This window comes from Bradyrhizobium sp. CCBAU 45384 (genome assembly GCF_028128665.1).
Lineage (GTDB): Bacteria > Pseudomonadota > Alphaproteobacteria > Rhizobiales > Xanthobacteraceae > Bradyrhizobium > Bradyrhizobium manausense.
Map to the genome: position 1 here is coordinate 53,265 of NZ_LBIZ01000009.1, position 57,671 is coordinate 110,935.

A 57,671-nucleotide genomic window follows, 5' to 3' on the forward strand; every position below is an offset into this window, starting at 1 on the left:
TCGTCCTCGACCATAAGTATTCGCACCGGTGGCTCCTCAATACTCTTGACGACTGTTGCAAGTCTGGAACGGCCCAGCCTTGAGAGGGTTCCGCGGCGACGCTGCCAACGTCGCAGCATTCTCGGAATCAGAGACTCAGGCCATCCTGTGAAATGCCGGTGGCAACGTCTCTCGAACCAGTTGACTCAGATCCAGCGCCTCCCCGCTGTCCGCAATGTCGGAGAATAGAACCTCGACGAAGGGATGCTGTCGGTTGAATACCGCGCCTCGCTGGTATTTCGCGCTCACGATCCGCTGAAGTGCGGCAAGGTTCAGTCTGCCAAGCGCATTGTATTGATCGCGAAACAGGCTTTGTCGCCCACCACCATGCTCGATGGAGTTCGCCCAGACGTCCATCACCTTCCGCCCAATAAACGCTTCCACGCAATCATTTCCATCCTGAGCGAGAAGCCTTAGTCCATCCATGACGTGTGGTCCGTCATCGACCCGAAACTGTGTAAGCGACATGGGAGTCCTCCTGTTATCGGCGTCCATCTAGATCGGCGGGCAGTCGTGGACTGCTCCTCCCTCGTTGTCCCATCGCGACAGCGCCAGGGCACTTGATCTTGCATCGGCAGGCGAGTCTTCTGTCACCGGTAATTTGCCGCGACCGGCATCATCCTTGTGGTTGTGAAGAAACCGGGCGATTTGGCTGCGGAGCGCCGATGTCGCCAGTAACTTGCCGACCGACCCCGCAGTGTCGAAGATCGGCCGTTGCAGCGTCGTCGGCAGGGCGTTCCATCGTATGATGATGGCCGCGCCCAGACACCGCAAAACACGTTCTTCTTGGGCCGCAAGGGCTGCACCGTACGAGCGGTTCTCATCCGGATCGGGCGGGTGCTCGGCCAGTTCGCCGTGCTTGGCTTCTCTCGCCCGAGATTGCTGAGATCTAGACATGCCGGGCCCCTTTCGTTGAAAGTCGCGGCCCCTTCCGAACAAACCCCGATGGGGTGATCAGACTCAAATAGATATGGGGATCAAAGGTCCGGACAACGAGCCCAAAGTCCAAATAAACTTGCACGATAGTTGGCATCGTTTGGCGTCCAGTTGCGTCGTGCAAAGAGCATTGCCGCGACAGCGGACTGCGGTGATCCCGCCAAACTCCCGGTCGTGAGCAATATTGACCAGCGGGCGGCGCTGCCGGGTCCATACTGCTGCGATCGCCGTGGACACCGATCGGTGAGAGTTCGATAGTGCCGCTGCCCTTATTCCGCAGGGGGCGAGCGTGCTCGGGTCACAAGCCAGGGCCCCTAACGCCTCGCGCGACGTGGCGACCAGTGCTGGCTTTGGAGTGAAAAGTGAGGACGATGAAATGACAACGCTACCGCGGAACGATCTGGATCGTCACGATTGGGCTACCCGGGCATCCGAGGCTCTGGCGCAAGCAAAGCAGTTGCCGGCCGGAGCGATGCGATTCGAAGCCATCAGAAAAGCCGAGCAACTTGGCCTTGCCGCTGAGATGAGGAAATGGCTGATACCGAAGAAGCCCAACGGCGCCCCGAAAGTGACTGGCTGACGGCGATCTCGGTTTCGAAACGGTGAAGTGCTGATTTGGGCGAGAAGCCCAGGCCCAGAGAGCAGACCAGAAGGGCTTTCCTAAAGGAACGGCCCCAGGGCGTGGGGGCGCGCTGGGGCCGTCATTTCATCGGATGCGTGGGGGCACTTGCATCCGGTCGCCCGTTACCAAGCAACGCCGCCGACATTCGTTCCAGGAAAGCCGCAAGTCGCGTTGCTAGGAAGTGATCTCGTCGGTCCACACCTTGAAGCTCACCAGGGTGTTGGGCCCGAACGTCTGCGTAATCGGGACGTCAGCAGCGTCACGTCCCTGGGCAATCAGGATGCGTCCAATCCGTGGCACGTTGTTGCGCGGATCGAACGTGTACCAACGTCCGCCAATGTAGGCCTCGAACCATCCGGCGAAGTCTCCTGGGGCATAGGGGGGCGGCATGCCGATGTCGCCCAAATAGCCGGTGCAGTACCTTGCCGGAATGTTCATGCAGCGGCAGAACGTAATGGCCAGATGCGCAAAGTCGCGACAAACGCCCTTGCCCTCGTGGTACACTTCCCGAGAGGTCTTGGTGGCGCGCGCGTGCTCGTAGCCGAATTGAATGTGATTGTGGACGAAATCGCAGATCGCCTGAACGCGCGCCCATCCGGGCGGCTGCTTCTCGAAGAGCTTCCACGCGGTGTCGGATAGCTGGTCGGTTTCGCAATAGCGACTGCCGAGAAGATACACGATCGTCTCTGCCGGCAAGTCCTCGACCGCGTGTTGGGAAGCCGAGGGCACGGTGGCGTCTGGCAAGCCCGTGTCGCGAATGATGCCATCAGCCGCCAGCCGCAGTCGACCGGCTGGAGCAACGATACGGCTGCACCAGTTACCGAAGCTATCGCGGTATGGGTTGATCGCCACCGGAGGATCAGTGGTCAGATAGTCAGGCACGATAACGTCGGAAGCCCTGGTAAAATGAACGCCCAGGACCATGATCATGGGTGTGGGCTGCGGAAACTCGTAGATCATCTCATAGCCGACCCGGATCTTCACTCGGCGTCCTCCAAGGTCGAGAAGGCTGCTCGACCGCTTCGATCTTGTGTGTGCTCACCCTACACTCGCGACACAGCGCGGCGCGAACCCCAACGCCCTGGTGGTGCTTGTGTTCCAGCCAGTTCATCACGGCAGCTACAATAGAGCCGATGCTGTTTTGACGTTGACCTCCACATTCATTCCAAGCTCGTCCTCCCGACTTCCCCAATAGGTGCCGAACAGGGGAATGGCCTGGCTCGGGATTCTGGCCACCGCGACGCGAATTAAATCCCGGTTTCCGACGATTCCGTTGGTCGGATCGAACTCGACCCAGCCCGAACCGGGGACGTAAATCTGGCACCAGGCATGAGTGGCTCCCCCACCCAGCCAGGTAGGTCCATCGCGATCCGGTACGTAGATGTAGCCCGTGATAAAGCGCGCGGCGAAGCCCAGACTGCGTGCGGCTTCAATCATCAAAACGGCAAAGTCCCTGCAGGTGCCTTTCCTCAGTTCAAGTGTGGTGGAGGGAATTTGAGTTCCTGGCGCCGTGCGGCGGTCATACGCGAAGCCATCCGAGATTGCTTCATTGAGGGTCATCAGGAGCTGGCCCGTCGGATGTTTCGTCCCCCGCGTGAGAAAGGTGTCCAGCCACCGGCCAACATGATCTTCCGGGTCGGAGAACCATCTCTGAACATAAGGTGCCAGGTCAGGCGCCTCTTCGTCATGATACGTGAATGGATGGTCCTTCGCGTAGTCCTCAATCCTGAAGTCCGGGGCGTTCTCCGGAGTGTGGTCAACCTTGATTTCACAGTCGAATCGCAAGTAATCGCTCGCGCGGTCAAAGTCGATGTGCGCGACGCAATTCCCAAAGACATCATGAAGCCATCTCACCTCTGAGGGCTTCGGCGTCACATCGAGCGAGAAGTCAATCAGTCGTTGATCGAAGCTGTCCCGCGGACGCGCCATTAGCTGATGCCGGCCGAGCCTTACCTCGCGCTCGTACCGGTACGTTGTACTATGCCGGACGATGAAGATCGCCATGATGTCGCCGGTCGACGAGGGTTAAGGGCTCACGATTCGCTCGGTTGATGGCGACGATCGCATTCCGACGGGAAATGTATCTGAATTTGCCGACAACTGACGAGATCTTCGGAAGGGCGTGGCGCAAGCGATGCCAGGGCAGGTTCGCATGTCTGGTTGACCCATACAACAAGGGCGGCTCTCGAGCCGCCCTCGTAACTGCCTGTCATACGCCTGGCGTGGTCGCCTAGCCTTCGATGATGTAGACGATCTCGTGGGTGCGCGGGCGAAGAACGATGTACCTTCCGTGCACGAGGATGAAATCGTATCCACGCCATTCCGGATAGATCTCGACGATACGTGCTGGCATCGGGTAATAACGGACGCCCGCCGGCACGGCCGTTCCGACCGAGAGGTTGAAGTTCACGTTTGCAACTTCCTCGACCTTCTCTTGCTTCATCGCCGAACTGATCTGGGTGCGCTTCTCGGCGGGAGGCGTCGCTGCCGCTGCGGTTGCGGCGTTGCCGGTCGTCTTGTTGTCCGAGGTCGAGGGCTTGGTCTCGGCAGTCGGAGTCTTCAAGTCCTTCGAGGTCGCGGCCGAATCAGACGATTTCGTCTTGCTTTCGGCTTTCATCTCGCTCGCCGCCTTGCCGCCCGAAGGCGACGTCGTTTCGGCGGCCGGATTCTTCAGGTCTTTCGTGGTGGCCGGCGTCGTTGACTCCGAGGCCTTCGACTTGCCATCGGCCTTCATGTCACCGGTCGTTTTCGCATCCGGTTTGCCCTGCGCATGTTGGGGCGCCATCTCCTTTGACCCAGCACCTGGGGTAGCCTTCTCGACTCCCTTTGCCGCCGGTGCATTCATCGGCGCCGCAGGATCACCTTTCGGCGAAGCGGCCGTCGGAGAGTCCTTCGCCGCTCCTTGGTTGGCGCCTTGAGCTGTAGCAAACCCGGTCGTGGCCAATAGGGCCGCAACGGCCGCAGAAACCATTAATGACTTTCTCATCTGATTTTCCAATTCAAATTCAATCTATGCCGACGGACGCCGGCCATAGGGTGCAACGGCTCCGACCTCCTAGAGTTCCGCTTTCTCCGATTGAACCATCACTCGAGCTGCGCAAGCCGTCATCGGCGGCGGGCGATGGCAACTCCCAGCAGGAAGGCGACCAGCAGAGAGCCAAGAGGGGCTTCGCGCGCGATATTGCTCAGGATGCTCAGCGGCATTCCTGGCTTTCGTCCCGCTTCTATCGCACCCGCAAGCCGATTGGCCGTTCCCTTCACGGCGTCGGAGACTTCCGCGATAGGAGATTTCGGCTCTGAAGCAGGATCCAGGCTTTCGTGGGGGAGGGGGCGAGCGGGATGTCGTCGCTCATGATTCAATCTCCAATCCAGCAATTGCTCGGCTGCACCCGTCCCAAACGCTATCGTGCGCGCCGCGTCGGGCGCGCCAGCCATTGCGCCAACACAAATCCGATCGCGCCGGCGATCAGCATCGAACCGAGCGGATTATCCTGCACCTTCCTGGCGATCGCTTGTGTGCCGTCGCGGAAGGTCTCGCCGCTGTTCTCATAGGCGTCCTTGGCGTAGTCGGCGGCGGCATCCGTAACGTCGCGCGCTGCGTCCTTGGCTTGGCCGTACAGGTTCTGCGCGGTGCCTTTCGCCTCGCGGAGACGGCCCGCTGCCTGGCTCTTTGCATCTCCGGCGATATCGCCGACGGTGCCCTCGAGTTTACCGGCGAACTCCTTCGCCGAACCGGCAATGCGATCGTTCTCCATAGCAGATACTCCTTGGGGTGAAAGTCTCGGCGAGCTAACTGGCAGGACCCCGCGACGTTCCTGCGCGCAGAGAGCGCGGCCTGCAAATGTGGTTGCGATCTGAGCTCCCAGCAGTCCATGCCTGCCGCTCGACCGCCCCGAAGAGACGGATCAAGATCGCCAGGAAAGCCGCTTTCGCTTCTGCGCAGCCTTGAATTCCAGGACATGTCGTTGAACAGCGTGCTTGGCATTGAAGCTCCAGCCGCGCACGAGTTGCCATGCTGACAGGGACGCGACCCAGTCCTGGCCTTGGCAAAACCTATCGTGGCACCAGGCGAAAGCAGGAATTGACATCAGCTTGTCGCGGTTGACGCAGAAGAGCCGCTCGATGAGCAGGAGTTTGAGAAGCTCGCCGACGATGAGGAGCGCAAACCCGCGACCGATGTGCCCGGTCGCCGTCAGGTAAGCCGCAAGAGGCTTGACAGGTTCAAGCAAGATGACCGGCACGAGGAACAGTGCCAGAGCCGGATACGGGCGAAGCGACTCGATCCACGCTCGCACGCGCTCGAAAACCCAGCAGTTCGCCAACCGGCGAAAGACAGGTTTGAAGAGAGTGAAAAAGACCGCGTCCACCAGGAAGTAGATGGCTGCGATCAGAAACACAAAGGGTTTGAACATGCGGCTCAAGCGGGTTCTCCAATGAACCAAGCGCGAACCCATCGTTAAGTTCACGAATTCAAGCGGCGAATTCCAGGACCCGCAACGGAACCATTGCTCTGCGTCCGCGTATGGCGCGCGACCAGACCTATTTTGGCGTCTCGGAACGAAATGAGCCGTCGCTCCTTCTCGTCCCACAAGGCCTTCGGCACACATCGCAAGCTCTGGACGAGGGTGATTCGGCCCACATTTGCGAGTTCCGGATGATCCCGGAGCACGTCCGGCAGCCGATAGCAGGGAATTCGACTGCATAGATGATGGACGTGGTGGACGCCGATGTTTGCGGTGAACCAGCGCAAGATCCACGGCAAGTGATAGTGCGAACTGCCATAGAGCGCAGCTTCGTGAAAGCTCCAGGCTTCATCGCATGACCATGAGGTGTTCTCGAACTGGTGCTGGACATAGAACAGCCAGACGCCGATCGACGCAGCCAGAACCATGATCGGCAGATGCACCAGCAGGAATGGCCCAGGGCCTGCCAGCCGGATCATGCCTGCGATTAGAACTGCGATGGCGACGTTCGTGCCCATTGTGCTCAGCCAGGGTCGCCAGCCGTTACGCATCATCCCAATCGGCAATCGATGCCGCAAGATGAACAGATATGTCGGGCCCACGCCAAACATGACGATCGGATGCCGGTACAGGCGATACAGAATCTTGCGCCATCGAGACCGTGCGGCAAACTCACTCACGGTCAATGTGTCGATGTCACCCGAGCCTCTATGATCGAGATTGCCCGAACTCGCGTGATGCCGCGCATGGTTGGGCCGCCATTAATCGTAGGGAGTTAAAGTAACAACGCCGATGGCTCGGCCGATCCAATCGTTCGCAAGCCGGCTGCGGAAGAAAGACCCATGGCCGCAGTCATGCTGGATCATGAAGAGACGAACGAGCAGGCCTGCCGCGGGCACGGCCAGCAGCAGGCCAATCCCATGGCCACGGGCAACGCCGACGAGCATCAGAGCCCAGATGACAGAAAAGGGCACTGCCGTGATCACCAGCTCGAAAATGCCGCGCGCGTCATCGGGTTGGCGATACCGGGCGAGCAGCGCTGCGAGCGCGCGGGTTTCCGGTGGATGTTGAACCATGTCTAGCTGCTTTCGGAGTGACCCGCCAAAGCCAAGGCCGCGACATCATCGACGACCGGAATGATCACGACGAGCCCGGGTCCGGCACGAGGTAACCCATGGCACCGAGCACCGCGCCGATAAGCGACGCGGGCTATCCCAGTACATGCGGCGATCAGACCAAATGCTAATCCGCGTCCGTATGTCTTGCTGAGCAATATTGCTCAGTCCAGGAGCCAGCGCTTCAGAAAGGACGCGGGTTGAACGGGGCACAGGTCTACGGATGCCGCGAATGCGGGCCTGACTCCTTGACCGATCTTGCAATCACTTCTCGGAAAATGTGAGCAATATTGATCAGCGGCCGGTCAGGTGGTGCGCGATCTTGGTGCTTTGCCGTCCGATTCGCTTCACGACTACAGGTGACGACCCCGCAAAGGAGCATCACATGCCCGAAATCTTCGCACGACCCGAGCCCTCGCTTATTCCGATCGCAAGACCGCGCTGTCCGAAGTGCCAAGGCCGCATGACGCTGACCCGGATCGAATCGGACCACGGCAATCCTGACCTGCGAACTTTCGAATGCCCCAATTGCGAGCTCGTCTGCCGGCTGACGGCAGATGAACAAGTAATATCGCTCAAGACCTAGGGGCCCGAAGCCCGAAAAGGGAGTCCACTCACGCGATACGTCGCGCACGAGCTATGTGGCCGGGGTGCTCAGTGCGGCTATCGGCGCTTCGAACGTGTACGAAAACCCCGTCGACGCATAGGTTAGTTGCACGTCACCCCGCAACTGCTTGCCCAGGGTTTCGATCAGCCGTGTTCCGAAGCTGCGCTTTGCGGGCGGCTGGACGATCGGGCCATTCTTTTCGGTCCAGGTGAGGTGCAAGCGTTGTGTCGCTTGGTCCACCGTCCAGATGATGTCGACGCGTCCCTCCGGGACCGACAGGGCGCCAAACTTGGTGGTATTCGTGCAAAGCTCGTTGAGCGTCATCGCGACGGCGATGACGGCACCCGACGCCATCCGGATACCGGGTCCCGTGATCGAGAATTTCGATTCGTCGGGATTGTCGAAGGCTTCGATGGCGCTGCGAACGACCGTGCCAAGATCGGCGCTGGACCATTTTGCCTGCAGAAGGAGATCGTGCGCCCGGCCGAGTGCCAAGAGCCGGCCCTCGATGGCGCGCTGCGCGTGCTCAACCCCCTGCAGGTTGCGCAGGCTCTGGGAGACGATTGCGGCGACGGTCGCGAGCGTGTTCTTGATGCGGTGGTGCAGCTCTTCGAGGATCAGCTTCTGCAGCTTGTCGGATCCCTCGCGCTCTTTGGCGTCGATGCCGGCCCTGGCAAGCAGGCTCCTCGTATTGATCTCAGCCTGCGCCAGGAGTAGCCGCAGGCTGACATTCTCAGCCGCCAGGAAGACCGCCACGTCCTTCTCGGCCAATAGGTCCTGGCGCACTACATTCGCATTGCCGCGGTGCCGGATGAGCATCGGCACGATTACGGAGTGCAAGGTAGGATTTATCCAGCGCGCCGACCTGCGCGGTCTATGTGATCGCTATCCTCGCATTGCTGCGGCGCTCTGGCGCGAGACGCTGATCTATGGAGCCATATTCATAGAATGGATCACCAATATCGGCAGACGGCGGCGCTCGGTAGGGCGGCGTACCTGATGTGTGAATATATTGTTCGCGCGCGAGCCATGGGACTTGGAGAGGATTATTCCTGCGACTTGCCTATCACGCAGGAGGAGCTCGCCGACGCGCTGGGGCTATCGGTGGTTCATGTGAACCGCGTGCTTCAAGAGCTACGCAAGTTGAATTTGATCGGCCTCGAAAACCGCCATCTGACGGCGCCCGATTGGAAACGGCTCAAGCAAGTCGGGGATTTTGATGCGCAATACCTCCAGTTAAGAGATACAGCAAACACTTTAGCTTGAACCTTTGTTCACAACACCAGAAAGAACATTTACTTCGCTTCCCATGGATAGCGGCTTTCTTGGCAAGCGCAGTTTCTATCAATTCAGCTATGCCAGCGAGCGCAATTTGGTCATTGATACGGGTTGCAATGACTTTGTAGCGCGCAATGCGCAGATCGATCTCGTCGCACTTCTCGCACATGGCTCGCCGCGTTGCTGAGGGCGGGAGCGTGCAGAACTCTCAGTCGCCGATAAAAGCCACACCAACCGGGCGGCGATCACTGGATATTAAACTAAACAGTCAGTTCCAGATACCGGAACGCAATTAGACCCCCTCTAAATCACCTTCGCGGGACCGAAACGGCCAGCCGACAGTGGCACGGCCGAAAATCGCCAAAAGCTCTCGCCGCCGCATCACTTCCCCCGGCCAATTGCGGCCTAAGCCAATCGTACGTCGAGTCCTTCCTAAGTCTGCTATCTCGTCGGCCGAGCATTCGGCCCATCGCCGCTGGATGTTCCTATTCCGGCGGCTTTAGTTAGGCGAGTTTAGCCGCTCGCTCATGTGCGAGCCGGTCTCGGCTTGACACGCCCCCCGGAGGGCTTCATCGCGTACAGCTCCCATGCGGGGCGAGCTCGGTTTCTTCGCGGAAACCATCGTTCTCTCCCTTCAGCTAGTTCGGCCGCGCTTTGGACTCTTTGTCATCTGGGAACGTACGCGACTGACGCGCTCTTCCCAGTACTTCGCCAGCAGTCGACTTAACCGTCACCTCATATTGGTAGACACCGGGGTTGCAAGGGCCGAACGTGCGAAGAGTGCCAGCCGGAAGGATGCCGTTCTTTGGCAGGGGAACTTCCTGGCCGCCGTATTCGCGATCGGCTTGGGTAAGCTGCACGAGGATTGAAGCCGCTCCTTGCGGAACGTCCTTTAGCCAAATTTCGGGATTATCGAATAGGCTAACACAGGGCTTTGAGCCGAGAAATGAGAAGCTCATTGTCATTCCTGCGATAGCCTGCTGTGTGACCAGCTCGTGCTGGACCTCTTGTCGCGCGGCCGTTTGGGCCGCTGCCGAGGTGGCGCAGATCAGGACAAAACCCGTAACTGGAATTGCTCTCATTGGCTTTGATATCACAGCCCGAGACGCGAGTCTGTTCTATCGATCGGTCGCTCCCTCGGGGGCGCCCCGTCGTCTGATCTCGTCCTCGACTTCTTCAAGAAAATCGAGGATGTCGGGAACGTCCATGTCCTCAAGCGCGTCGCGCTTATAGCGCTCCACGATCGTCAGCTCAGCCTCTCCGGCCCCGTCTTGCATCACCATCTCCCGTTTTATAGGACGAGCAGGCAGGCGAGAGCGACTGATGACGTTCTCATCACCGATAAATGCCTAGGGCCTCGCGGTGACAGGTTTTTGTTAACACCTATGGCGGTACCGAATCTGAGCAAATTTGACCATCTCGCACGAAGCGAATTGGGACAGCCTAGCGCTCGTCCTTGGCGCTGTGATGAAGATTAAAAGCTCTGTCGTACTTGTCGCGGGCTTCGGTACCAACGCTGTATCGGCCAGGCCACCATGAATATGGTGGATTGTAGTTGTCGTTCTCAGCGTCTGCCTTGGCTTTTTCCTCCAGCTTCTCGGGCGTCCAAAGCGACATTGATCTATCTTTACCCCACATCTTGAGCCTCGGGCACCATCGGATGGGCATCCACGGGAAAACGGGAGTGACTGAAACAAGCGATTGATCTGAGACAAGCATCTCGGTGCCCCTACGATCCATGCCAAGGTGCTGTTTTCACTAAATATCCGAGATTGGGCCTGAACGGTGGAGCGCGGGAAGAAGATAGCTCTCAACCGTCATTTTGCTGGCACGCCGACCCTGCCGCTGAAATGCTCGAGCATTTCAGCAGCATTCTCCAGGATCTTAGCCATTTTCATCGCATCCGCGCGCTCGTCTCCCGGCGGCATCTTGCGGGCTCTATAAAGGGCGTCTGCCGCCCGGATGTTCAGCTTGCAAGCTAACGACGAGTGGACTCGCTTGACTGGCCGGAATGAGCGGTTGGCTTGAGCTGACGGCGCAGGCCCACCGAGGGAAACTACCACTGAATAAGCATCGCAGCAGCGATCAGCAGCACAAAAAAGACCGGCAGCAGTACCGGAGGCACCAGCCACTCGCGAACGCTGAATTTGGAGATATCTGACATAGTAACCGCCTCTAGGTCGCGGCGGGAGCACAATGCTCTCAGTCACCGATAACAGCCGAGGGGCGGGCGGTGATGTCCAGGATATAGTGCCGATCCGCAGAATAACGAGGCCAGGCGCAACTATTTGCTGTGACAGGATCGAGCGGGGTTGTAATCCGCTTCCAGCATAGCCATTTGGAGGCTGGCGCAACCGGATCGCTCCAAACTCCCTCCCTTCGCGCCAAGCTTTGGCTACAGCACATCTTGTCAGCGTATCGACCTGTTGCACGCGAGTGCGTCGGAGACAGGATCGGCTATCGCCATCGAATATGCCGCGACGCAAATCGCGTGCAGCCGGCACGGAGGTCTCGTGCTCCGACAACTGATCGGCCCCGACAACATGATCGAGTTTCCGAACCATAGCCGGTCATATGACCGCACGCGGCGTGCCGTACGATTTTGGGGACACGACAGCGCTATTGAGGCATCGTTTTTCATCAACGAAAATGCGCTGAAGCGAATTCAACCGGATATCGGTTGCGATGAGCCGGGCTTCCTCCGCGCATTCGATTCCAACCGCGACTTGATCTGCGCCGCCGCTGCCAAGGTGTACGTCCGCGGCAGCAGAGGCTCTTACGACCTGGTCCCCGCAAATTTTTGAACCGATCGTGCTTCTGGACTTCGCCTGATCGGCGAAACTGCTCGATGTGCTTCGACCTGGCCATCTGAATACTCTCGACTGGCCACGAGGGGTAGCGGCAAAGTTTAACCGAGATTGCGCATCAGACGCCGAGTGAAGCGTTCGATCTATGCCATTTGAAGATGGCCTCAATGAAAATGGCCGCGGAGTACTCCGCGGCCATTCATAGATATCCCGTCGTCTATCAGTAGCGGTCGGTCCCGATTCCGACGCTCACGCCGGGAGTGCGGAAGCCGACGCCGGCACGGTCGTCATAGCCGCGCCGCTCGATGTAACGCTCGCGAGGAGCATATCCGTAAGCATCGCGCCCGTCGCGGATGATAACATGGCGTTCGCCGCGTTCGCGCCAGCAGCGACCATCTTCATTGCAGACCATGCGAACGTTTTGAATGTTGCTCTCCGGTGCAATCGATACACTGGCGGAAAGTGGGGCGGCTGAAGCGGCGGTCACAATAAGCGTACTTGCGGCGGCTGCCAGAGTGATTGCGAAGGTCTTCATAATAGCATTTCTCCAAAGTGATTGTGTCAGTGAGTCAATAGGCTCGCGACAGGATGGTTCCAGAAACTCGACTGTGAATGTTTTCAACGCAGGCGCAGGCGAGGAGCAGGGATTCCAAGTTAATGGCGGCTTGATACCCACACCTGAGAAAACCCGCCTGACGTCGGACGCGAAAGGGGCGCGGGGCCCCTCGGTTAATCGCGACCTAAACTGGATGTCGGTATCGGTGATTACGTCTCTGGGATTTGAGCCTGCTCGCGATCATATAGATGGCAATGGATGTGACCTGCCACTGAATTTTCATCCAGCGGCAGTTAGAGTCTCGGAGTTTTGTACGCCAAGTGGCGCGGGTGGAGCAACGGACGATCGGCGGAGCTGGTCGGGGTTGCGCAGCCGATCGTCCGTTGCGGTGAGGTGGGCGGCGTAGGCCGCGGGGGTCAGGTATTTCAACGACGAGTGTGGACGCTGGTGATTGTAGTCGGCGACCCACTTGGTGATCTTGGTGCGGGCGTCGTCGAGATCGAAGAACAGAGTCTCGTTGAGTAGCTCATCGCGCATCCGGCCGTTGAAACTCTCGACGAAGCCATTCTGCATGGGCTTTCCCGGTGCGATGAAGTGCCAATCGATGGCTGCGTCCTTGCACCAAGCCAGCATGGCGTTGCAGGTGAACTCGGTGCCATGGTCGGACACGATCATTCCTGGCTTGCGGCGTCGCTCGATGATTGCCGTGAGTTCGCGGGCCACGCGCCGCCCCGAGATCGACGTCTCCGGAATGGCGCCCAGGCATTCCTTGGTGACGTCGTCGACGATGTTGAGGATGCGGAAGCGTCGGCCATTGGCGAACTGGTCGTGGACGAAGTCCAGCGACCAGCGGGCATTGGGCCTGGCCTCGACCAGGATCGGGGCCCGGGTCCCGACGGCCTTGCGGCGAGCCCGCCGCTTGCGGACGGTGAGCCCTTCCCTCGCGATAAAGCCGGTAGATCCGGTTGATCCCCGATGGCTCGCCCTCCCGCCGCAGCAGGACGAACAGGCGGCGATATCCGAAACGCCGCCGCTCGTTGGCGAGATCGCGCAATCGGCTACGCAGAACTGCGTCCGGTGGGCGGCTGGAGCGATAGCGGATCATCTTCCGATCCGAACCCACGATCGAGCAGGCCCGCCGTTCCGACAGGCTCATAACGGCCTGCAGATGCGCGACAGCAGCGCGCTTGGCGGCGGGCCCTACCACTTTTTTGAAAGGAGCTCGCGAAGTGCGGCTGCATCGAGCATCTGCTCGGCCAGAAGCTTCTTCAGCTTCCCGTTCTCCTCCTCCAGGGCCCTCAACCGCTTCGCCTCGGAAACGTCCATGCCGCCGAATTTGGCCTTCCAATTGTAGATCGTCGCCTCGGAGATCCCGTGCTTGCGAGCCAGCTCGGCCGTCTTCGCCCCGGCCTCATGCTCCTTCAGCACCGCAATAATCTGCTCTTCCGTGAACCGTGCTCGCTTCATCTGTCCGTCCTTCTTCGGGCCGGACTCTAACTCTTTCTGGAGGAAATGCTCAGTGGCAGGTCAGATGGCGCACGAACCCCCCGACGCTTGGATGCATCGATCTGCCACCAGTAACCCGCTGCCACGCGCGCAACCCCGGTGGCGTTCGGGCCCTATCCTCACTGGAAGAGGAGCTTTATTATCTAGAAATGCTTGCTAAGCAATTGATGTTACTAGCAGCCGAATTCGGCTATTTTTCCAAACGCGCTTTGAAATCCCTGAATAATCAAACTGATTTTGATTCTGCCATTCGGATTCTGATCCGTTGAGTTGGTTACGTACAGAAGGCCGGTAGGCGCGGGTCCTTGGGGCGTTTGGAAACCGCCGCTAACTCTCGGCACACCGTCCAGAACAGTCTCCCGAGTTACACTGCCACACTCCTCAGGCGGCCAGTTCGAAGTCATGCTGCCTGCTGAATTCGTTCTTGCCCCTCGCCCAGAGTGTTTGGCTCCAATCGGACTTGGGTAACGGTTCTTCGGCTAGCCCCGGGACCGAGCCAATTGATCAGAGCTTTATGTTCCTTTAGCGAGTCACGAAGTGCGGAAAACACGACGGTACTGATAGCTTGCTGTTGGCTGCGCAGGTGGTCTTCAACCAGCTTGTGCCGAGTGACATAGCCTGCGTTCACGCCAGGGATAGAATGGTTCATGAGGAGCTTAGCATCGAATTCGGAAACGCCGGCAGCGGTCGCAATCGTCCGAAATGTTTGACGAAGGTCATTGCCCCATTTTGACAAGACCTCTCGATCTTCCTTTGTTTCCGCTAAGTGTCCAGAGGCGCTCTCAGCGGGGAACAACCACTTTTGCGCCTGAGACGGCTGCATTTGCCTGCCGAAACGAAGCACCCGAATGAGACACAGGATCATTTGCCGAGATAGCGGGATGTCGAACGCTCGCTTGCTGCCTCCTTTGGGCTTTGGATGTGGAGCGTACGCCTTCGAAAATTTATGTGTTCGGGTCTGGCCTGCTGCAAGGCGGTGGGTCTAGATCCACACAGCAATGCTAAAAGATGGAATTCGCGCCGGATTGGTTCTCTAGATTGGCCAGTTCGGCAAACCATCCCTTCAAATCGCCGGTGCCCATACCAGTGTTCCTGCGCTCTTCCTGGTTCCAATCGACAGCATCTGCGGGGTTGTCACGCGGCAGCGCTCGATTGGTCTTCCGGGCGTGATTGTAGATAGCCCGCAGCGTCCGCATGCTGCCATTCGCGATGTACGGACCGTTCTCCCTAGTAAGCTGGTCATGCTTTTTGGCGACGCGAGCGGGTTCATTCGCGAGATCCCGCAAAGGGGTATTAAGCCATTCCGAAAAAAGACGTTCAACGTGATCGCGATACCCGCTGATCGTTTTCTCGCTACGGCCTTTTCGGATCAAGTGAGCTTCTAGGTAGCGTTGCCAAGCCTGCTCCAGGGTGGCGCCTCCTTCAGTACCATTCCCATTAGTCGCGGCTTGTTCGGAGTTTCCGTTCTCCCTCGCTTTCGGGTGCTGTCCCTTGCTGATCTGAGCAAGATATTCCTTGGCTGTCGCGCGGGCTGCCCTGGTCGTCAACTCGCTAGTGTCACCAATAGATACTCTGATGGTGGAGGCCCGCTTCCTCGTTGTCTGATATCACCTTGAACAGTGAAGGTTCTTTTTCGCTTCCCGACGACGACGAAGAAGCCTTTCAACTCGGTGTCGCGAGCCAGATACCAGCCATCTTCAGGAGGCGGTAGCTGGGCGATGGCCTTATCGCTGAGAGCGATGCGAATGTCGGTCATGAGGGACGACGTGAATTGCTAAAACGGTTTTCAAACGGTTTTGGCGAACTGAGGTGTTTGAAGGTCAGGGTTCGCTGGGCTGCGAAGCTATGCGACAAGTCTCTATAAATAAAAGACCTTTCTCAACTTCATCGTAGTGTGGCGCAGATTCAGAAATCGCAGAGAGGGGCCGGTTTTGAACTCTTAATCAGCGGGTCCCAGGTTCGAGCCCTGGTGCGCCCACCAAGCAAATTCAAGTGCTTACGGCGACTGAGCACCAGAACGGCACCTTCGGTTGGACGCTTTCGACGTCCAACTAACTACTGTTACCTCCCCAAGTACTCCCGAGAATATCGGGCATGGCGAAAGATCTCGGCGGACGGCTGCAGGACCGCAAGCACTTCGTCAGCGCTCCTTCTGATCGGCAACAACGTGCGCCGCGGCGGCTGCGCAGGCCTCGAACACGTCCAGCGCGTCGATGCCGCGCGCTTCGCCGTCCCTGGGAACAAAAATCGGGCATCCGCCGCTGGAGACGGCGCCGACGATCATCAGATTGTCCGGCAGATGGAAACCTTCGATGCCGAGGTTCGCGCAGCCGTCGCCAAGCTGCCTCCGCATCCGCTGCTCGAAGCTCTCGGACACATTCGAGTAACCAAAGATCGGCTTACCCCTTCCGAGAAACCAGCCGACCTCGATCAGGGTACCCGCATCGGCGGATGCGCCTCCGAATGGCGTGAGGTTGGCGATGATGATGTCGCATCGTTCCATCATCGCAATGTCCTTCTCGTAAATGGATTGCCAGACATCCAGCGCCTTGGCGGCCGTCTCGATATCCTGATTGAGCGGCGGGAGACCCTGCAAGCCGAATCGCCGGCATATCTCCACCTTCCGTGCGGCGTGCTCGACCGCGTTCGGAAGAAACACGTCAGGCCCCGCCAGATAGGCTGTTGCTGTCATGACAAGTCTCCCCAGGTCGGATCAGTTCGAGACGGACGGGAACGATCAGGGCAGACGCGCGAGCCGCTCGGTGAGGAGCTTGTAGAACCCCGCCGCATCGACCTCGCGAAGGAACATGACGTTGGCAGGCTTCTCCGTCACGCGCCACCAGTCGACGATGCACATGCCTGCCGTGGGCCCGTCGCCGGTCTGCACGTCGACGTTCACCTGTTTGCCGCCGAACAATTTTGGCGCCAGCAGATAGGCGATCACGCAGGGATCGTGGAGCGGCGCGCCGTCCCAGCCGTATTTCTTGATGTCGAACCCCTCCGAGAAGGTCAGCATCTCGCGCGTCGCGATGCCGCATGCGTTGCCGATGTCGCGAAAGGCCGTAAGGCGCGGTCTGGTGCTCAGGCACTGATGCGTCACGTCGAGCGGAACCATCGTGATCTTGACGCCGCTGCTCAGGACGACGTCCGCGGCCTCCGGGTCGACGTAGCTGTTGAACTCGGCCACCGGCGTGATGTTGCCACCTTCCGAATACGCGCCGAACATCATCACGATTTCCGCGATGCGCTCGACGATATCGGGCGCGAGGACCATCGCCATGGCGATGTTGGTGAGCGGCCCGAGCGTCGCCAGCGTGATCTCGCCCGGCTTCGCCGCTCGCAGCGCGTCGACGATGAAAAGCACGCCGTGCTGCTCACGGACCTTCATCGTCGGCGCCGGCAGCGACGGGCCGTCGAGCCCGGTTGGACCATGCACATGTTCAGCGGTGACCGGCTTTCGGCGCATGGGACGCGCGCATCCGGCATGAAGCGGCACGTCGGTGCGCTGCGCGAGCTCCAGGATCTTTCGCGCATTGTCGGTCGTGCGCGAGAGCGGCACGTTGCCCGCCACCGTCACTAGTCCCTGCACGTCGAGCTCTTCGGGCGAGCCAAGAGCCATCAGGATCGCCACGGCGTCGTCCTGGCCGGGATCGGTATCGATAATAATCTTGCGCGCCATGGAGCGCCTCCCTCATTGTCGTGGCGCAACGTCGCGCGCGATGTCGCCGAGCGCGCCGCCGGCGAGCCAGGCGTAGAGCTCCCACAGTTCGCCATCCGGACCCGCAAAATACACACATCGCGCGTTCCAGGGATAATTGGCGGGCGGCCGAATGAAGGCGACGTCTTTTGCGCAAAGCTCCGCATATACAGCCTCGAGCGACGCCGCGTCCGGCAGCCTGACGGCAATCAGGACACCGGCTGACGCGTCGAGGTCGACCGGAACGCCGGTATTGGCGGCGATATGTGTGCGTTCCCATAGCGCGAGCGTATGGCCGGCGCCGGTAAAGTCGGCGAAGCCCGGCGCGCGGCGCTGAAGAGCGAAGCCAAGCTTGTCCCGGTAGAACGCGATCGAGGCCTCGAGATCGCGCACCAGAATGCAGGTGTCGGTGATGGCGTGCCGTTGTGCAAATTCCATCCTGTGTCGTCCTCAGTAGTCACGCAGTTCGGCAAAGTCTGCCGCCGCTTTGGCGCCGCCGCGCAGCTGACCGCTGAGCCAGACGCCAAAGACCGTCGCCAAATAGGGAAGCGCCAGCAGCAGGTCGTGCGGCACGGCGTCGCCGAAGACCAGTTGCGCGCGGATGCCGACCGCGCCGACGACGCTGAAGAAGAGCGCGGCGAGGACCGAACCGATGGGGTGCCCGGCCCCGAACACGACCGCTGCGAACGCCATGAAACCGCGACCGGCAGTCATGTTTTGCGCGAAGATCTGCAGGCTTCCCGCCGCAAGCTCCGCCCCGCCGACCGCGCACAGGACGCCGCCGCCGACGAGCGCAATGAGGCGCATCGCCGAAGGGTTCACGCCCACACTGCGCGCTGCGAAAGGATGCTCGCCCGCCGCCGCGAGCTGAAGGCCGAACCGTGTGCGCCGTAGTAGTGCCCAGAGCGCAAAGACGACGAAGGGCATTGCCAGGACGAAGACGGACAGGATGCCGTAAGGGCCGAACGCGGGCCCCAGCCTGGGCACGCCGAACGGGGCGGTGACAGCGGCCTGACTGCCGAAGATCGATTGGATCGCGAGCGCCGTGCCCCCGATGCCGAGCCCCGTCAATCCGAGCCCGGCGATGATCGGGCTGGCCTTCAGCCTCTCGATCACGAACCACAGCAGCGCCGAAGTGATCACGCAGGCGAGGCAAGCGATCAGCATCGCCAGGGCGAACGATCCAGTGGCGACGATGCCGAGAATGGTGGCGCATGCGCCGACGATCATCACGCCTTCAAGGCCCAGGTGCCAGACGCCGGAGCGCTGTGCGAGCACGCCCGCCAGCGTGACGTAGACGAGCGGCGTACCCGAGCGCAGGATGGCGATGATGATATCGTTCATGAGGGCGGGTTCCCCAGCCGAAGCAGGCGGTCGACCCATTCGGACTTGGCGGTGATGAACAGAGCGATCGCTGCGTTGACGATGTCGATCGCCGCCGCCGGCAGGCCCGCCATGATCGGTAAATAAAGCGCGGCGGAGGCGAGACCGCCGAAGAACAGGCTGACGAAGCTGATGCCGACGACGGACAGACTGGCGACGAGGGCGATGAGGATCGCGGTAAAGCCATGCGTGGGCAGGAACCCGCCAACCAGCCGGCCATTGGGACCGAAGACCTCGATGACCCCGGACAGGCCCGCCAGCGCGCCGCTGATGAGGAAGCTGGCAAGTCCGAGGCGCCATACCCGCGCGCCCTGCCATTTCACCATCGTCGGATTGCGGCCGGCGAGGCTCGCGAGCACGCCGAACGCGGTGCGATTGACCAGCAGCCACATGGCGACGCCCACGACCAGCGCGATGACGACGATGACGGGCGAAACACCCAGCGAATCGCTGATCCGATAGGCTGCCTTCAATGGACGGCTCGAGGATTGCTGGCCGCTACCTGACGGGTCCTTCAGCGGTCCGGTCGTCACGTACACGAGAATGAGCCCAGCGATGAAGTTGCCCATCAGCGTCGTGATGACTTCGTCGGTCCCCGATCGCAGGCGCAGCCAGCCCGGCCAGAACGCCCAGAGCGCACCGCCAGCCATGCCCGCGAGGAAGCAGAGCGGCGTCAGAACGAAGGCCGGCGCATCGTTCAGCCAAGTTGCCGTGAACGTGGCACATATCGCTCCGATGTAGAACTGTCCCTGCGCTCCGATGTTGAAATAGCCGCACCGGAACGAGATGGAGACACCGACCGAAGTGATGAACAAGGGTAGCGCCCAGCGCAAGCTCTGCAGGGACGCGCCCGGCCTCAGGAAAGCGCCATCGACGATGTTCTGAAACATCGAGAACGCGGAATATCCGGCAAACTGGAAAATGATGCCGCAGAGGGCGAGCGCAGCGACGATGAAGACCAGCGCTCTGACGAAGGGAATCAATCTCGCCGTCAATCTCCCCGTCATGGGCGCGCCTCTGTCATGGTCGCGCCGACCCGCGCGATGTCGTAGGGGGCTGAGAATTCTCCAGCCACGGCGCCTGACAGCATCACTACGATACGGTCGCTGATGTCGAACAATTCGTCGAGATCCGACGAGACCAACAGGACAGCGCAGCCTCGGTCGCGCGCAGCGCGCAGCGAACGCCAGACGAAGGCGGTCGCACCGATGTCGAGCCCGCGCGTCGGTTGGGCGGCGAGGATCAGCCGCGCCTCGTCGTCGATCTCGCGCGCGAGGATCACCTTCTGGGCGTTGCCGCCGGAGAGCGAACCCGCTCTCTGTCCTGTTGATGCATATCGCACCTCCCACGCCTTGAAGGCGGCCTCGCTGTCGCGCCGGATGCGATGCGGATTGATGAACTGGAACAGAGGCGAGCGCAGAAGCTGGCGCGCCGACCAGTTCTCCCACAGCGCGCTCGAAAGGCTGAGGCCCTCGGTGTTGCGCTCGAATGGGATGATGCGCAGTCCCCGGTTCCTGCGATCGCCAAGTGCCACGCCCGTCACCGCGGCTCCGTCCAGCTTGATTTCACCTTGCGTCACCTCGACCAGCGCCGCGATGGCTCTCACCAGCGTCCGCTGGCCGTTGCCTTCGACGCCTGCGACGCCGACGATCTCGCCGGGGCGAATGACGAGCGAGACGTCGCGCAGCGCCGGTCCTTCATTGTCGCCGCGTGTTGCGACATTTCGCAATTCGAGCATGGGAGCGGCGACGACCGCGGCGTGGCCCGGCTCGCCGCCGCCGCTCTCCGCACCGACGAGCGCCTTGGCGTCGTCAGGCGAAAGCATTTGCGAGCTTGCCGAGCCGATGATCTTTTCCGCGAGCTGAGCGGCGTCCGTCTCGCCGACCGGCATCGTCGCCGCGATCAACTTGCCGCCTCGCAGCACGGTCACGGTGTCGGCGATCGCCAGAACCTCGCGAATCTTGTGCAGGATGAGGATGACGGTCACACCGCGCGCATTGAGCGTGCGAATGCGATCGAACAATTTTTCCGCGCCGGACGGCGACAGAACCGCTGTCGGTTCGTCCAGGATCAGCACGCGCGCGTCGGTCACCAAGGCGCGCGCGATTTCCACGCCCTGCTGCGTTTCCACCGGCAGGTCGCGAATCCGGCGGCGCCTGTCCACGGAAATGTCGAGCGAGGCGAGATGGCCGTTCCATCGTCGTTCGAGCTGGCGACGCGTGAAGGCGGAACGATTCCCCTTTGCGCCGAACTCCATTGCCTCGCAGATCGTGAAACTCGGCGGCAGGGCGAAGCTTTGGTGCACGAGTTCGACGCCCGCCGCACGCGCGCCCTTCACGCTGCCCGCAGCCACCGGCCTGCCTTGGACGAGCACCTCGCCGGATTGCGGCCGGATCAGACCGGCAACGACCCTGGCGAAGGTGGTCTTGCCCGCTCCGTTCTGCCCCACCACGGCGTGAACCCGGCCGGCTTCGAAGCGGAGGCTCACCTGCGACAGCGCAGTGACGGGGCCGAACGTGACGGAAACGCTTCGGCACTCGAGAGCGGGCTCCTGCATGTCCGTCATGGGTCCGCGATCCCTGTCGAGCTCCTTGAGCGTCCTGGATTACAAAGTGGTGTTGAACGGCACTTTCAACGAGCCGGCGAGGATGGCGGATTTGGCCTTCTCGATCTGCGGCCAGGCCGCCTTCGCCTTGGCGACAATGTCGGGCGGGCCTTGCTCTAGAAATACAGGCGACAAAACGAAGTCGATCACTCCCGTGCCGAGCCCCGTGGCGACGTGACCGCCGGTCCACGCCGCGTCGAGGGTGCGCACGACCTCGTTATAGAGCGACTGGCCAAAGTCGAGCTCCACGAGCGTGACGACGGTCTTGGGCCCGAGCTTGTATTGCGCCGGAGAAATTGCACCCACCAGGCGGCCCGCGCCTTCGTTCGCCGCGGCGATGATGCCCGCGTCGGTCGCTGCCGAGTCCGTCTGAATATAGTCGACGCCTCCCTGATACATCTGGGTAGCGATTTCCTGGCCCTTCGCCGGGTCCTGGAAGGAGCCGGCGAAGGCGGCGTTCAGCGTCGCCGCAGCGTTGACGGACGTCGCGCCGGCCTTGATCGCGTTGGCGTCCGCGTTGAGCGGCGGCAGTGAAATGCCGCCGATATAGCCGAGCTTGCCGGTCTTGGAGATCAGCGCGCCAAACAGCCCAGAGAGGTAGCAGCCGAGGTAATAGTCATAGGATATGGTCGCCACATTGGGCAAAGGCGGCGTGATGGGGTCGCCGAACAGCTGAATCCATTTGGTCTTGGGATAGCTCGGCGCGAGCGCCTTGAACGGCTCGCCGACCTCGTTGAAGGTCGAGACGACGACCGAGGCACCGGCGTCGCCGAGCGTGCGGAAGATCGTCTCGTAAGTGGCGGGATCGGAGGCGTAGACGATGCGCGTCGCAAAACCCTTGTCCTTGGCGAGCTGCTGCAGCTTGGCGATCATAGAATCGACCGGGCCGTTGTCGCCGGCCGCTTGCGTGTGGACGAGCGCGACGAGGTCGCCCGCGGCCTGCGCTTCGAACGGCGCGAGCGCCGCCATCAGTCCGAGCACCGCCGCCGCGCCGCCCTTGAGGGCATCGCGGCGCGAAGGGTCGGTCAATGGACTTTTCGACAGATCGAAAGACTGGCTCACCGTACTCTCCCTGCATAATGGCGCGCCCCGGTCGGCGCGCGCCGGAAAACAGCGCGCAACGGCGCGAGGGTCAGGCCCGCGCCATGCCCGTGACCGATGAAAGATGCGCCGGGTTTGTGACTATCGCGTCCCGAGCTCGGATGGTCTCGATCGAACGCCTCTTGCGCGATGAACTTGCGCCCTATGCCGATGCCGTCGATCATCGAACGCCGGTCAAGTTCGGTCTCCATTTGCATTTGCGCGCGCTTGACCGAAATCACCATCCGCCATCCCCGCGCCGTTGCCGTTGCGGCGGATTTACAAAAACCTCACCAGAACGTTGACCTTTGTCAAGTTGGATCCTGACCAAAACGCCCGCTCTGTTCAAGTTGTCAGGATTTCCGGCGGCGCCTAAATTGTGTGCTGTAGGACCTGAAATTCGCTGATTTCATAAGACACGCAACCGGAAGCGAGCAATCGATGAGCGACCCAGAAAGACCTTCCGTTGATCGTATTGTCCCTGTTTCGGCGCTCGAGCCGTCGGACCGGCATCTTTGCCACGAAGCGGCCAAGGTCGCGCGGAACGCATACGCGCCCTATTCGAAATTTTCTGTTGGGGCTGCTGTGCGCACCGAGCGTGGAGTCCACGTTGGTGCGAACCTGGAAAACGCTTCGTACGGCATCGGGATTTGTGCTGAAGTTTCTGCCGTTTCTGCGGCGAATTCAGCCGGCGATTTCAATATCAACGCCATCGCCGTGGTAGGATACCCGTCAGACGATCCGGCTAGGGGCATCGACATCGTCGCTCCGTGCGGTCGCTGTCGCCAGATTATCCTCGAGGCAAGCCAAGCATCTGCCACAGATATTCGGGTCATCAGTTGCAATGGCGATCTCAGCAAATGCAAAGTGTCTTCGGCTTCCGAGTTGCTGCCGGACTCCTTCGGTCCCGCCAATCTGGGCATCGATGTGAGCACTTACGCGAAGAAGTAAGCTCATGTAGGTTAGAAAAGAAAGCGGTGATCTGTCGTCCGCGACCATCCTGAGCGCAGCGCGCGTCTATGGCAGCATGTGCGGCGAGCGGCTCAGGATGAAGCCTCGGAACAGCTAGGATTGCGTATCATTCGTCCGCAGTGACCAGCAGTGTAGCGGTCCAGTGACTCGAATCCCCGATATTTCGAATATGTCGATCTGCCAACCACGATCAACTTTCCAGTTTGATTTTTCATTATAAGCCATTGATCTCTAATGATCGGATTTCCATCTCGCGGGTTGGATGTCTCGATCGTCGGTGGACTCTTGGTGCCGGTCATGGACCTCTCGTAGACATGAGTGTCGAACGGCCACCACGAACTATGGTTCGGTCGCGTTGATCGCAACCGCATGTAAGGCAGTCGTGATCGCGCTGACGGCAGCCTCGCTGGCTCGACGCTAGCCACGCTGAGAGTCGGCCTCACTGACAATCGCAACCAGACGGTCTCGCTCGAACAGATGACCAATGCAAAGAGTGTTCGATCGCATTAGCCGCCCGTTACGGCGAGAACCGCCTCCCTGATTTTGGCCAGCGCAAAGTGCCCGACCTGCTCCAAATCAACATGGGGCACGTTCGGCATCTCGTCAGCGAGCACGACGGCGTCCACGATTGCCGGTCCTTCGGCGGCAAATGCCTCCGGCAGTGCCGACATCAGTTCCGCCGGATTCCTTGCTAGGAAGCCGTGCCCTCCGCAGGCCCGCGCCAGCGCGGCAAAATCCGGATTAGGAAATTCGATCGCCCGGCGGAACGGCACGAGACCGACGCTCTCGGCCTCGAGCTTGATTAGGCCGAGCGATGAATTGTTGTAGATGACGACCTTGACCGCCAGCTTATGTTGGACTGCCGTGAGGAATTCGCCCATCAGCATGTTGAAGCCGCCGTCGCCTATCAGCGCAATCACTTGCCGCGACCGTTCCAGGGCCTGCACGCCGTTGGCGTGCCCAAGGGCCGTCCCGACGGCAGCATTGTTGAAGGAGCCGAGAATCCGCTGCGAGCCGGTCTGACGGATCCAGTTGGCAGACCACAGCGTATTCAGCCCGGTGTCCAAAGCGAAGATCGCATCTGGGTTGGCGAGATCGCTGACTGCGCGCGCCACCACTTGTGGATGAAGGTTGTCCTTGCTGCGGCGCAGGTCAGCCTGCTTGTCGAGCATCTCGTCCCATTTGCGTCGTTCTCGCGTAACCCGGTCCCAGAACCGGCCATCAATTTTGGGGGCGACCTTGCCGAGCAGCAGCGCCAGCGTTGGCCGCGCAGAGCCGGTGACGCCAAGCGTCGTCGGCGCGCGCCTGCCCAGAACTTGCGGTCGCACGTCGACCTGTATCACCTTATCTTTGTCGGGCAGGAAGTTGGAATAAGGATAGTCGGTACCGACCATCAGCAAGAGCTCACAATCCTGGACGGCTTCGTAGACCGGCTTGGTTCCGATGATGCCGAGTCCGCCCATCCAGCGGGGATCGTCATAGGCCATCAACTCTTTGCCGCGCAGCGAATGGACCAACGGCGCCTTGAGACGGTCCGAGAGCTTCCGCAACTCTTCGGTCGCACCGCGACAGCCGGCGCCGCACATGATCACGATGCGGTCGACGGCATCGATTCGGCGCGCCATCTCGGCGACGTCCTGCTCGTTTGCCGCAAATTCCGGCCGCGGCTGGAGGGTGGCGATGCTGGCAACACCACCCTCGGCCGTCGTGGCCAGCACATCCTGCGGGAGCGTCAGATGCGCGACTCCAGGCCCTGCATAGGCTGCAGCGATCGCCTGATGTATCACTGCACCCGCCTGCGCCGGGGTCGCAATCGTTTCTGTGTAAAGCGACACGTCCCGGAACAGGAGATCGGGCTCGGTGGTCTGGATGTAGTCGGTGCCATGGAATTTGCGCGGCATATCGCCCGAGAGCGCCAGCACTGGTGCGTGATCGCGGCAAGCCTCATAGAGGCCGGCGACAAGATGGTTGCTGCCCGGACCCGTCGTGCCCGCGCACACCGCGAGCTGTCCGGTCAACTTTGCTTGTCCCGCAGCCGCCAGCGCCGCGCCTTCCTCGTGCCTGACGCCGATCCATTCGACCTTGCTGCGGCGCACGGCATCAGCAAGCGGATTGAGCGAGTCGCCAATCAAGCCGAAGATGTGTTTCACGCCGATCTGTGCGAGCGCGCCAACCAGGACGTCCGCAACCGTCTTCGACATCTTGCGCTCCCTTCGCCGCGCCTTTGTCCGAGAGGTTTAATGCTGGGACCGATGCTTGCATACCTTGACGGGCGTCAACGTAGCCACTTGGCCTAGCCGACAGGCTAAGTGGATGATCAGGATGCAATGAGAATCTTACTGGAAACCGTCTGACGTCGGCCAGGCACGCCTCGGGAGGAGATCACGTTCCTGCTTGCCGGCTTGGCATGGGGCGATGGAACTCCGGTCTGATCCGGCGATGTGGCAGGACTGGATAGCGCGGCGCACACCGCGAAGGAAGAGACAGTCAAGACACCATAGCAGCTATCCGGCGCGGTTTGCGTCGCGCTTGATCGCAGCTTCGCGCTGGGCCTTGCCAAACTGCAGGCGGATCCGGGTCTCCGTGAGGCCTTCGCTGGTGATTCCGTAGAAGATCGGCAGCGCCAGGAAGATGACCAAAGCGAGCTTCGGCATCGACAGGCCCGCAACGCCCGCCACCGTGTAGCAGACGACGCCAAGGATGGCGCGCAACCGCTCCTTGGGAAAAAAATCAGAGCCGATGTGGTGCTCGACGAGCCATGGATGAATGCTCAAAACGTGAAACAAGATGAGCCACGCCAGGCACATGCTGCCGGCGATGGCGGCATAGAGCACGACGGCAATCCTTGCATCAAAATCATTGCCGGTCTGCATGGAGGACGAAAGGATCGCGGTCGGGAACGGGATAAGCCCGGATGTCAGCAGCAGAAATAGGTTGGCAAGATGCAGGCCGCGGTCGCAGTAGCGCACGCGGGCAAACACCGCGCGATGATTGAGCCAGATGACTCCGGTGTAAAAGAATGACGCGAGGAAAGCGACGTAGCTGGGCCATTGCTCGGCCAGCCTGTTCAGGAGTTGACCGGGTGCATGTTCGGGCCGGACGATTTCGGCGACGAGCAGCGTGATCGTTATTGAGAGTACGCCGTCGCTAAAGGTCTCCAATCGATCGGTACCGGATAGCCGTACCTGCGGCCATTGCGACGTTTCTATCGCTGTCGCCATGCGACGAACATCCTGCCTCGATGTGCCTTCATTTTTCACGAAGAGTACTCGCGCTGTACCGGAGGACTGAACAAGAATGGGGCCTATCCCGGGCGTTTCAATGATAACTGTCAGAGTACGGCCGGCCCGCAGGCATGCGGAGCTAGTGGTATATTTCGCGTCTCGGAGGGAAGTCCATGCGCCTAGCATTTCCATTTCTTGGAACGGGTCTATGCGCATCGTAGGCGGTAAACGTTAACGCTGCTCCTGGACAAGCAACATTCGAACAAGCGCCTCATCTTCTACGAGGAGTAAAGCCCCTTGCGGGCTACTGCCTTTCTTATTCCCGGTTTAGTTGATTGGCCTTTCTTGAATTCTATTGCTTGGCCCTTTTGGAGCACCGCCCAGACCCCATGTTCTGAGCGGGTGCTTTGGAGAGTTCACATGCATACCGAACAACAAACCTTTCGCGGCTACGAAATCCAGGTCACGAACAACCCCGCCCTTTGGTACGCACGCCGCGATCTATCGAACAGACCCGACACTGCCGGAGATTGATTGGGTGGCTTTGAACATTCGAGCCACTAGCGTTTCGCCAGCATTTCAGGAGGCAAAGCAAGTAATCAATGAGGCCTTGGGTAGGTCTGGCTAGGGCAGCCTTAGTTGGCCGCCTCTTTTTTATGAGGGAGACCAAGCCGCTTCTTTTGGCGCTTCACATGGTGGACCCGCGTCAAGGCGGTCCAGCATGGTGAGTCGCTTGCCGGGAAGGTTTCGATCAAGCTTTCCTGCAGTAATTCTTCGCCATTGGCCTTTTCGGCATTACTGACCAGACGGTCCTGTGGCGGACCATCCGGCCGACCTGACCTGCGTGTGGCGGAAGTCATAAAAATGTCACCCATGCTGGAGTTCCCGCTGTATTGGGCGTGACCGCATGCTGATCCCTGTAGCGGAGCTGGAGCAACAGAATGATCAAGGAAATACCGAATACGAGCGCGTAGGCGGCCATCCACCACGTGAGCACGACCGCACCGATCAGTGGCATAGCGATCAGGAGCGCCCCGTAAATCAGCGAACACAATCCGCCGAGCACCAACCACCGCGGTGTCAGGGCCCGCCATAAACCGGCAGCTTTGCAAGCGCAGTGCGGCTTGCGCCCGGCAGAACGGCATCGGGCGAATCGTCGAGCTTGAATTGACGGAGTGGAATGGCCACGAGATGGCCAAACAGGCCTGTCGAATCGTCTACCGCAACGACCACATAAATATTGCCGTCTTTGCCGAAGATGAAGTCACGGATTCTTCCTATCCTGTCGTGCTTGTCGCCGACGACAGACCGCAGTTTGAGTGCCTCGGCATTATAGCCTTTGGCGACCTCCGTCGCCTCCAAAGGCGTCAGCCCGATCTCTTGGGCCGCTGCGTGGTCGATCTGCATCGAAAGCGTGGCGACGGCCAAGGTGGCTGCTAGGAGCAGCGGGAGGTGAGGCATGTTCATCAGAACTCCTTCGCCTTCAAAGTTGGGCCAGGCCGTTGGCCAAGGCACTCGTGGTCCTACCGACCCTGGTTGCCGGCCGTCGACCCTGTGGTGGCCGGCTCGGTGACAATTTCGGATATCAGCTTGGTGTCGGGGTCGATGAGCAGGATACGGTCTGGCAGCTTGACAAAGAGCAGTTCTTTCGCCTCGGGGACTTGGTCTGCAACGTCATGCGGCATGGATTGCGCGGACATCGACTCCGGAACCTTGTCACCGACTTGCGGCTGCGCGCCCGATGGCGCGGATTGCGATGGCGTGCTGGAGAGGCTGTTGCTGACCATCTGCTGCTGCGCCGGGTTCAGGGTCCCGTGAGGGTTGTTGCTTTGAGTGGCGTCGGTTGTGTTCTGAGCAGTGGCGGCGGTAGTGCCGAGAACGGCGAGGAGCAAGGCGCCGGAACAGAGAAGTCGATTCATGGTGGTCTCCTTGATTGTGATGGATCCGAGCCGTTTCTTTCGAGCGCGTCCCAGCGATGGGGATTGAACAAACGACGACACCTTTTCGTCGGTGACGCACATTTGTGTCGGCGACCATTGCAGCCAGCACGCGTGCGCGCGTCAGTTCGGTCGTCACACCAATCTCCGCGCGGCGCGCGGATCGAGCCTTGACCGTTGTCAAGCTGCCGGCAGTAATTTTCCTTGGATCTCGCTTGAGTTCGATTAGCGCCTCACGAGCGCGCCCTCAGAACCCAGAGTGTCGCCGGCTAAGCGGGATGTGGCGGATCGGAGTGCGCTGGCGTCTTCTTTGCACGTTGTCGCGTCATCTTGCCGGGGATGGCTGCCGGAACACCGCGAGCCGCGCTCGGCCTCGACTACGCGGTCCTGAGTTTCGGGGTCTTTCGTTGGCGAGAATGTCGAAGGCGCGAAGCATCCCGTCGGCGGGCAGCAACGCTGAATCTAAATTCCTGGCCGGCATAGTGGTCTCATCTCAAATGGCCAGAGCCAAAAGGCCGCGCGGCTCGTCGGGTTCTCGAAGGATGCGAATTGAGCTTGCGGCATGATTCTTCGAGAAGGTGGCTGCTCAGGATGAGGGAGCGGGCTAAGCAGCGCCCTTCTTGGCGGCGGGAACGTCGGTGAGGACGCCCATGATGTCGCTCTCCTTCATTCGCAATGCGCGCGTTTGGCCGGGATATCGCAGGAAACCTGCAGCCTCTCACCCCAACCCCTCCCCGTGAAGAACGGAGAGAGGGAGAACAGCCAGCTTTAGTCGATCACTTGGACGACCTTCTGCTGCTGCGGGTCAACCAGCACCACTTGGTCGCCGATAGCGAGATAGCGGTAGTTGGCGAGCTCTGGATGGTTGCGCGCCAGCTCTTCCGGCACCGGCTGTAGCGACAGACAGTTTGACGCGGAGGTTCCGCCTCCGCCGGCCGAAGGCGAGGTCGAGCCGACCGTCGTCGAGGAGCTGCGTACCACTTCCCTGAACCGCCTACGCGTGTCATCGTCGATGACAACACGGTCGCGGCTGTAAGCGGCCGCCCTGCTGTAACCCGGTCCGTCGTCCAGAATATCGACGACCTCGCGCCGCCGCGGATCGATAATGGCAACGCGATTATCGATCACCGTGTACTCGTAGTCCCGATATTGCGGCATGATCCGCACGATATCGGGCGGCAATCGACGCGCCTGCACGCCCCGCGGCAACCGCGTGCCCACGTTGACCTGGACATTGAGATTCTGGCTGGTGACAGTCCTGTCGCGCCGCAGCTGATCGACGACTTGCCTGCGCTGATCGTCGTTGACCGCACCCGAGGAAGTCTGGCGGTTCGATTGATCTGGCGCCTCGCCGGTCTTCTGGGTCTGTGTGTTGTCGGCCGGCCGCGAGCTCTGCTGCGGCGAGGACTTGGACGGCTGGACGGCCTGTTCGCGTTGCTCCTTGCGATCGCGATCGATCTGCTGCTGGGTCTGCTGCTGCTTCGTATCGGCCGGCCGGGTGGCGTCCTGCGCGCGGTCCTGCTTGGCTTGACCTTCGCGGCCCCGCAGCTTTTCCTCAGCCTGTTGCTTCTGGTCGGTAGCCGGCTTGGCATCGCGGCCCTGCTGCAGGTCCTTCTGCTGCGCCGTGCTCGAGGGGGCGCGCTCGCCACGGTTGGGCTGATCCTGGCTCTCCCGGGTCGGCTCCTTGGAGTCGCGGTCCTGCGGCTTCTGCGCCTCCTTGCTGCGCTCGGCCGGTGACGGGGCCTCACCGCGCTGCATGTCCTTAGCGCTGCCCTTCGACTCGGACTGCGCGCGCTCTTTGACGCGATCAGCCGCGCTGCCGCGATCCATCTCCTTCGACGGGGCGGCTGGACGCTCCATTTCCCTAGACTGAGATGCTGGTGACTGGGCGCGGGGGCTCTCTTCGCGCTTCTGCGAGCCTTCCGGCGATTGCGCAATGGCGGGACCGGCGCCAATCACCAACGCCATCGCTGTCGTGTAAAGCCAATTAATCCTCATGGGAGAATCTCCTGTTGGTTCCCCCCACGCGTCGGGATTGGGTAATCTAGGTAGCTGCGTTTCGTTCCACCATGACGACGGTCAACCGGTGCCGGGTGATCTGATGCAGCTTGCTCAAAAGTGGGATCAGCGCCTCACACTCCATTGGATCCGCGGCGCAAAAGCCGGGCATGACATTAGGCCCGGGTGCCTGCACGAGGAAGCCAACGATAATGCTCACGGACTATCGGAATCGACAATCCAATAGTACCTGACTTCCCAATAGTCGTAGACGTCCTGATTGCGGGTTCGCGTTGTTTGCTCCCAGTTTTCGCCTGGTTCGATTTTTGGGGCGTTCTTGAGCTCCTCTTCGGTGATCTCGACTTGGAAGCCATCGGGCTTTTCGTTGTAGGTCAGCATCGACCAGGGTATCGGATAATGATCCTCGCCGATGCCGAGGAAGCCGCCGAAACTCAGGATCGCGTAGGCGATCTGGCCGGTGAGCTTGTCGATCATCAGGCGCTCGACTTTGCCGATACGCTTGCCGTGTAGGTCAAAGACCGGCATTCCTTCGACGCGGTCGCTAGATATGAGAGACGAAGTCTGGTCTGGTGTGGGTTGCTCCCAATAGCCATAAACCTCTTCATCGCGGTCACGGTTCGCTTGCTCCCAGCTTTCCCCTTGGCCGGCTTTCGGAGCGTTCTTGAGTTGCTGTTCGGTGATGCCCACGCGGTATCCGCCGAGCTCCTCATCGAAATCCAGCATCTGCCAGGGAATCGGGTAGTGGTTCGCGCCGATACCAAGAAAGCCTCCAAAACTTAGCACGGCGTAGAAGACGCGACCGCCGGATTTGTCGATCACGAGGTGCTCGACCTTTCCGATACGCTTTCCTTGTGCGTCATAGACCGCAGTTCCTTCCACGCGGTCACTTGCGATCAGAGAGGGTGTAGTTCCGGGCTCGGTCGCGGATGCGTGTTGCATTGTGGTCACCATATCGTCTCCTCGATTGCCAACCGGGCTGCCTTTGCGACGCTCAGTTGCTTGGCCCCGGTGCTGATTGTTGCACTCTATTGCAGCACCTACGCTACAATCGCGCTCGTTGCATTGACGCTCGTCATTGCAGATAGGTCGGCGTTGCTCCGGGTTCGGCAAGCATGGCTTCCTCAACCAACTCTTGTGGAACCTAAAGCGAATGGGGGCTGCATTCGCGAGCGCGACGGAACTGCACACGCGCTTGCTAACGGCCAAATCGCTATGGCGTGCGAGCTGCGAGACCAAAGGGAGCAGTGCGTAACCAATACCTACACGAAAGTTCATTTCCACAGCCGCGGAAATGATCTTCCAGGTTGACTGTTATCAAGGCCGGCTCCGGTGGATCATATAACTTCGCTTAAAGCACGAGCCGCTAGGCGCGATCCTCATAGCCTTCACAGCTCGCGGCCTTAACAGCTCTCGGCACGCAATCATGGAAACTTTCTTCCGCCGATTGAGCCTTATCATTCTCGTCGCGCTGCTAATCGGCACCGCTCAAGCCCGTGACGACGGCCGCTATTCGCTATCTCCCCTCAAGCCATGGTTCGATAGTCTCAAGTCCGGCAAAGGTCCATGTTGTTCGGTTACTGACGGTCTTGCGATTGCCGACCCGGATTGGGAATCGAAAGACGGTCATTTTCGTGTCCGCATCGACAACGAATGGATCGTGGTCCCCGATGATGCCGTGCTCACCGAGCCGAACCGGGTCGGCAGGGCGATGGTGTGGCCGATCAAGGGGCTGTCGGGCATCACGATTCGATGCTTCATGCCGGGCAGCATGACGTGATCTGGACTGCGGTCCTTGTAGATTCCGTGACGTGCGCTGAGAGGACGAGAGACAAGGCGGAGCAATTTAGCATGAGACACTCGCGCGAACGCCTGCTGGAGATTGCCGAGGAGTACGATCGGCTTGCCCAGCGGGCGTCCGAACGGCAAGTAGCCGCCACGGAATCGGTTTGATCGCTCAGCGGCCCGACCGTCGTGCAACAGCTTCGCGCCTTTCTCGAGATAGCGCGGACCAGTCGAAGCGGTCAGCCGGTGCACACCGCCGCAGCGGCATGATGTCAAAGAAGCGGAGGCTATTATGCGCGTACCGCACACATTGCACTACTCTGTGCCATCACCGGGAACCACGGAAGCGATCCAGCTTGGTTGCACGTGCCACGTGATCTGCCATGAGACCAAGGCGGAGGAGTTGGAGTCCGCTGGCATGCTTGCGGCTCCCGACGCGAACTGTCCGGTCCATGGCAGCGCCGCTCAACTGGAAGAGCACAACTGAGCCGGATCGTGGGCAAGCCCAAATGGTTGATGTGAGGTCCTCACTCGCGAGAGGCCTCGACTTATCGACGCCTGCCATCAGCATCCGTCAGGTACCAATGGAGCACCGCATGAACAGAGATGTACCCTATGCGATCATCTTCGTGATCGCGATGGCTTGCGTTGGCGCTGTTCTGATGCTTTGGGCGATGGAAGGGACCGGTGGCGGACGACGATGGGAGCGCCAGGCCTCCGACACACCGCGAAGCGCATATGCCCAACCTCACGCGAGCCCCGTTCCTGCGCTGCCTGAGCCCACCAATGACACCCGTGCCTACAGCACCAGGGGAAGCAGCGGTCCCCCCAAATGAGAGCCGTAGTGTGGTTGATCAGACTTCTGGGAAGCTTTCGATCGCTGAGAAGCTTAGACCGCCGATGAGGTTTAGCGCATGGCGCGGGCTGAGCACCGGCGCGTTCAGTGGCGCCGGGTTGAAATTTCATTGGCCACCAAGCGATCGGCGGAGAATGGTTTGTGCCGAACGATGGCTGAATACGAACCTGACCGGAGCGACCGGGCGCCGCGAATAGCTGGAGGCGATTGTGATTCCCTTTTCAGTACTGGACCTTGCGCCGATCAACGAAGGCAGCGACGCCGCCCGGGCCTTCCGCAACTCGCTCGATCTCGCCCAGCATACCGAGCGTTGGAATTACAGGCGCTTCTGGCTGGCCGAGCATCACAACATGCCGGGCATCGCAAGCGCTGCGACCGCGGTGGTGATCGGCTACATTGCCGGGGGCACCAAGACGATCCGGGTGGGGTCGGGCGGCATCATGCTGCCGAACCATGCGCCGCTGATCATTGCCGAGCAGTTCGGGACGCTGGAGTCCCTTTACGAGGGCCGCATCGATCTTGGTCTCGGCCGCGCTCCCGGGACGGACCAGCGAACGGCGGGTGCTTTGCGGCGGAGCCTGGCGGCAGGCGCCGAAAGCTTCCCCCGCGACGTCGTGGAATTGATGGCGCTGCTCGGACCGGTGCAACCTGGTCAGGCCGTGCGGGCCGTTCCCGGCGCCGGGCTCAGGGTGCCGGTCTGGCTCTTGGGTTCCAGCACGTACAGCGCGCAACTCGCCGCAACGCTCGGGCTCCCATTTGCATTTGCGTCCCACTTTGCGCCGGGAGAGCTGTTCAACGCGCTGAGCATATACCGCTCCCGGTTTCAGCCGTCGCAATTTCTGCAAGCGCCGTACGCCATGGTAGGCGTCAATGTCTTTGCCGCCGATTCTGATGCGGAGGCGCAGCGCCTATTCACATCGTTGCAGCAGCAGTTCATCAACTTGAGGCGGGGCTCACCGGGACCGCTGCCGCCGCCGGTCGACGACATGGATCGGCGCTCCTCGCCCACAGAGCGGGCGATGGTTAAGGAGTCGCTGGCTTATTCGACCGTGGGCAGCCCCGCCACTGTGCAAAGCGGGCTGGTCCGGATCATCGCGGAGACCCGGGCGGATGAGCTCATTTTGACGGCCCAGATCTACGACCATACGGCACGACTGCGCTCGTTTGAAATTGCCGCTGAACTTCTTCCGGAGGCCGCTGCGCTGGCCGCCAGCATCAGCTGAAACCCGTGCAACTAGTCTAGTAGATGCAGGATGATGCATATACCTTCATCGTTGACGCCGAAATCCAACCTGGGACCCTGAATCTGCAACGCCCCGTTGTCCCGGCTCGACATTGGCAGCCATGACGGAAATATTCGCAGCTGCGTACGCACTGGGCAACGTCGGCCAATGCGCGCCGTACGGATTTAACCCAAAGCCAGTCGTTGAAATCGCCGACCGCCACTAGGCTGGCGATCGCGCGGGCCTGCGCTTGGCGCTCATGAATCGAGAGAGCGAGGTGGGTAGCGAGGACGGTGACCTCGCGGAGGGTTGTCCGGATGCGGACGTGATTGCGCGGCGCGGTTCCCGTTCCTGATAGGAGACATCTGTAATCACAGGCGGGGCTGCGACCGGAAGTCTGCCAAGCAGGACCTGGCCGTAGTCGCCGTCCGCGGTATCAGGTATTGCCAATATTTGATATATCATGTATCAAATGGCACGAAACGCACGGGATCTGCATGAGGACGCTCATCTTCGGAGTGGTGGCGGACGATCTGACGGGCGGCATGGAAACGGCCGCCATGCTGGTCGCTGCCGGGATTGAATGCGGATTTGTCACCGACCCCGAGGTCGTCGACAGCTGCGGCGACGTGCCGGCTATCGTCATCGCGCAGAAGACACGGGTGATCCCCGCGGGCGAGGCCGTCAGCATGACAGAGAAGGCGGCACGGGCGCTACTTGCGCGGGACGCCAGGCAAATCTTCTTCAAATATTGTGCGACGTTCGATTCCACCGACCAGGGCAATATCGGCCCGGTCGCCGACCTGCTGATGCGGCTGACCGGCGCCGAACACACTGCCTTCTGCCCGGCTTCTCCCGCCCTTCGAAGGACTGTCTATAACGGCCATCTCTTTCTCGGGACCGAGCTGATCTCGGACTCGCCGAAACGCCATGATCCGCTGACGCCGATGACCGATCCCGATCTGGTTCGGGTTCTACAGCGTCAAACGCGGGCCAAGGTTGGCCTTTTGGCGCATGCGCTGGTCAGTGCCGGCGCGGAGGCGGCCGGACGCGCGATCGCGGAAGCGGCGGCTCGCGGTATCCGCTACTTCATAACAGACGCGATCTACGATCGGGATCTCGATACGCTTGCCGCGCTCACCTGCGATTGGAAGCTGATGACGGGCAATGCGACCATCGTGCAGCACTATCCGGACATCTGGAGGGCGCGGGGGCTCATCGGCGCCACCAGGAGACCGCCCTGCCTGCGCGCGGTTGGCGGAGGCGGCGTGGTTCTCGCCGGGAGTTGCGCCGAGCGGACGTTGGAGCAACTCGCCGAATTCGAGAAGAGTCATCCGGTGCTCCGCATCGATCTCCTGAATGCCAGGGATGTGGCGGCGACGGTTGGCGATGCGCTCGACTGGGCACGACCACGGCTGCATCACGGTCCTGTCGGTTTCGCCACTTCGGGCGCGCCCGAGGCCGTCAAGATGGCTCAGGAGCGATACGGCCGTGAAGGCGCGGCGCAACTCGCCGAAGCCATTCTTGGCCGGCTCGCTGTCTCTCTTCGCAGTGTCGGCGTGCGGCGCTTCGTCGTGGCCGGTGGCGAGACGTCTGGTGCAATCGTCGAGCACCTCGGCATCAGACGTTTGCGGGTCGGTCCTTATGGTGGACCCGGCATCGGCACTGCGGTGACCGAAGACGAGGATCCGGTGGCCCTTTGTCTCAAGTCTGGCAAGCTGGGCCCCGTCGATCTGTTCGCGACCACGCTCGAAGTGATGCTGGATCCTGGGAGAGCCAATTGAACGAGCGCGAACTCAGACAATCCGTGCTGGATATTGTGGCGCGCCTGGAGGCCAAGGGATTCAACCACGGCAGCAGCGGAAATGTCAGCTGTCGTATCGGAGACGACGTTCTCATCACGCCGACCGGCGGCAATAGCAGCAACACGACGATTGACGATCTCGTCCATCTGAAGCGCGACGGAACGGTGGTCGGCGGCGGCTTGCCCTCCAGTGAATGGCACATGCATCTGGCGATCATGAACGCCTATCCGCATGTGAACGCGGTGGTTCACACGCATGCCGACTGCTGCGTTGCGTTGTCCTGCCTCGCAAAGCCAATTCCGTCATTCCACTACATGATCGCCAGCTTTGGCGGAAACGACGTGCCTTGTGCGCCCTACGCCACATTCGGCACCAGGGCTCTCGCCGATGGCGCCGTCGCGGCGCTGAAACAGCGCAAGGCCTGCCTGCTCGCGAACCACGGCATGATTGCCGTCGGCAAAGACCTGCAGGCGGCGTTCGACCTCACCGTGAAGCTCGAAACCCTTGCCCGGCAGTATCTGCTCGCCTGTCAGGCCGGCGCGCCCGCAATCCTTGCCGACGACGAGATGGCGAGGGTGGTCGAGCGCTATGGCAGCTACGGCCGCGCTGCTCTTCCGGCCTGAGAAGGAGAGCTCCATGGAGATCACCGGCAAGACCAAGATCATGTTCGTGCTCGCCGACCCGATCGATCATGTGCGGGCGAGTGCGGTCATGAATGCCTATTTCGCATCGATCGGCGACGACCTCGCGGTGTCGCCGATCCATGTCCTCTCAGGCGATCTGGGCCGCGTCGTTGCAACCATCAGGCTCATGCGCAACGTCTACGGCTTCGGCGTCACGATCCCGCACAAGACCTGCGTGATCGAGCATCTGGATGAGATCACGCCGACGGCACGGCTCATCGGCGCGGTCAACTTCGTCAAGCGAACGGCCGAAGGGCGCCTTGTTGGCGACAATCTGGACGCGCGGGGATTCATCGCCAGCCTCGCTCAGCATGACGTTGCGGTTCGCGATCGGAAGGTGCTCCAGGTCGGTGCCGGTGGCGCAGGACGCGCAACCGCATTTGGCCTGGCAGAGGCCGGCGCGCGCGAAATCACGATCATGAACCGGAATGGGGAGAAGGCCCGCGCGCTTGCGGCTGCCGTAGCTGCGCACTATCCGGCAACGAAGGTCAGCGCCGGCCGTGCGGACGCGCGCACCTTCGATCTCATCGTCAATACGACGTCGCTCGGCATGAAACCGGATGATCCGCTCCCACTGGACATCGAAGGCGTGGGTCCGGGCGCCACCGTCAGCGACATCATTGTCAATCCTGCAATCACGCGGCTGCTCGCAAGGGCGGCTGCGCAGGGCGCAAGGGCCATCGGCGGAAAGCCCATGCTCGATGCGCAGATGGCCCTTGTCGCGCGGTTCGTTGCGCGATAGCCTGATATATCAAATATTATATCGAACCGGGGGAGCCCGACTGAGAATTGAAGTGCAAGGGCTGTCGCCCTGCATCGAAGGCAAACGGAAGGGACGTGAGACTCCGTGAATATTGCATCGGCAACACAATCGGCGTCGGGCGCATCGATCCGCATCAGTCGCCTCGAGAAGCGTTTCGGCGCCGTGTCCGCCGTCGATGGCGTCGATATCGATATTGCTGCCGGTGAATTTATCGCCCTGCTCGGACCGAGCGGCTCCGGGAAGACCACGATCCTGATGAGCGTTGCCGGATTCGAATTCCCGACCAGCGGCAGCATTCACGTCGATTCCGAAGACCTGACCTATGTCCCTTCGAACCGGCGCAACCTGGGAATGGTGTTCCAGAACTACACGCTGTTCCCCCACATGTCGATTCTCGATAATGTCGCCTTTCCCTTGAAGATGCGCGGTCTGCGGACGGCTGAACGCCATGCGCGCGCCGAAGCCGCGCTCGCGACCGTGCGTCTGGCGGGCTATGGCCATCGTCGTCCGAATGAGCTGTCCGGCGGCCAACAGCAACGCGTGGCGCTGGCGCGCGCGATCGTCTATCAGCCGCGCGTGCTGTTGATGGATGAGCCGCTCAGTGCGCTCGACAAGAACCTGCGCGAAGACATGCAGCTCGAGATCAAGCGACTGCATGCCGAGCTTGGCATCACCGTCATCTTCGTTACCCACGACCAAAGCGAGGCGCTGACCATGGCCGACCGGATCGCTGTCCTGAAGGATGGCAAGATCCAGCAGATCGGGCCGGCGCGCCAGCTTTATGAAAGGCCGACGAATCTCTTCACCGCCGGCTTCATCGGCGAGATGAATTTCGTCGGCGTCACCGTCGAAAGCGTCGGCGACAACGTCTCGGTGGCACTGCCATGGGGTGAAACATGGCGCCTGCCGGCCACGGCGGCCGTCGAGCCGGTTGCAGCCGGCGAAGCAGCGCTGCTGGCCGTGAGGCCCGAGCGGCTGCAACTTGGCGCCGGTTCGGGCGGGCAAGTCATCACTGTGACGCTGAGCGACATTGTCTATGCAGGGGCGGCGCTGCTTTTGATCGGTCGTCTGCCTGACGGCACCGAGATGCGCGCGCGAATTCCTGGCGCCTCGCAGCTCAGCGCCTTGGCCCCGGGCGACGTCGCGTCCTTTACCGTCCCCGTGGAGGCAATGCTGCTTTACCGAGGGAGCCGGCGATGACGGAGGCGCGGCGATCGCATTTCTGGCATTCCGACGGTCGCCGGCTCAGTGGCCTGTCGACGCTGCTGCTGCTCCTGCCATTCTTCGCCATCATCGCCTTCGTCTTCGTCTATCCGATCCTGCAGCTCCTGGTGATCAGCATCTTCGAGCCGCATCCGACCTTGGAGAACTACGCGCGCGTCGTTGAAAATCCGGTTCACATGCGCGTCCTGATGCGCACGCTCTGGACCGCGACGCTAGTGACGGCTTTGTCGGTGGTTCTCGGCTTCCCGGTGGCCTATTACATGAGTCGGGCGAAGGGGACTGTCGCGGCGCTTGTTGCGATCTGTGTCATCCTGCCGCTCTGGTCGAGCGTCCTCGTGCGCACCGCCGCCTGGTCCTTTCTGTTCCAGCGCAACGGACTGATCAATTCGGCGTTGATGGCTCTCGGTCTGACCTCTCAGCCGTTCAAGCTGCTTTATACCCAGAGCGCGGTGGTCATCGCCATGACCCATGTGCTCTTGCCGTTCATGATCCTGCCGATCTACGGCGCATTGCGCAGCATTCCTGACGACTATGGGCGTGCGGCCGCCGTGCTCGGCGCGACGCGTCTGCGGACCTTTCTGGAAGTCATCCTTCCCTTGAGCCTGCCGGGCGTCGTCTCCGGCTCGCTGCTGGTGTTCCTCACTGCGCTCGGCTTCTTCATTACGCCCGCGCTGCTCGGCTCGCCGCAGGAGATGATGATCTCGACGCTCGTTTCGAAACAGATCCGTGAGGTGCTCGATTGGCCCTTCGCTGCGGCTCTGGTCGGGGTGCTGACCGTATTCGTGACGTTGCTGGCGATCTTCTTCAGCAAGACGCTCCGGTTCGACCGTCTGATGGGGAATGCCTCGTGAAGCCGCCTGCTGACCGCGGATCGCTCGCGCTGGGGGCCTATGTCTATGCCGTGCTGGCCTTCATTATCGTGCCGCTAGTTATCGTCATTCCGATGTCGTTCAGCCAGAACGACTATCTGGCATTTCCGCCGTCCGGCTTCACGCTGAAATGGTACTCGGAATATTTCGACAGCAGGCAATGGCGTGCCGCGACCTGGCTCAGCGTGCAGGTGGCCTTGTTGACTGCCCTTTGCGCGTCGGTCATCGGCACGGCCGCGACCTATGCCATGATCCGCGGCCGTAGCCGGCTGGTCACGGCTTTCCAGATCCTCCTGATCGGGCCGATCATCGTGCCGCATATCGCGCTTGCCGTCGGCCTCTATCTGTTTTTTCAGACGATCGGTCTCTCCGGCACCATTCCCGGCTTCGTGCTGGCGCATACGGTGCTCACCCTGCCGTTCGTCGTGTTCACGATGGCCGCGGCCTTGGCAAAGGTCGATGCCAATCTGGAGGCGGCGGCCATGAGCTGCGGCGCGACACGCTTCCAGGCCTTCCGCCTGGTCACGTTGCCACTCGTCCTGCCGAGCCTTGCCAGCAGCGCGCTGTTTGCCTTCATCATCTCCTTCGACGAACCGGTGGTGTCGTTCTTTTTGTCCGGTGTGCGCCAGAAGACGCTGCCGCGTCGAATGTTCGAAGACATCGAGCAGAACCTGACGCCGGTGATTCCCGCGATCGCGACACTGTTGATCGTCTTGTCCATTTTGATTCTGCTGGGGGCCCATGTCCTCAGATCCCGCAGCGTCACCCGGTAGCGTCAGGTGAGAAGCCAGAGAGGAGACCGTCGATGTTGAGAACAGGTTGGATGTGGAAGTCGGCAGCTTTCGTGGTTGCTTTGGCGCTTTGCGGAGCGTTGCCGGCCGCGGCTGAAAAGCTGGAAGACCAGTTGGTGATTGCCACGACCGGTGGTCTGATGGGCAACACCCTCGCGAAATATTTCTACGATCCCTTCAACAAGGCCAAGAATGTCGAGATCGTCCCGGTCGCAATCGAGGTCCCGGACCAGTGGGCGCGCGCCAAGGCGATGCAGCGAACCGGCAAGGTGGAGTTCGACATCGTCACGGCAACAGGTCCCGATCTGGTGGGGCGCACCGACCTGCTCGAGAAGATCGACTGTGCGAAATTGCCGAGCGTCCAGAAGTTCGGTGTCTCCGACGCTTGTCAGCCCTACGGTGTCGCCCGCACGACCGGCGGCATGCTGATCACCTACAATACCGAGACGTTCAAGGACAAGGCGCCCAGGACATGGGCGGACTTCTGGGACGTCAAGCAGTTTCCCGGGCCGCGAGGACTGCCCGATACCGGCGACAGCGATTGGTGGGTGCCGGTCGCCGCGCTGCTCGCCGACGGCGTCAAGCCGGAGCAGCTTTTCCCGCTGGACATCGGTCGCGCCTACAAGAAGCTGGACGAGATCCGTCCCAATGTCGCGGTATGGTGGAAGACGGGCGATCAGGTGCAACAGATCATGCGCAGCCGCGAGGTCGTCATGGCCATGAGCTACTCAGGCCGCGCGCTTGCCGTCGTGAAGGAGGGCGTACCGGTCGCCATGTCCTGGGACCAGGCCATTCGCGACACCGGTTACATGGCTGTTCTCAAGGGGGCGCCTGACCTCAATGCCGCCATGGCCTATCTCGACTTCTTCTATGCAAGCTCCGATGCGCATGTGCCGTTCATGCGCGCCGTCAACTATGCGACGGCCAGCAGATCGGCCATCGAGCTGCTGAAGCCGGAGGAGCGCAATCTCTACGCGACTTCGCCGGAGAATTACGAAAAGCTGGTCAAGCCCGATTTCGCCTGGATCGGCGAACATCGTAACGAGCTGCGGGAGCGGTGGATGGCCTGGCTGACCCGCTGATCCGCGGCAGCCGCCTCCGCCATTCGCCTTTGCAAGATGAGGACGTACGATGGATCACACCAGTGACCCCGGTGCGATGCGCTACGTGATCGATCCCGGACGGCTCGATCTCGTCGAGGAGTTCCGCGCAAGTCCACTCGGCGTACATAGCCCGGAACTTCGCAAGCTGTTGGCGCGGATGCGATGGGGCAGGCCGGAAGGGCGACTGGTCCTGATCGTGCTCGAACCCGGCAAGGCCTGGCGGCTGTCACGCATCCCCAAGCGCCGGGGCGATCCGATGCCTTTCGTCGATGATCGCGTCTTCACCTCTCTCGCTGAAGCGGAGTGGCACGTGTTCAAGCTGCGTTGGCAGGACATGACGGGCACGACGCTGCCCGCGGAGGTCTCCGGTGATCTATAGGACCAACGAGTATCTCGGCTATCCGGATAGCATCAGCGTCCCGGCTGGTGAGTCCGTCAGATTCCAGCTGAGCAGCAAGCGGCCGAGCGTGAAGATCGAGGTGCTCAGGCTGCGCAGCGGCGACGTCGATGCAAACGGCCCGGGCTTCAAATATGAGGTGATGACGAGCAGCATAGACGGTGAGCATGCCTGCCTCGACCAGCCGATCCGCCCGGGATCCAACGCTGTCGTTGATCACGACGGTGCACTGGTCCCGACCGGCGGGCACTGGTGTTTCGGAGCCTACGTGTATCCGACGCGGATCGTGGATAATGCCAAAGCCGTGATGGGAAATTGGTGCGAGCGCTCGGCGCGCGGCTATGGGCTCGAGCTCGACGAGGAGGGGCATCCGGTCCTGGTGCTGGGTCAAGCGAGCGGTACGCCAGCCCGCTTTGCCCTCGACGTCAAGCTGCGCCTGCGCGTCTGGGCATTCGTATCGTGCGCGCTTGATCTTGCCCAAGGATCGGCCTCCGTGTCGCTGATCGTTCCGGCAGACGGCGTTCGGCCGGCGGCCGCCTATTCGAAATCGTTCGTCCTGCCGCAAGCGGCTGCATTCGACTCCGGACTGCCGTTCCTGATCGCGGCCCACCATCTGAACGGCGATCGCCAATATACCTCGCACTTCGACGGCAAGATCGAGGCGCCTCGTGTCTTTTCGCGTTCGCTGGACCCAGAGGCGCTGCGTGTCTTCGACGGCCGGCAGCGGACGGGAGCAAGTGATGTCGGGCTTGTCGCCTTCTGGGACTTCTCGAATGGAATCTCGTCAACGTCGATCAGGGATCTTTCGCCGAACGGCCTGCACGGCAACCTCCGCCAGTTACCGCGCAGGGGCGTGACAGGCTTTCACTGGTCTGGATCCGTCCACGACTGGCGGATGTCGCCGCAGGAATATGCGGCGATTCATTTCCACAGCGACGACATCTACGATTGCGAGTGGCAGACCACCTGCACGCTCGATGTGCCGGTCCACTGGCGGTCAGGCGTCTACGCGCTCCGGCTGACCCCGGGGGGCGACGATCCTGACCGGGACTGCGAGAGCTACGTCACCTTCTTCGTGACACCAGGCAAGACGTCGCGGCGTGCAGATCTCGTCGTGGTCGCTTCGGTCGCGACTTATCTCGCCTATGCCAACAGCGCGTTGCGTCTCTACCAAGTCCACTTCGAGACGCTGATGGAGCATGTTCTGTGGTTGCCGCAAGATGACGTCTTCATGCAGGAGAACCCGGAGATCGGCCAGTCGACCTATGATTGCCATGTCGACGGCTCGGGGCGAGCGTACAGCTCCTGGCTGCGACCCATCCTGAACATGCGCCCGCGCGGCTACTGGTTCAATTTGATCAACGACACCCACATCCTCGACTGGCTCGAGGAGAAAGGCATCGCCTACGATCTGATCACGGATGTCGAGCTTGACCGGGGAGGCGCGCGTGCACTTGCGCCTTACCGGGTCATGATGACGCCGACCCATCCCGAGTATTATAGCCTCAATATGATGAACGCGATCATGGCGTATCAGAACGCCGGCGGGCGGCACATCTCGATGGGGGGCAATGCATTCTATTGGCGCTGCGGCTTTCATCCGGCCGCGCCCGCCGCGCTCGAGGTTCGCCGCGGCATGGCCGGAACCCGCACTTGGGAATCGGAGCCGGGCGAAGTTCATCTTGCCGGCACCGGCGAGCCGGGCTCACTGTGGCGGCGTTCGGGCTTTGCACCCCAAAAGCTCGTCGGCGTCGGGTTCTCGGCCATGATCAACGATACCTGCGGCTACTATCTGCGGACGGCTGAAAGCGAGGATACGCGTGTCGCGTTCATCTTCGAGGGCACAGGCCGTCACGACAAGTTCGGTGATTTTGGATTTCGCTACAACGGCGCCGTCGGGAGCGAAATCGACCGCTACGATCTCGAGCTCGGAACTCCGCCGCATGCGTTGCGGATCGCGACATCGGAAGGATTGGGCGCGGGCGCGCTGCCGACGCCCGAGGAATTTCGCACCGTGGTCGATGGTCTCGACGGGACGCAAAATGCCCTGGTGCGCGCCGACATGGTGTTCTTCGAGACCGCCCACGGTGGCGCGGTCTTTGCGACGGGATCGATCACCTACGGCATGTCGTTGGGCCACAACAACTATGACAACAACATCAGCACGATCACCCTGAACGTCGTGAACCGGTTTCTCGATCCACGGCCTTTCATCATGCCTGCCAGAGCCTAGCGGGCTGACTGGACTTCGGCTCCACAAGAATTGCCATCTCGTCGCCAGAGATGGTTCTCGAACCTGGGAGGCTGTCATGCCGGACAAGCGCGATTTTCAAGCCCCGGAATTGGGAGCCCTCAATGTCGCTCCCCGCAAGGCGCGCCCGATGCATGCGGACGAGCACTGGGGCAGCCAGCCCTGGTACGAAGCGCCGCGCGGCGATCCTGCCGTAGCGGAGGTCTACACCTATACCGACGCAATGTCTTACGACCCCGGAGACGAAGTCGTCTTTCGCTCTTCCGCAACGGTAAAGGCCTGGCGGCTGCAGATCTATCGCGACGATCTCGAACCCGAGATGGTGCATGAGATCGACGCGCTTGACGGTGTGTTCACGGCGACGCCGTCCGATGCCTATCGCAATGGCTGCAACTGGCCCGTCGCGCATCGCTGGACATTGCCGCCGGATCTGCGCTCGGGATTCTATCGCGTGGTCTCGTCGTGCGAACGAGCGAACGGGGCCCGCTTCGTCCAGCATCATTTCTTCGTCGTGCGTCCGACCGAGGCGACGCGGCGCGCGAAGATCCTGATGATCCTACCGACCGGCACCTGGACCGCGTACAATGATTTCGGCGGTGCCAATCATTATTTCGGGGTCGAAGGTCCTGACAGGGACGAGCCCTCGCCGGTGTTGTCGCTGCAGCGGCCGTGGACGCGCGGCGTGGTCTGGCTGCCATCAGGTGCGCCGCGCATCTGCGCCGATCCTGTACCCGAGATGGGTGACGCGCCGCGCTACCCGATGAAGGAGTGGGCTTTCGCCAACGGCTTTGGCCAGTATTACGCAGCGGCGGGCTGGGCCCAGTTCGACCGGCATTTCGTGCACTGGGCGCAGAAGGAAGGCTACGCCCTCGATATGATCACCCAGACCGATCTTCACTACCGGCCCGAACTGCTCGACGCCTATCCTTGCGTCACCATCATCGGCCATGACGAGTATTGGACGTGGGAGATGCGGGAGGCGATCGAGCGCTATGTGGAAGGCGGCGGGCGGCTCGCGCGCTTCGGCGCCAATTTCCTGTGGCAGATCCGGCTCGAAGAAGATGGCAAGCGCCAAGTCTGCTACAAGTTCAAGGCTATCCACAAGGACCCGATCGTCGGCACGGACCGTGCGCGTCTGATGACGTCGGCCTGGGAAGATCGCAACGTCCGTTGGCCCGGCGCCTCGACGGTCGGCGTGAACGGCGCGCACGGTCTCTACGCATCCTGGGGCGGCTTCGCGCCGAATGGCCAAAGAGGCTTTACCGTCTATCGCCCGGAGCATTGGGCCTTTGCCGGCACAGGGCTGCACTATGCCGATATCTTCGGCGACAAGCAGCACATCTTCGCCTACGAGGTCGACGGGCTGGACTACACGTTCCGCAACGGTCTTCCTTTTCCGGTCCCGGCCGAGGGGCAGCCCGAGACCATCCAGATCCTGGCGATGGCGCCGGCCGTCCTGGCCGAGGACGAGCCGCCAGGTGAGGGCTTCCGCTATTACGTGCGCAGTAGCGACCTCGAAGGCCTGGTGGAATGCATCACCGGCGAGGTCACGCCCGAGGGATTGGCCCGTTACAAATACGGCTCGGGCATGATGGTGCACATGACCCGCGGCAAAGGCGAGGTGCTGACGGCGGCGACCTGCGAATGGGTGATGGGGCTGAAGCGCGGCGACCCGTTCACGCAGCGGATCACCCGCAACATCCTCGATCAATTCACTGCGCCCCGTTCCGCGTGAGCGGTTGTCAGCGGCGCCTGGCTTTCGCGCGCGCTGCTTTGGATGGCGGTGCGGCGCGCGTTTGCGTCGCTTCAATCTCCACCTCCTCGTCAATGGCCGTCTCTGGAGTCATGAAGCGCGTGCCGCCATGCTTCTCCAGCAACCGGACGAGGTTCTGGCCGCCCTCCATCATGTCGGCCTGGATCGACTCGCGAACCTTGTCCGGCCGGCGCTGCCGCAGATTCTTGAGAACAGACAGGTGCTGATGTTCGTTTGGATAGGTGGGGGGCGCGTGCGGGTAATGGAAATTCAACAAGGGTCCGTTGCGCATCCAGATATCGTCAAGGATGGCGAGCACTTCGGGAAGACCCGATCCATCATAGAGACCGCGGTGGAATTGCCAGTTGGCGCGGACCGCGTCGGACCATCTGCGCTCCTTCTCCGCGCTGATCAGCTCGCGGTGAGTGGCCTCCATCTTGTCGATATCGGCTTCGGAGATGCGCGTGGTTGCGTGTTCGGCGGCAAGTCCTTCGAGAAACAGCCTGACGGTTCTGAGCTCGATATATTGCTTCGCCGTCATGTGGGCGACCATGATCGAGCGTCCCGCCTGCATCTCGAGCGCACGACCGCGCACGAGCTGCATCAGGGCTTCGCGGATCGGTGTCTCCGACACGTTCATGGTCGCGGCAAGGTCGCGAATCTTGAAGCGATGGCCCGGCCAGAACCGGCCTTCCATCAGCGCCTGACGCAGATTGTTGTAGACCAGGCTCGTCAGGCTGTCGCGAGCCACCGGGCCCACGCCGCCTTCACCATGTCTCTGGTCAACGTCAGCCATTCTCGGTCCCCGAAAGGTCTGGGCCGTTTCGGCAATCCGCGCCGATACGGAGTCGGAATCCGGACCCTAGCCTCGACAAGAGGGTCTACGGGTCTGGGCCGGTAAAGCAACAATTCCCTTGTCATCGACAACATAATATATGATATATCAAAATTAGAAGAGAGAGAAAGAGAAGGCATGCCGGAACTGATCAGGACAAGGGATGCTGCCCTGCGGGCGCGGGCCGAGAAGGTCGTGCCAGGCGGGATGTGGGGACATCTCCACGCGGCCAAGTTGCCGGAGACGTATCCGCAGTTCTTCAGCCGCGGCGAGGGCGGCGTCCTCTGGGATGTCGACGGTCACCGCTACGTGGACTTCATGTGCAGCTGGGGTCCCAACTTGCTCGGCCACCATCATCCCGAGGTGGAGGAAGCGGCCGAGCGTCAACGGCGCGACGGCGACTGTCTCAACGGTCCGGCCGAGATCATGGTCGAGCTGGCTGAACTCGTCGTCGAAACGGTGGGCCATGCCGATTGGACCCAGTTTCAGAAGAACGGTACCGATGCGACGACGACATGCGTCACGATCGCAAGGGCTGCAACCGGTCGGCGAAAGATCCTCGTCGCCAAGAAGGCCTATCATGGTGCCGTGCCGTGGTGCTCACCGTCGCTTCTCGGCGTGACCGCGGAGGATCGCGCTCATCTCGGATATTTCACTTTCAACGACGTCGAGAGTCTCGAGGCGGCGGCTGACGCGGCGCGCGATGATCTTGCTGGAATTTTAATTTCGGCATTTCGCCACGATCTCGGGGTCGACCAGGAACTTCCAACCCTGGAGTTCGCGCGTGCGGCGCGTCGCATCTGTGACAGCAAGGGGGCGGCGCTTATCATCGACGAAGTTCGCGCCGGCCTCCGCCTCAATGCCGCGGGTAGCTGGGAAGGGCTCGGCGTTCAGCCCGATTTATCTGCCTGGAGCAAGGCGATCGCCAATGGTCATGCCCTGGCGGCTGTGACCGGTGCCGACTGGCTGCGTCGTGCTGCGTCCCAGGTCTTCGTCACGGGGTCATTCTGGGCCGGCGCCGTCGCCATGGCTGCTGCCGTCGCCACATTGAAGATCGTGCGCAGGGACGATGTGCCGACCCGCCTTGCGCAGCTCGGGCAAACGCTGCGTGATGGCCTCGAGACGCGCTCCCGCCAGTTCGGTCTTTCGATCCGCCAATCGGGACCGGTGCAAATGCCGACCCTTTTGTTTGAAGAGGACCCGGACTACCGGAAGGGTTCAGCCTTCTGCAGCGCGATGCTTGCCAGGGGCGTTTACTTCCATCCCAAGCACAACATGTTCCTCTGTGCCGCTCATACCGAGGCCGACATCGCCGCTGCTCTCCAGGCGGCAGAGCACGGCTTTGCAACTGTGGCGGCGCTTTGATTGTCACGTGGTGCAAAGACGAATGCCCATGTTCGGTCGAATAAGCCCAGTGGTGCGACCAGTAAGCGGTTATGTTCTTTACCGTCGCTATCTCTCAAGTAGGGTTTTCGAAATATTGGGTCTCGCTATCTAGCGGACCAGGGACTCGAACCCCGCAAAACTAGAGTCGCGGGACGATCATTCCTGGCGAGATGCTACGGCAACGTCGTGGACTTCGGCACGCTGCGAAATGGTCATTTTGGTCTGCGAGATCGCTCTGGTTTGCCTCATGATGGCGCCGGGAGCGCCGCAGACGAAAGGCGATACGATCGCCATCAGCGCATTTTCAAGGATGTGAAATTCACCTCGCGCGGATCGTTTCGTTTGACAGCGCACACCTCCACCAAGAAATGTCGGGGCCGGCGGCGAGCAACATCAACAATGGCCGCCCCGCAGGATTACGGAGGAAGCGTCAGTGCTCGGCTTGATGCAGGATCGACCGTTACTGATCTCGAGTCTCATCGAGCATGCAGCGCATTACCATCCCAAGGCGGAGATCGTCAGCAAGACCTGCGAGGGGACGATCTATCGCAGCAACTATGCCGGGCTCCGCTCGCGCGCCGCAAAACTCGCTAGGGCGCTGATCAAACTTGGCATCGGGCCAGGCGATCGCGTTGCGACGCTCGCCTGGAACACCCATCGTCACATGGAGCTCTATTTCGCCGTATCCGGCATCGGCGCGGTGCTGCACACCGTCAATCCGCGCCTGTTTCCGGAGCAGATCGATTACATCATCAACCACGCCGAAAATCGGGTTCTGTTGTTCGATATCACCTTTGCGGATCTCGTTCACAAGCTGCGGCCGAATCTGACCACCGTCGAGCATCTGGTCGCGATGACGGACGGCGCGCACCTTCCGGCTCAGCCTCTCGGTTGTCTCTCTTATGAGACGTTGGTCGAGGCGGAAGACGATATTCTGGACTGGCCGGTGTTCGACGAGCGAACCGCATCATCGCTCTGCTACACATCCGGCACGAGCGGCAACCCCAAGGGGGTGCTCTACAGTCACCGCTCGACCATCCTGCATTCCTTTGTCGCCTGCGCGAACGATGGTCTCAAGCTGTGCAGCAGCGACAGCGTTCTTCTCGTTGTGCCCTTGTTCCACGTCAATGCTTGGGGAATTCCCTATGCTGCCGCCATGTGTGGGGCCAAGGTCGTGCTGCCCGGTCCCGCTCTGGACGGCAAGAGCATCTTCGAGCTGGCGGCGCAGGAAGGCTGCAACTTCTCGCTCGGCGTGCCGACCGTCTGGCTCGGCCTCTTCAAGTACATCGAGGAAAATCCCGCGCTCGATCTCTCCGCGATCAAGCTCGATCGCGTGGTCGTCGGGGGATCCGCCGCGCCGCGCAGCATCATCGAGAAGTTCCGTAGCATCTTCGGTACATTCGTCATCCACGCCTGGGGAATGAGCGAGACAAGCCCGCTCGGCTCGATCGGCAATCTGCTGCCGGTTCATCGCGATCTGCCTGCCGCCGAGCAGGTATCGGTTCAGTGCAAGCAGGGGCGCGCGATCTATGGCGTCGAGCTCAGGATCGTCGACGAAGACGGAACACCGCTTCCGCATGACGGAGCGAGCGCCGGAAACCTGATGGTGCGCGGCCCATGGGTTGCTGCGGGCTACTTCAAGGGGGAGGGCGGCGCAGTGTTGGATGCTGAAGGCTGGTTCGCGACGGGCGATGTCGCGACGATCGATCCCGACGGCTACATCCAGATCACCGATCGCTCGAAGGACGTGATCAAGTCCGGCGGCGAATGGATCTCCTCGATTGACCTCGAGAATGTCGCGGTTGCCCATCCGGCCGTACAGGAGGCAGCGGTCATCGGTCTGCCGCATCCGAAGTGGCAAGAGCGGCCGCTCCTGGTCGTGGTCCGAAAGCCAGACACCGATCCCGCGCGCGAGGACATCTTGGACTACATGTCCGTCCGCGTCGCCAAATGGTGGTTGCCCGACGATGTCGTCTTCGTGAACGAGTTGCCCCATACCGCAACCGGAAAGCTGCAAAAGACCAAGCTGCGCGAACTGTTCAAGGATCATGCGTTACCGAACTGACGCCGGCGCACCGCTGTGCGCCCCCTGAAAAAGGTGCCACAGAAAAGCAGAGACCATGCCCAAACTGATGCTCGACGATCCCGATGGTACACTCGTGATGCTTAGCGACAGCGTCACCGGCTTTGCCGGCCGCTTTCCGGGAGCAAAGGCAATGCGCGAGAGGCGCGGACGCGGCGGAACCATGGACCCGCTGGTCTGGTCTGCGATGGCTGAAGCGGGCTGGATCGGATTGTTGCTGCCGCAGGAATGCGGTGGCGCGGGCCTCGGGCTGCGCGAGCAGACAGTGCTTAGTGAGGCGCTGGGGCGAGCGTTGATCGCCGAGCCGACCGGTGCAGCCTCCGTCTTCGCTGCGACGCTGGTCGGTGGAGCTTCGCCGGGTGCGGAGCGCAGCCGTCTTGCGGCTGGAATGACCAGCGGCGAGATCATCGCCGTACCGGCATGGACGTCCGGTGCGAAGCCGATGACCGCACGCAGCGTCAATGGCAGCATCTTGCTGTCGGGCGAGATGCGCTTCGTCGATGCCGCGCGCGCAGCAACGGACTTCCTTGTGGTCGCCCAGAGCGCCGACGGCGTCATACTCCTCAGCGTCGCTGCCGATGCGCCAGGTTTGGCGATTTCGGAACGGGCCGGAGTTGACGGCGGTGCGCTTGCGACCATCTCGTTTTCCGATTGTGCGATGCCGGCGGATCGCGTGCTGTCGCGCGCGAACCGCTGCGAGGATCTGCTCCGGCGGGCCATCCTGCATACGCGTCTGGCACTCGCAGCCGAGCTGACCGGAGTGTCGTCGAAAGCGCTTGAGCTCACCATTGCCTACACGAGCGACCGCCTGCAGTTCGGCAAGCCGATCGCCAGCTTCCAGGCCATTCAGCATCGGCTTGTCGACATGTGGATCGAGGCGGATTTTGCGGCTGCCGCCGTGGTCAACGCGGTCGATGCATTACAGGCAAAGGATGACGATGCGGCGGAGCTCGCGGTGCTGGCGGCCAAGGCGCGCGCGGGCGAAGCCGCATTTTCGATCTGCCGGCGCGCGGTGCACCTTCATGGCGCCATGGGTTACACCGACGAATGCGATATCGGGCTCTATCTGAAACGCGCCATCAATCTCAATGCCATGCTGGGCCAACCTGAACAGCTGCGCCTGGAATTTGTCGAACGCGAAAGCGGCTATGGCCGCGGGAGGACTTAATGGACAACAATCTGATCAAGACCGAGATCAAGGATCACATCGCGATTGTAACGATGGATGCGCCACCGGTGAACGCACAGTCCAAGGAGTTCGTCGAGGAGTTCATCGCGGTCTTCGACGAACTGAACGAGACCCCGTCGGTGCGGGTGATCGTGTTGACCGGCGCCGGAAAGACCTTTTCGGCGGGAGCCGACATCAAATCGCGCGGCAAGGTCGGCGCGGTGCCGGGCGACACCTATCGGCATCTGCGGCGCGCTCGCGAGGTAGGCTTCTGCATCATCGAATCCAACAAGCCGGTGATCGCGGCGGTGAATGGCCCGGCGCTGGGAGCCGGCCTCGGCCTTGCGCTCTGCTCGGACATCATCCTGGCGTCCGAGAATGCGGTCTTCGGCCTGCCCGAGATCGACGTCGGGCTGATGGGCGGGGTGCGGCATACGATGCGGATCATCCCGCATACGCTGGCGCGCCGCATGGTGTTGACCGGTTACCGGGTGCCTGCGGCCGAGCTCTATCGCCGTGGCATCATCGAGGACTGCCTGCCTCGGGAAGAGCTGATGCCGTCAGCCATGAGGATGGCGGCCGAGATCGCCAAGAAGAGCCCGATGGCGCTGAAGCTTGCCAAGCGCGCGATCAATACGGTCGAAACGATGGGCCTGAAGGACGGCTATCGTTTCGAGCAGAACCTCACGGTGGAGATGACGCAGCACGAGGATTCCAAGGAAGCGATGCGGGCTTTCATGGAGAAGCGCACGCCCGTTTTCAAGGACGTGCTTTGATGGCGCCCGACTGGAACGAGGTTCCCGACGAGGAGTTCAGGTCGGTCTTTCGTACGTGGGTCGACCAGAACTGCCCCGCCCATCTCCGGTACATGCGCAAGCAGCGTCCACTCTTCAACGAAGTCGCCGAATGGTACCATGCGCTGGCCGCCAAGGGGTGGCTGGCGCCCACCTGGCCCCGGCAATATGGCGGCATGGGCCTCTCGGCGGCCAAGCACATGATCTATGTCGAGGAATGGGGACGTCTCGGCTGTCCACGCATTCCGGATCATGGTATCGGCCTGGTCGGTCCGCTCCTGATTCAGTACGGCACTGAGGAACAGAAGGCTCACTACCTGCCTTGCATCCTGTCCGGCGAGCACGTCTGGTGTCAGGGTTATTCCGAACCCAATGCAGGATCTGATCTCGCGAGCCTCAGGACATCCGCTGAGCTGGATGGCGACGTGTTCGTGGTGAACGGACAGAAGATCTGGACCACGCTCGCCCATTGCGCCAACTGGATCTTCGTCCTGGTCCGTACCGAGCGCGACGCCAAGGTACGCCAGAAGGGTATCACCGTTCTTTTGCTCGATTTGACCTCGCCCGGCGTTCGTGTCCGGCCGATCGAAAATCTGCGCGGCGAGGCAGATTTCTGCGAGGTCTTCTTCGATAACGTGCGTGTGCCGCTGAAGAACCTGGTTGGCAAGATCCACGAGGGCTGGACCGTCGCGAAGTCGGTGCTCGGCCACGAACGTATCTTTCTCGGCGCGCCGACGCGGCCGGAATATGCGCTCGAACGTCTGCGGCGGCTCGCAGAAGCACGTGGAGCGTTCGAGGATCCCGCGTTTCTGTCTCGTTTCGCGCGGTTGCGGCTAGACCTCTACGATCTCGGATCAGCCTTCGAGCGCTATGCGAAAGTCCTGCGTGCGGGCGGAGAACTGGGCGCCGATGTCTCCGCTCTCAAGATATTCACGACTGAGCTCTATCAGCGGATCACGGAGGAAATGCTAACTGTCGCAGGCGAAGAGGCGCGATTTGCCGACGATCTCGGCGCCGGAGACATCGATATCGATGCGATGAACCTCTTTCTCGACTCCCGCGCGCCCGCGATCTTCGGCGGCTCCAACGAGATTCAGCGCAATATCCTGGCCAAGGCAGTGCTCCAACTTCCCGGTTGATTGCCGCGTCAGAAATCGATGTCGACCGGCTGCTCGAGGTCGTTGTCCTTCCTGACCGACTTCGCCGCGCGCTGAAGGACGGCGAGGTAACGATCAAAGTTCTGCCGGATACGCTCGGCGGCGCCGCCGAGGCCGAGTACGACCGGCTGGTTTTGGATCGTCACGGGCAGCAGCACGCAGATGGTCCCGCCGCCGAGAATGGGAATGTTTTCGGCCGAGTACCATCCTTTGCCGCGGATCTTCCGAATGCGGTCCATCATGTCCGACAGCTTCACGCGATCCGATGCGTTGGGGGTGGCGATATTCGCACGGCGAATGATGTTGTCGGCCTTCTCGTCCGACATCGTCGACATCAGGAGCCAGCCAAGCGCCGACTGAGTCAATGGGCGCAGTGTCCCCTCATCCACATGGAAGCGGAGCGGGTGGATTGATTGGACGATCTTGACGTATTGCAGATAGACGTCGTTCGTCGTGCCGATCGAGACTGTTTCGCCGGTCGCCGCATGGACGTCGTGCATGGCCTCGAGCGTGCGGCTGTTGCCGAAGAGAGTACGCGGAATCCAGTCGCCGAGCGACGTCACCTTGGGTGTTGGAAAATAGACGCGCATTCGCCGGTCGTAATTCAGGTAGCCCATGGTGACGAGGGTCTTGAGCAGGACCGTCGTGCTTGACGGCGGATAGCCGAGCGCGAGCCCGATCTCCGACATGGCGCGCGGCTGGCGGACGTTCATGAAGAACTGAAGGATCTCGAGCGCGCGAAGCGCTGACTTCACGGTGGATGTCCCGCCCGGTACCGCTGCGGACGTCGTTGCTGCCGCTTGCATCACTGGGTCCTCATCGTCGCTGCAAAATTCACGGATATGAAAGTCAGCTTCGCATATGAATTATGTTTGGTTTGCCCCAACAGCGCATGACATGCTGCCCGCAGTCAAGTCCAACGGCGCGATACGACGCCGCGGGCGCTGAGCTGGAGGACGTCATTGGGAAGCGGCAGGCTACAGGGGCGCGTGGCGCTCGTCACCGGCGCAGGGCGCGGCATCGGCCGCGCCATCGCAGAAGCCTTTGCGCGTGAAGGCGCGGCAGTCGGGGTGCTCGATCTCAAGGCGGAAGTCGCAGATGCTGCGGCGCACTCTATCGTCTCGGAGGGTGGCAAGGCCGTAGCGATCGTCGGCAATGCGGGATCGCGGGCCGACGTTTTTGCGGCAGTCGATCGTCTCCTCAGGACCGTTGGTCCGCCCACTGTCCTGGTCAACAACGCGATGTGGAATCGCTACGGGCCGCTGGAGCAGCAAACCGAAGAGATGATCGGCCGGATGATCGATGTCGGCCTGAAGGGTGTGATCTGGGGTTACCAGGCTGTGCTCGAGCCAATGACTGCGGCCGGGGGCGGAGCCATCGTGAATATTGGATCGCCATCGGCCGTGCTCGCGATGGCGAATGGCGTGATGTACAGCGCAGTGAAGGCCGCGGTGGCGGGCGCGACGCGATCCGCCGCGGCCGAGTTCGGGCCGCGCCGGATTCGTGTCAACGCGATCGCGCCCGGGCCGACGCCGACGGACGGCGCCAATCTTGTCGTCAGCGAGGAAGCCTGGGAGCGGCGCCGCGCACGCGTGCCGATCGGCCGTCTGGGCGAGCCGCGCGACGTCGCGAACGCAGCCGTATTTCTTGCCAGCGATGAGGCGAGCTTCATCACCGGCGACATGCTGTTTGTCGACGGAGGAATTACCTACGCGTTCTCTTGAGTGCGCATCAATCGTTCATTGGCGGCCCACCACAACAAGAAGAGCCGCGGACCGTAAGGAGGAGCATATGAGACTCTCGGTTAGCTATATCGCCGCTGTGGCGATCTTGTTGAGCGCAATTTCGTACCCTGCAACGCCGGTCCGCGCGCAGGGGATTTCCGGGGACGTCATCAAGATCGGCATCATGAACGACCAGGCCGGTCCTTATTCGGATAATTGCGGGCCGGGTTCGGTCGTCGCCGCACGTCTCGCGATCAGCGACTTTGGCGGCGCCATCAACGGCAAGAAGATCGAGCTCGTTGTGGCCGACGATCAGAACAAGCCGGATATCGGGATGGCCATTGCCTTGCGCTGGCTGGACAACGAGAGCGTGGACGCGATTGTCGGCTGTTCGGCGTCCTCGATCGCGCTGGGCGTGCAGGACATCATGAAGAACCGGAAGAAGCCGTATCTCCTGGCGGGAACCGCGGCCTCAATGTTCACGAACGAAAAATGCTCACCGATGACGACGCAATGGACGATGGACACCTATGCGTTGCCCAAGGCGACGGTAAAATCGCTGCTCGCACGAGGGCTCGACACCTGGTTCTTCGTCACCGTCGACTATTCGTTCGGCAAGGCCTGGCAGGCCGATACGACGAACTTCATCAAGGCCGATGGCGGCAAGGTGGTCGGCTCCGTGCTGCACCCGCTCAATTCCTCGGATTTCTCCTCGTTCCTGCTGACGGCACAGGCGAGTGATGCAAAGGTCATTGCGCTCGCCAATTCGGGATCAGACTTCGCCAATGCCATGAAGCAGGCACAGGAATTCGGGTTGACGCAGAAGCAGCAGCTTGCCCCGCTGGGTCTCTTGCTCAATCAGACGCATAGTATCGGCCTGCAGCCGCTGCAGAACGTGCGCCTGACGACGCCCTTCTACTGGGACATGACGGACGAGACGCGCGCCTTTGCGAAGCGATTTCAGGCGGAATTCAAAGACCGCGTCCCGAACGAGGCGCAGGCGAGCACCTACAGCGCGGTCACGCACTATCTCAAGGCGGTCGCCGCGACGCAGACCGACGAAGGCGAAGCGGTGGTGCGGCAGATGAAGACGACGCCCATCAACGATTTCGAGATGAAGAATGTCAGCATCCGTGCTGACGGCCAGGTGATGCGGCCGCTCTATGCAGCGCGCATCAAGGCGCCGGCGGAGTCGAAATATCCTTATGACTACTACGAGATCACGTCGACCATTCCGGCCGAGGACGCCTGGCGCCCAGCCTCGGAGAGCACCTGCGATCTGCTCAAGACCCAGTGAAACCAAGCGAGTATAAGCGGAACTGCTTGATGGCGCTGGAAGTGAGCCGGATATCGGCGACAGCCGCCCAGTTGGGTGAAAGCCCGCTCTGGGATGCCGAGCGGCAACGGCTGTATTGGGTCGATGGCGTCGCGCGTCGCGTGCATGCCTATGAGCCAGCGAGGGGTGACACGCGGCATTGGGATGTCCCGTCCATGGTCGGCTCTGTCGCGCTTGTCCAAGGCGATGCGCTGATCGTCGCGCTCGTGGACGGCATCTACCAGCTCGATCTCGGCTCCGGCTCACTGACATCGCTGTTCTTGCCCGAGCCTCGCGATGTCCGTGTGCGCTTCAATGACGGCAAGGTGGATCGTTGGGGACGGTTTCTCTGCGGCACCATGGGCGTATATGCGGAGCCGTTGGGGCAGCTCTTTCGCATTGACGCTGCCGGTGCGCATACGGTGCTTGCCGATGGCATTCGCATTTCGAATGCGCTTTGCTTCAGCCCCGACGGCCGCACGATGTATTTTGCCGACAGTCTCGACCGCGCAATCCGCGCCTATCGCTATGGGCCCGGTGATAAGCCCGATCGAGAACCCCGGATGGTCATCGACACCGCGCCATATCATTCCGGGCCGGACGGCGCGACCGTCGATTGCGACGGCTGCCTTTGGGTCGCGCTGGTGCAGGTGGGCAAGATCGCGCGGTTTACTCCGGAAGGTACGCTTGATCGTCTGATCGACGCGCCGACCGACTTGCCCTCATCGGTCGCTTTCGGCGGTCCGGATCTATCGACGCTCTATGTCACCTCGATCAAGGATTCAGGATCGGGACGCGCGGTTTCGCGGCACCCGGACGGCGGCTTTCTGTTCGCGATCGAGGGCCTCGGCGTTACCGGTCTG

52 protein-coding genes and 5 pseudogenes (2 of these 57 cut by a window edge) are annotated in these 57,671 nt (G+C 61.2%); 23 read left to right on the forward strand and 34 right to left on the reverse strand.

Annotated features, from left to right (window positions below):
- The 10 genes and pseudogenes from XH80_RS02435 to XH80_RS02485 all read right to left on the reverse strand — a co-directional run.
- Positions 1 to 14, reverse strand: the 5' portion of a protein-coding gene (locus tag XH80_RS02435) for a response regulator (RefSeq protein ID WP_035632832.1). It extends 343 nt beyond the left edge of the window; the window shows 14 of its 357 coding nt (coding positions 1-14); the start codon lies at positions 12 to 14; its stop codon lies off the left edge, out of view.
- 121 nt (positions 15 to 135) lie between these two features.
- On the reverse strand, positions 136 to 507 hold the full coding sequence (locus tag XH80_RS02440; RefSeq protein WP_271597169.1) for a signal transduction histidine kinase: 372 nt from the start codon (positions 505 to 507) through the stop codon (positions 136 to 138).
- Between the two features lie 27 nt (positions 508 to 534).
- Entirely contained in the window at positions 535 to 936 is a 402-nt protein-coding gene (locus XH80_RS02445; RefSeq protein ID WP_271597170.1) for a hypothetical protein, read from the reverse strand.
- An 835-nt stretch (positions 937 to 1,771) separates the two neighbouring features.
- Positions 1,772 to 2,581, reverse strand: a complete 810-nt coding sequence (locus XH80_RS02450) for a transglutaminase-like domain-containing protein (protein WP_271597171.1) — start codon at positions 2,579 to 2,581, stop codon at positions 1,772 to 1,774.
- A 135-nt stretch (positions 2,582 to 2,716) separates the two neighbouring features.
- Entirely contained in the window at positions 2,717 to 3,601 is an 885-nt protein-coding gene (locus tag XH80_RS02455; RefSeq protein WP_271597172.1) for a transglutaminase family protein, read from the reverse strand.
- Between the two features lie 226 nt (positions 3,602 to 3,827).
- Entirely contained in the window at positions 3,828 to 4,595 is a 768-nt protein-coding gene (locus tag XH80_RS02460) for a DUF1236 domain-containing protein (RefSeq protein WP_271597173.1), read from the reverse strand.
- A gap of 403 nt (positions 4,596 to 4,998) precedes the next feature.
- On the reverse strand, positions 4,999 to 5,352 hold the full coding sequence (locus XH80_RS02470) for a CsbD family protein (RefSeq protein WP_253590966.1): 354 nt from the start codon (positions 5,350 to 5,352) through the stop codon (positions 4,999 to 5,001).
- A gap of 150 nt (positions 5,353 to 5,502) precedes the next feature.
- Positions 5,503 to 6,009, reverse strand: coding sequence for a hypothetical protein (locus XH80_RS02475; RefSeq protein ID WP_271597224.1), 507 nt, complete (start codon positions 6,007 to 6,009; stop codon positions 5,503 to 5,505).
- Between the two features lie 50 nt (positions 6,010 to 6,059).
- Positions 6,060 to 7,136 (reverse strand): annotated as a pseudogene (locus XH80_RS02480) (fatty acid desaturase).
- Between the two features lie 676 nt (positions 7,137 to 7,812).
- Positions 7,813 to 8,607 (reverse strand): sensor histidine kinase, encoded by a 795-nt coding sequence (locus XH80_RS02485; RefSeq protein WP_442869095.1) that lies wholly within the window; start codon positions 8,605 to 8,607, stop codon positions 7,813 to 7,815.
- A 123-nt stretch (positions 8,608 to 8,730) separates the two neighbouring features.
- Between XH80_RS02485 and XH80_RS02490 the strand changes: the two genes are divergently transcribed.
- Positions 8,731 to 9,048 carry a Crp/Fnr family transcriptional regulator gene (locus XH80_RS02490; RefSeq protein ID WP_271597174.1) on the forward strand — a complete coding sequence of 106 codons (318 nt, stop codon included), beginning with the start codon at positions 8,731 to 8,733 and terminating at the stop codon, positions 9,046 to 9,048.
- Positions 9,049 to 10,178: 1,130 nt separating this feature from the next.
- Here the strand turns inward: XH80_RS02490 and XH80_RS02495 are convergent.
- Positions 10,179 to 10,337: a hypothetical protein gene (locus XH80_RS02495; RefSeq protein ID WP_271597175.1), complete on the reverse strand. Its 159-nt coding sequence runs from the start codon at positions 10,335 to 10,337 to the stop codon at positions 10,179 to 10,181.
- Positions 10,338 to 10,503: 166 nt separating this feature from the next.
- On the reverse strand, positions 10,504 to 10,677 hold the full coding sequence (locus XH80_RS02500) for a hypothetical protein (protein WP_271597176.1): 174 nt from the start codon (positions 10,675 to 10,677) through the stop codon (positions 10,504 to 10,506).
- 896 nt (positions 10,678 to 11,573) lie between these two features.
- On the opposite strand from XH80_RS02500, the gene XH80_RS02505 reads away from it, so the two are divergent.
- Entirely contained in the window at positions 11,574 to 11,864 is a 291-nt protein-coding gene (locus tag XH80_RS02505) for a DUF1488 domain-containing protein (RefSeq protein ID WP_271597177.1), read from the forward strand.
- Between the two features lie 223 nt (positions 11,865 to 12,087).
- Here XH80_RS02505 and XH80_RS02510 read toward each other — a convergent pair whose 3' ends face one another.
- From XH80_RS02510 to XH80_RS02565, 11 genes and pseudogenes are all read right to left on the reverse strand, one after another.
- A complete protein-coding gene (locus XH80_RS02510; protein ID WP_271597178.1) occupies positions 12,088 to 12,402 on the reverse strand; it encodes a hypothetical protein in 315 nt (104 codons plus the stop codon).
- 300 nt (positions 12,403 to 12,702) lie between these two features.
- Positions 12,703 to 13,890, reverse strand: a pseudogene (locus tag XH80_RS02515) (IS3 family transposase).
- Between the two features lie 439 nt (positions 13,891 to 14,329).
- Positions 14,330 to 15,685: pseudogene (locus XH80_RS43830) on the reverse strand (tyrosine-type recombinase/integrase).
- A gap of 384 nt (positions 15,686 to 16,069) precedes the next feature.
- Positions 16,070 to 16,621, reverse strand: coding sequence for a nucleoside 2-deoxyribosyltransferase (locus tag XH80_RS02530; protein WP_271597181.1), 552 nt, complete (start codon positions 16,619 to 16,621; stop codon positions 16,070 to 16,072).
- Positions 16,622 to 16,666: 45 nt separating this feature from the next.
- Positions 16,667 to 17,608, reverse strand: coding sequence for a nucleoside hydrolase (locus tag XH80_RS02535; protein ID WP_271597182.1), 942 nt, complete (start codon positions 17,606 to 17,608; stop codon positions 16,667 to 16,669).
- A gap of 12 nt (positions 17,609 to 17,620) precedes the next feature.
- On the reverse strand, positions 17,621 to 18,064 hold the full coding sequence (locus tag XH80_RS02540; RefSeq protein WP_271597183.1) for a VOC family protein: 444 nt from the start codon (positions 18,062 to 18,064) through the stop codon (positions 17,621 to 17,623).
- 12 nt (positions 18,065 to 18,076) lie between these two features.
- A complete protein-coding gene (locus tag XH80_RS02545) occupies positions 18,077 to 18,970 on the reverse strand; it encodes an ABC transporter permease (RefSeq protein ID WP_271597184.1) in 894 nt (297 codons plus the stop codon).
- Positions 18,967 to 20,016, reverse strand: a complete 1,050-nt coding sequence (locus XH80_RS02550) for an ABC transporter permease (protein ID WP_271597185.1) — start codon at positions 20,014 to 20,016, stop codon at positions 18,967 to 18,969. The genes XH80_RS02545 and XH80_RS02550 overlap by 4 nt, the downstream gene beginning before the upstream one ends.
- A complete protein-coding gene (locus XH80_RS02555) occupies positions 20,013 to 21,575 on the reverse strand; it encodes an ABC transporter ATP-binding protein (protein WP_271597186.1) in 1,563 nt (520 codons plus the stop codon). The genes XH80_RS02550 and XH80_RS02555 overlap by 4 nt, the downstream gene beginning before the upstream one ends.
- 39 nt (positions 21,576 to 21,614) lie before the next feature.
- Positions 21,615 to 22,676 carry a BMP family ABC transporter substrate-binding protein gene (locus tag XH80_RS02560; RefSeq protein WP_271597187.1) on the reverse strand — a complete coding sequence of 354 codons (1,062 nt, stop codon included), beginning with the start codon at positions 22,674 to 22,676 and terminating at the stop codon, positions 21,615 to 21,617.
- Entirely contained in the window at positions 22,673 to 22,939 is a 267-nt protein-coding gene (locus XH80_RS02565) for a hypothetical protein (protein WP_271597188.1), read from the reverse strand. The genes XH80_RS02560 and XH80_RS02565 overlap by 4 nt, the downstream gene beginning before the upstream one ends.
- Before the next feature lie 196 nt (positions 22,940 to 23,135).
- On the opposite strand from XH80_RS02565, the gene XH80_RS02570 reads away from it, so the two are divergent.
- Positions 23,136 to 23,645, forward strand: coding sequence for a cytidine deaminase (locus tag XH80_RS02570; protein WP_271597189.1), 510 nt, complete (start codon positions 23,136 to 23,138; stop codon positions 23,643 to 23,645).
- Between the two features lie 527 nt (positions 23,646 to 24,172).
- Here XH80_RS02570 and XH80_RS02575 read toward each other — a convergent pair.
- The 9 genes and pseudogenes from XH80_RS02575 to XH80_RS02615 all read right to left on the reverse strand — a co-directional run.
- The gene (locus XH80_RS02575) at positions 24,173 to 25,867 is read right to left on the reverse strand and encodes a thiamine pyrophosphate-dependent enzyme (RefSeq protein ID WP_271597190.1); all 1,695 of its coding nucleotides are present in this window, start codon (positions 25,865 to 25,867) and stop codon (positions 24,173 to 24,175) included.
- Positions 25,868 to 26,170: 303 nt separating this feature from the next.
- A complete protein-coding gene (locus tag XH80_RS02580) occupies positions 26,171 to 26,926 on the reverse strand; it encodes a TMEM175 family protein (protein WP_271597191.1) in 756 nt (251 codons plus the stop codon).
- Between the two features lie 599 nt (positions 26,927 to 27,525).
- Positions 27,526 to 27,765 (reverse strand): hypothetical protein, encoded by a 240-nt coding sequence (locus tag XH80_RS02585; protein ID WP_271597192.1) that lies wholly within the window; start codon positions 27,763 to 27,765, stop codon positions 27,526 to 27,528.
- A complete protein-coding gene (locus tag XH80_RS02590; RefSeq protein ID WP_271597193.1) occupies positions 27,747 to 27,956 on the reverse strand; it encodes a DUF308 domain-containing protein in 210 nt (69 codons plus the stop codon). The genes XH80_RS02585 and XH80_RS02590 overlap by 19 nt, the downstream gene beginning before the upstream one ends.
- Positions 27,957 to 27,970: 14 nt before the next feature.
- Positions 27,971 to 28,357 (reverse strand): PRC-barrel domain-containing protein, encoded by a 387-nt coding sequence (locus XH80_RS02595; protein WP_271597194.1) that lies wholly within the window; start codon positions 28,355 to 28,357, stop codon positions 27,971 to 27,973.
- Positions 28,358 to 28,413: 56 nt separating this feature from the next.
- Positions 28,414 to 28,809 carry a hypothetical protein gene (locus XH80_RS02600; protein WP_271597195.1) on the reverse strand — a complete coding sequence of 132 codons (396 nt, stop codon included), beginning with the start codon at positions 28,807 to 28,809 and terminating at the stop codon, positions 28,414 to 28,416.
- 786 nt (positions 28,810 to 29,595) lie between these two features.
- Positions 29,596 to 30,657 (reverse strand): DUF1236 domain-containing protein, encoded by a 1,062-nt coding sequence (locus tag XH80_RS02605; RefSeq protein ID WP_271597196.1) that lies wholly within the window; start codon positions 30,655 to 30,657, stop codon positions 29,596 to 29,598.
- 384 nt (positions 30,658 to 31,041) lie between these two features.
- Complete coding sequence (locus XH80_RS02610) at positions 31,042 to 31,395, reverse strand: PRC-barrel domain-containing protein (RefSeq protein WP_271597226.1); 354 nt, start codon at positions 31,393 to 31,395, stop codon at positions 31,042 to 31,044.
- Between the two features lie 33 nt (positions 31,396 to 31,428).
- A pseudogene (locus XH80_RS02615) lies at positions 31,429 to 31,797 on the reverse strand (PRC-barrel domain-containing protein); the annotation flags it as partial.
- A gap of 472 nt (positions 31,798 to 32,269) precedes the next feature.
- Here XH80_RS02615 and XH80_RS02620 point away from each other — a divergent pair.
- The 12 genes from XH80_RS02620 to XH80_RS02675 all read left to right on the forward strand — a co-directional run bounded on the left by XH80_RS02620 (position 32,270) and on the right by XH80_RS02675 (position 46,328).
- Positions 32,270 to 32,623: a hypothetical protein gene (locus XH80_RS02620; RefSeq protein ID WP_271597197.1), complete on the forward strand. Its 354-nt coding sequence runs from the start codon at positions 32,270 to 32,272 to the stop codon at positions 32,621 to 32,623.
- Between the two features lie 1,070 nt (positions 32,624 to 33,693).
- Positions 33,694 to 34,707, forward strand: a complete 1,014-nt coding sequence (locus tag XH80_RS02625) for an LLM class flavin-dependent oxidoreductase (RefSeq protein WP_271597198.1) — start codon at positions 33,694 to 33,696, stop codon at positions 34,705 to 34,707.
- A gap of 497 nt (positions 34,708 to 35,204) precedes the next feature.
- Positions 35,205 to 36,491 (forward strand): 3-oxo-tetronate kinase, encoded by a 1,287-nt coding sequence (gene otnK / locus XH80_RS02630; RefSeq protein ID WP_271597199.1) that lies wholly within the window; start codon positions 35,205 to 35,207, stop codon positions 36,489 to 36,491.
- Complete coding sequence (locus XH80_RS02635; protein WP_271597200.1) at positions 36,488 to 37,135, forward strand: class II aldolase/adducin family protein; 648 nt, start codon at positions 36,488 to 36,490, stop codon at positions 37,133 to 37,135. Before otnK ends, XH80_RS02635 begins: the two co-directional genes overlap by 4 nt.
- A 13-nt stretch (positions 37,136 to 37,148) precedes the next feature.
- Positions 37,149 to 37,937 carry a shikimate dehydrogenase family protein gene (locus XH80_RS02640; RefSeq protein ID WP_271597201.1) on the forward strand — a complete coding sequence of 263 codons (789 nt, stop codon included), beginning with the start codon at positions 37,149 to 37,151 and terminating at the stop codon, positions 37,935 to 37,937.
- A 111-nt stretch (positions 37,938 to 38,048) separates the two neighbouring features.
- Positions 38,049 to 39,158: an ABC transporter ATP-binding protein gene (locus XH80_RS02645; protein ID WP_271597227.1), complete on the forward strand. Its 1,110-nt coding sequence runs from the start codon at positions 38,049 to 38,051 to the stop codon at positions 39,156 to 39,158.
- Entirely contained in the window at positions 39,155 to 40,033 is an 879-nt protein-coding gene (locus XH80_RS02650; protein WP_271597202.1) for an ABC transporter permease, read from the forward strand. Before XH80_RS02645 ends, XH80_RS02650 begins: the two co-directional genes overlap by 4 nt.
- Positions 40,030 to 40,824 carry an ABC transporter permease gene (locus XH80_RS02655; RefSeq protein WP_057751280.1) on the forward strand — a complete coding sequence of 265 codons (795 nt, stop codon included), beginning with the start codon at positions 40,030 to 40,032 and terminating at the stop codon, positions 40,822 to 40,824. The genes XH80_RS02650 and XH80_RS02655 overlap by 4 nt, the downstream gene beginning before the upstream one ends.
- Positions 40,825 to 40,856: 32 nt before the next feature.
- Positions 40,857 to 41,924 (forward strand): ABC transporter substrate-binding protein, encoded by a 1,068-nt coding sequence (locus tag XH80_RS02660; protein ID WP_271597203.1) that lies wholly within the window; start codon positions 40,857 to 40,859, stop codon positions 41,922 to 41,924.
- Between the two features lie 49 nt (positions 41,925 to 41,973).
- Positions 41,974 to 42,324 carry a hypothetical protein gene (locus XH80_RS02665; RefSeq protein ID WP_271597204.1) on the forward strand — a complete coding sequence of 117 codons (351 nt, stop codon included), beginning with the start codon at positions 41,974 to 41,976 and terminating at the stop codon, positions 42,322 to 42,324.
- A complete protein-coding gene (locus tag XH80_RS02670) occupies positions 42,314 to 44,575 on the forward strand; it encodes a N,N-dimethylformamidase beta subunit family domain-containing protein (RefSeq protein ID WP_271597205.1) in 2,262 nt (753 codons plus the stop codon). Before XH80_RS02665 ends, XH80_RS02670 begins: the two co-directional genes overlap by 11 nt.
- Before the next feature lie 76 nt (positions 44,576 to 44,651).
- Entirely contained in the window at positions 44,652 to 46,328 is a 1,677-nt protein-coding gene (locus tag XH80_RS02675; protein WP_271597206.1) for a N,N-dimethylformamidase beta subunit family domain-containing protein, read from the forward strand.
- A gap of 109 nt (positions 46,329 to 46,437) precedes the next feature.
- Here the strand turns inward: XH80_RS02675 and XH80_RS02680 are convergent.
- Positions 46,438 to 47,142, reverse strand: a pseudogene (locus tag XH80_RS02680) (GntR family transcriptional regulator); the annotation flags it as partial.
- 177 nt (positions 47,143 to 47,319) lie between these two features.
- Here XH80_RS02680 and XH80_RS02685 point away from each other — a divergent pair.
- From XH80_RS02685 to XH80_RS02705, 5 genes are all read left to right on the forward strand, one after another.
- Complete coding sequence (locus tag XH80_RS02685; protein ID WP_271597208.1) at positions 47,320 to 48,546, forward strand: aminotransferase class III-fold pyridoxal phosphate-dependent enzyme; 1,227 nt, start codon at positions 47,320 to 47,322, stop codon at positions 48,544 to 48,546.
- Positions 48,547 to 49,000: 454 nt separating this feature from the next.
- Entirely contained in the window at positions 49,001 to 50,632 is a 1,632-nt protein-coding gene (locus tag XH80_RS02690; RefSeq protein WP_271597209.1) for a 3-(methylthio)propionyl-CoA ligase, read from the forward strand.
- 55 nt (positions 50,633 to 50,687) lie between these two features.
- Entirely contained in the window at positions 50,688 to 51,818 is a 1,131-nt protein-coding gene (locus XH80_RS02695) for an acyl-CoA dehydrogenase family protein (RefSeq protein WP_271597210.1), read from the forward strand.
- Complete coding sequence (locus XH80_RS02700) at positions 51,818 to 52,594, forward strand: enoyl-CoA hydratase/isomerase family protein (RefSeq protein WP_057751258.1); 777 nt, start codon at positions 51,818 to 51,820, stop codon at positions 52,592 to 52,594. The genes XH80_RS02695 and XH80_RS02700 overlap by 1 nt, the downstream gene beginning before the upstream one ends.
- Positions 52,594 to 53,751 (forward strand): acyl-CoA dehydrogenase family protein, encoded by a 1,158-nt coding sequence (locus XH80_RS02705; protein WP_271597211.1) that lies wholly within the window; start codon positions 52,594 to 52,596, stop codon positions 53,749 to 53,751. The genes XH80_RS02700 and XH80_RS02705 overlap by 1 nt, the downstream gene beginning before the upstream one ends.
- An 8-nt stretch (positions 53,752 to 53,759) precedes the next feature.
- Here the strand turns inward: XH80_RS02705 and XH80_RS02710 are convergent, their stop codons facing one another.
- A complete protein-coding gene (locus XH80_RS02710) occupies positions 53,760 to 54,524 on the reverse strand; it encodes an IclR family transcriptional regulator (protein WP_271597212.1) in 765 nt (254 codons plus the stop codon).
- A 207-nt stretch (positions 54,525 to 54,731) separates the two neighbouring features.
- Between XH80_RS02710 and XH80_RS02715 the strand changes: the two genes are divergently transcribed.
- The 3 genes from XH80_RS02715 to XH80_RS02725 form a co-directional block, all read left to right on the forward strand.
- Positions 54,732 to 55,493 (forward strand): SDR family NAD(P)-dependent oxidoreductase, encoded by a 762-nt coding sequence (locus XH80_RS02715; protein ID WP_271597213.1) that lies wholly within the window; start codon positions 54,732 to 54,734, stop codon positions 55,491 to 55,493.
- Between the two features lie 67 nt (positions 55,494 to 55,560).
- A complete protein-coding gene (locus tag XH80_RS02720; RefSeq protein ID WP_271597214.1) occupies positions 55,561 to 56,790 on the forward strand; it encodes an ABC transporter substrate-binding protein in 1,230 nt (409 codons plus the stop codon).
- 29 nt (positions 56,791 to 56,819) lie between these two features.
- Positions 56,820 to 57,671 carry the 5' portion of an SMP-30/gluconolactonase/LRE family protein gene (locus XH80_RS02725; protein WP_271597215.1) on the forward strand. It continues 57 nt past the right edge of the window, so 852 of the gene's 909 nt are visible here — the first part of the coding sequence; the start codon lies at positions 56,820 to 56,822; its stop codon lies beyond the right edge, outside the window.

Coding starts and splice junctions, on each gene's coding strand:
- XH80_RS02440 (WP_271597169.1), bottom strand. CDS start 507: ATGTCGCTTACACAGTTTCGGGTCGATGACGGACCACACGTCATGGAT.
- XH80_RS02445 (WP_271597170.1), bottom strand. CDS start 936: ATGTCTAGATCTCAGCAATCTCGGGCGAGAGAAGCCAAGCACGGCGAA.
- XH80_RS02455 (WP_271597172.1), bottom strand. CDS start 3,601: ATGGCGATCTTCATCGTCCGGCATAGTACAACGTACCGGTACGAGCGC.
- XH80_RS02470 (WP_253590966.1), bottom strand. CDS start 5,352: ATGGAGAACGATCGCATTGCCGGTTCGGCGAAGGAGTTCGCCGGTAAA.
- XH80_RS02475 (WP_271597224.1), bottom strand. CDS start 6,009: ATGTTCAAACCCTTTGTGTTTCTGATCGCAGCCATCTACTTCCTGGTG.
- XH80_RS02490 (WP_271597174.1), top strand. CDS start 8,731: ATGGATCACCAATATCGGCAGACGGCGGCGCTCGGTAGGGCGGCGTAC.
- XH80_RS02495 (WP_271597175.1), bottom strand. CDS start 10,337: ATGCAAGACGGGGCCGGAGAGGCTGAGCTGACGATCGTGGAGCGCTAT.
- XH80_RS02500 (WP_271597176.1), bottom strand. CDS start 10,677: ATGTCGCTTTGGACGCCCGAGAAGCTGGAGGAAAAAGCCAAGGCAGAC.
- XH80_RS02510 (WP_271597178.1), bottom strand. CDS start 12,402: ATGAAGACCTTCGCAATCACTCTGGCAGCCGCCGCAAGTACGCTTATT.
- XH80_RS02530 (WP_271597181.1), bottom strand. CDS start 16,621: ATGACAGCAACAGCCTATCTGGCGGGGCCTGACGTGTTTCTTCCGAAC.
- XH80_RS02535 (WP_271597182.1), bottom strand. CDS start 17,608: ATGGCGCGCAAGATTATTATCGATACCGATCCCGGCCAGGACGACGCC.
- XH80_RS02540 (WP_271597183.1), bottom strand. CDS start 18,064: ATGGAATTTGCACAACGGCACGCCATCACCGACACCTGCATTCTGGTG.
- XH80_RS02545 (WP_271597184.1), bottom strand. CDS start 18,970: ATGAACGATATCATCATCGCCATCCTGCGCTCGGGTACGCCGCTCGTC.
- XH80_RS02550 (WP_271597185.1), bottom strand. CDS start 20,016: ATGACGGGGAGATTGACGGCGAGATTGATTCCCTTCGTCAGAGCGCTG.
- XH80_RS02555 (WP_271597186.1), bottom strand. CDS start 21,575: ATGACGGACATGCAGGAGCCCGCTCTCGAGTGCCGAAGCGTTTCCGTC.
- XH80_RS02565 (WP_271597188.1), bottom strand. CDS start 22,939: ATGGTGATTTCGGTCAAGCGCGCGCAAATGCAAATGGAGACCGAACTT.
- XH80_RS02570 (WP_271597189.1), top strand. CDS start 23,136: ATGAGCGACCCAGAAAGACCTTCCGTTGATCGTATTGTCCCTGTTTCG.
- XH80_RS02575 (WP_271597190.1), bottom strand. CDS start 25,867: ATGTCGAAGACGGTTGCGGACGTCCTGGTTGGCGCGCTCGCACAGATC.
- XH80_RS02585 (WP_271597192.1), bottom strand. CDS start 27,765: ATGGGTGACATTTTTATGACTTCCGCCACACGCAGGTCAGGTCGGCCG.
- XH80_RS02595 (WP_271597194.1), bottom strand. CDS start 28,357: ATGAACATGCCTCACCTCCCGCTGCTCCTAGCAGCCACCTTGGCCGTC.
- XH80_RS02600 (WP_271597195.1), bottom strand. CDS start 28,809: ATGAATCGACTTCTCTGTTCCGGCGCCTTGCTCCTCGCCGTTCTCGGC.
- XH80_RS02605 (WP_271597196.1), bottom strand. CDS start 30,657: ATGGATCGCGGCAGCGCGGCTGATCGCGTCAAAGAGCGCGCGCAGTCC.
- XH80_RS02620 (WP_271597197.1), top strand. CDS start 32,270: ATGGAAACTTTCTTCCGCCGATTGAGCCTTATCATTCTCGTCGCGCTG.
- otnK (WP_271597199.1), top strand. CDS start 35,205: ATGAGGACGCTCATCTTCGGAGTGGTGGCGGACGATCTGACGGGCGGC.
- XH80_RS02640 (WP_271597201.1), top strand. CDS start 37,149: ATGGAGATCACCGGCAAGACCAAGATCATGTTCGTGCTCGCCGACCCG.
- XH80_RS02650 (WP_271597202.1), top strand. CDS start 39,155: ATGACGGAGGCGCGGCGATCGCATTTCTGGCATTCCGACGGTCGCCGG.
- XH80_RS02660 (WP_271597203.1), top strand. CDS start 40,857: ATGTTGAGAACAGGTTGGATGTGGAAGTCGGCAGCTTTCGTGGTTGCT.
- XH80_RS02665 (WP_271597204.1), top strand. CDS start 41,974: ATGGATCACACCAGTGACCCCGGTGCGATGCGCTACGTGATCGATCCC.
- XH80_RS02675 (WP_271597206.1), top strand. CDS start 44,652: ATGCCGGACAAGCGCGATTTTCAAGCCCCGGAATTGGGAGCCCTCAAT.
- XH80_RS02685 (WP_271597208.1), top strand. CDS start 47,320: ATGCCGGAACTGATCAGGACAAGGGATGCTGCCCTGCGGGCGCGGGCC.
- XH80_RS02695 (WP_271597210.1), top strand. CDS start 50,688: ATGCCCAAACTGATGCTCGACGATCCCGATGGTACACTCGTGATGCTT.
- XH80_RS02700 (WP_057751258.1), top strand. CDS start 51,818: ATGGACAACAATCTGATCAAGACCGAGATCAAGGATCACATCGCGATT.
- XH80_RS02705 (WP_271597211.1), top strand. CDS start 52,594: ATGGCGCCCGACTGGAACGAGGTTCCCGACGAGGAGTTCAGGTCGGTC.
- XH80_RS02720 (WP_271597214.1), top strand. CDS start 55,561: ATGAGACTCTCGGTTAGCTATATCGCCGCTGTGGCGATCTTGTTGAGC.